The 56570-nt window shown below is 65.5% G+C and carries 50 protein-coding genes and 3 pseudogenes; 27 read left to right on the top strand and 26 right to left on the bottom strand.

All coding sequences use genetic code 11. The features are described from left to right. Positions 1-399: 399 nt before the first annotated feature. Positions 400-1371 (top strand): polysaccharide deacetylase family protein, encoded by a 972-nt coding sequence (locus AC4OR5_RS29135; RefSeq protein WP_058160331.1) that lies wholly within the window; start codon positions 400-402, stop codon positions 1369-1371. Further along, positions 1368-2243 carry a hypothetical protein gene (locus AC4OR5_RS29130; protein WP_003139207.1) on the top strand — a complete coding sequence of 292 codons (876 nt, stop codon included), beginning with the start codon at positions 1368-1370 and terminating at the stop codon, positions 2241-2243. The genes AC4OR5_RS29135 and AC4OR5_RS29130 overlap by 4 nt, the downstream gene beginning before the upstream one ends. Positions 2244-2289: 46 nt before the next feature. Here the strand turns inward: AC4OR5_RS29130 and gcvT are convergent, their stop codons facing one another. The 6 genes and pseudogenes from gcvT to AC4OR5_RS29100 all read right to left on the bottom strand — a co-directional run bounded on the left by gcvT (position 2290) and on the right by AC4OR5_RS29100 (position 10783). Beyond that, a complete protein-coding gene (gcvT, locus tag AC4OR5_RS29125; RefSeq protein WP_003136335.1) occupies positions 2290-3411 on the bottom strand; it encodes a glycine cleavage system aminomethyltransferase GcvT in 1122 nt (373 codons plus the stop codon). Between the two features lie 93 nt (positions 3412-3504). Beyond that, positions 3505-4881: an L-serine ammonia-lyase gene (locus AC4OR5_RS29120; RefSeq protein WP_003112071.1), complete on the bottom strand. Its 1377-nt coding sequence runs from the start codon at positions 4879-4881 to the stop codon at positions 3505-3507. 47 nt (positions 4882-4928) lie between these two features. Continuing rightward, a complete protein-coding gene (glyA, locus tag AC4OR5_RS29115; RefSeq protein ID WP_058160332.1) occupies positions 4929-6185 on the bottom strand; it encodes a serine hydroxymethyltransferase in 1257 nt (418 codons plus the stop codon). A gap of 142 nt (positions 6186-6327) precedes the next feature. Further along, on the bottom strand, positions 6328-9207 hold the full coding sequence (gene gcvP, locus AC4OR5_RS29110; RefSeq protein ID WP_058160333.1) for an aminomethyl-transferring glycine dehydrogenase: 2880 nt from the start codon (positions 9205-9207) through the stop codon (positions 6328-6330). A gap of 10 nt (positions 9208-9217) precedes the next feature. Then, positions 9218-9601 (bottom strand): glycine cleavage system protein GcvH, encoded by a 384-nt coding sequence (gene gcvH / locus AC4OR5_RS29105; protein WP_003089718.1) that lies wholly within the window; start codon positions 9599-9601, stop codon positions 9218-9220. Positions 9602-9859: 258 nt separating this feature from the next. Next, positions 9860-10783, bottom strand: a pseudogene (locus tag AC4OR5_RS29100) (LysR family transcriptional regulator). A 122-nt stretch (positions 10784-10905) separates the two neighbouring features. Between AC4OR5_RS29100 and AC4OR5_RS29095 the strand changes: the two are divergent. Next, entirely contained in the window at positions 10906-12648 is a 1743-nt protein-coding gene (locus tag AC4OR5_RS29095; protein WP_003089724.1) for an amidohydrolase, read from the top strand. 7 nt (positions 12649-12655) lie between these two features. On the opposite strand, the gene gcsR is transcribed toward AC4OR5_RS29095, so the two are convergent. The 3 genes from gcsR to AC4OR5_RS29080 form a co-directional block, all read right to left on the bottom strand. Then, positions 12656-14191, bottom strand: coding sequence for a transcriptional regulator GcsR (gene gcsR, locus AC4OR5_RS29090; RefSeq protein WP_009876510.1), 1536 nt, complete (start codon positions 14189-14191; stop codon positions 12656-12658). Between the two features lie 81 nt (positions 14192-14272). Next, positions 14273-15190, bottom strand: a complete 918-nt coding sequence (locus AC4OR5_RS29085; protein WP_058160334.1) for a hypothetical protein — start codon at positions 15188-15190, stop codon at positions 14273-14275. A 202-nt stretch (positions 15191-15392) separates the two neighbouring features. Next, positions 15393-16973 carry an alpha/beta hydrolase gene (locus tag AC4OR5_RS29080; protein WP_023103125.1) on the bottom strand — a complete coding sequence of 527 codons (1581 nt, stop codon included), beginning with the start codon at positions 16971-16973 and terminating at the stop codon, positions 15393-15395. A 156-nt stretch (positions 16974-17129) separates the two neighbouring features. Here AC4OR5_RS29080 and AC4OR5_RS29075 point away from each other — a divergent pair, with 156 nt between their 5' ends. From AC4OR5_RS29075 to AC4OR5_RS29035, 9 genes and pseudogenes are all read left to right on the top strand, one after another. Next, complete coding sequence (locus tag AC4OR5_RS29075) at positions 17130-17351, top strand: YgdI/YgdR family lipoprotein (RefSeq protein ID WP_003089729.1); 222 nt, start codon at positions 17130-17132, stop codon at positions 17349-17351. Positions 17352-17404: 53 nt separating this feature from the next. Beyond that, positions 17405-18256, top strand: a complete 852-nt coding sequence (locus AC4OR5_RS29070; RefSeq protein ID WP_003146786.1) for a class I SAM-dependent methyltransferase — start codon at positions 17405-17407, stop codon at positions 18254-18256. Next, complete coding sequence (locus AC4OR5_RS29065; RefSeq protein ID WP_003089734.1) at positions 18253-18780, top strand: GNAT family N-acetyltransferase; 528 nt, start codon at positions 18253-18255, stop codon at positions 18778-18780. Before AC4OR5_RS29070 ends, AC4OR5_RS29065 begins: the two co-directional genes overlap by 4 nt. Before the next feature lie 515 nt (positions 18781-19295). Then, complete coding sequence (locus AC4OR5_RS29060) at positions 19296-20429, top strand: DUF6531 domain-containing protein (RefSeq protein ID WP_371320343.1); 1134 nt, start codon at positions 19296-19298, stop codon at positions 20427-20429. 75 nt (positions 20430-20504) lie between these two features. Further along, positions 20505-22160 (top strand): DUF6531 domain-containing protein, encoded by a 1656-nt coding sequence (locus AC4OR5_RS29055; RefSeq protein ID WP_235550322.1) that lies wholly within the window; start codon positions 20505-20507, stop codon positions 22158-22160. Between the two features lie 14 nt (positions 22161-22174). Continuing rightward, positions 22175-24949 (top strand): RHS repeat domain-containing protein, encoded by a 2775-nt coding sequence (locus AC4OR5_RS29050; protein WP_058160335.1) that lies wholly within the window; start codon positions 22175-22177, stop codon positions 24947-24949. Then, complete coding sequence (locus tag AC4OR5_RS29045; protein ID WP_071533930.1) at positions 24933-25319, top strand: ankyrin repeat domain-containing protein; 387 nt, start codon at positions 24933-24935, stop codon at positions 25317-25319. Before AC4OR5_RS29050 ends, AC4OR5_RS29045 begins: the two co-directional genes overlap by 17 nt. A gap of 183 nt (positions 25320-25502) precedes the next feature. After that, a pseudogene (locus AC4OR5_RS29040) lies at positions 25503-26042 on the top strand (RHS repeat domain-containing protein); the annotation flags it as partial. Further along, positions 26035-26367 carry a hypothetical protein gene (locus AC4OR5_RS29035; protein ID WP_024947504.1) on the top strand — a complete coding sequence of 111 codons (333 nt, stop codon included), beginning with the start codon at positions 26035-26037 and terminating at the stop codon, positions 26365-26367. The pseudogene AC4OR5_RS29040 and the gene AC4OR5_RS29035, both read left to right, overlap by 8 nt. Before the next feature lie 241 nt (positions 26368-26608). Here AC4OR5_RS29035 and AC4OR5_RS29030 read toward each other — a convergent pair whose 3' ends face one another. From AC4OR5_RS29030 to AC4OR5_RS28995, 8 genes are all read right to left on the bottom strand, one after another. Beyond that, the gene (locus tag AC4OR5_RS29030; RefSeq protein WP_071536183.1) at positions 26609-27160 is read right to left on the bottom strand and encodes a DUF6990 domain-containing protein; all 552 of its coding nucleotides are present in this window, start codon (positions 27158-27160) and stop codon (positions 26609-26611) included. A gap of 310 nt (positions 27161-27470) precedes the next feature. After that, a complete protein-coding gene (locus AC4OR5_RS29025; RefSeq protein WP_127891049.1) occupies positions 27471-27944 on the bottom strand; it encodes a hypothetical protein in 474 nt (157 codons plus the stop codon). Positions 27945-28464: 520 nt separating this feature from the next. Further along, positions 28465-28989 carry a hypothetical protein gene (locus AC4OR5_RS29020; protein WP_003120098.1) on the bottom strand — a complete coding sequence of 175 codons (525 nt, stop codon included), beginning with the start codon at positions 28987-28989 and terminating at the stop codon, positions 28465-28467. A 46-nt stretch (positions 28990-29035) separates the two neighbouring features. Next, positions 29036-30184, bottom strand: a complete 1149-nt coding sequence (locus tag AC4OR5_RS29015; protein WP_019486300.1) for a PepSY-associated TM helix domain-containing protein — start codon at positions 30182-30184, stop codon at positions 29036-29038. A 117-nt stretch (positions 30185-30301) separates the two neighbouring features. Beyond that, positions 30302-32764: a ferrioxamine receptor FoxA gene (gene foxA, locus AC4OR5_RS29010; protein WP_023125887.1), complete on the bottom strand. Its 2463-nt coding sequence runs from the start codon at positions 32762-32764 to the stop codon at positions 30302-30304. A gap of 143 nt (positions 32765-32907) precedes the next feature. After that, on the bottom strand, positions 32908-33882 hold the full coding sequence (gene foxR / locus AC4OR5_RS29005) for an anti-sigma factor FoxR (RefSeq protein ID WP_079992428.1): 975 nt from the start codon (positions 33880-33882) through the stop codon (positions 32908-32910). A gap of 8 nt (positions 33883-33890) precedes the next feature. After that, on the bottom strand, positions 33891-34409 hold the full coding sequence (locus AC4OR5_RS29000) for a sigma-70 family RNA polymerase sigma factor (protein ID WP_003089775.1): 519 nt from the start codon (positions 34407-34409) through the stop codon (positions 33891-33893). A gap of 88 nt (positions 34410-34497) precedes the next feature. After that, on the bottom strand, positions 34498-35412 hold the full coding sequence (locus AC4OR5_RS28995) for a LysR family transcriptional regulator (RefSeq protein ID WP_003089777.1): 915 nt from the start codon (positions 35410-35412) through the stop codon (positions 34498-34500). A gap of 124 nt (positions 35413-35536) precedes the next feature. Here AC4OR5_RS28995 and gtdA point away from each other — a divergent pair, with 124 nt between their 5' ends. The 5 genes from gtdA to AC4OR5_RS28970 all read left to right on the top strand — a co-directional run bounded on the left by gtdA (position 35537) and on the right by AC4OR5_RS28970 (position 40343). Beyond that, positions 35537-36598 (top strand): gentisate 1,2-dioxygenase, encoded by a 1062-nt coding sequence (gene gtdA, locus AC4OR5_RS28990; RefSeq protein ID WP_058160337.1) that lies wholly within the window; start codon positions 35537-35539, stop codon positions 36596-36598. Positions 36599-36610: 12 nt separating this feature from the next. Beyond that, a complete protein-coding gene (locus AC4OR5_RS28985) occupies positions 36611-37309 on the top strand; it encodes a fumarylacetoacetate hydrolase family protein (RefSeq protein ID WP_003116882.1) in 699 nt (232 codons plus the stop codon). Between the two features lie 77 nt (positions 37310-37386). Continuing rightward, positions 37387-38733 (top strand): MFS transporter, encoded by a 1347-nt coding sequence (locus AC4OR5_RS28980; RefSeq protein ID WP_031685859.1) that lies wholly within the window; start codon positions 37387-37389, stop codon positions 38731-38733. Between the two features lie 12 nt (positions 38734-38745). Next, positions 38746-39390, top strand: coding sequence for a maleylacetoacetate isomerase (gene maiA / locus AC4OR5_RS28975; RefSeq protein WP_003113293.1), 645 nt, complete (start codon positions 38746-38748; stop codon positions 39388-39390). A gap of 41 nt (positions 39391-39431) precedes the next feature. Beyond that, positions 39432-40343, top strand: a complete 912-nt coding sequence (locus AC4OR5_RS28970) for a SphA family protein (protein ID WP_009314174.1) — start codon at positions 39432-39434, stop codon at positions 40341-40343. Here AC4OR5_RS28970 and AC4OR5_RS28965 read toward each other — a convergent pair. The 4 genes from AC4OR5_RS28965 to dsbD all read right to left on the bottom strand — a co-directional run bounded on the left by AC4OR5_RS28965 (position 40325) and on the right by dsbD (position 45104). Further along, positions 40325-41659, bottom strand: coding sequence for a cytochrome P450 (locus AC4OR5_RS28965; protein WP_003089787.1), 1335 nt, complete (start codon positions 41657-41659; stop codon positions 40325-40327). The two genes, AC4OR5_RS28970 and AC4OR5_RS28965, sit on opposite strands and share 19 nt — an antisense overlap. Positions 41660-41731: 72 nt before the next feature. After that, the gene (gene dsbG / locus AC4OR5_RS28960) at positions 41732-42502 is read right to left on the bottom strand and encodes a thiol:disulfide interchange protein DsbG (protein WP_003089790.1); all 771 of its coding nucleotides are present in this window, start codon (positions 42500-42502) and stop codon (positions 41732-41734) included. Next, on the bottom strand, positions 42499-43335 hold the full coding sequence (locus tag AC4OR5_RS28955) for a TlpA family protein disulfide reductase (RefSeq protein WP_003089792.1): 837 nt from the start codon (positions 43333-43335) through the stop codon (positions 42499-42501). Before AC4OR5_RS28955 ends, dsbG begins: the two co-directional genes overlap by 4 nt. Further along, positions 43335-45104 carry a protein-disulfide reductase DsbD gene (dsbD, locus tag AC4OR5_RS28950; RefSeq protein ID WP_058160338.1) on the bottom strand — a complete coding sequence of 590 codons (1770 nt, stop codon included), beginning with the start codon at positions 45102-45104 and terminating at the stop codon, positions 43335-43337. The genes AC4OR5_RS28955 and dsbD overlap by 1 nt, the downstream gene beginning before the upstream one ends. Positions 45105-45266: 162 nt before the next feature. Between dsbD and AC4OR5_RS28945 the strand changes: the two genes are divergently transcribed. Then, the gene (locus tag AC4OR5_RS28945) at positions 45267-45947 is read left to right on the top strand and encodes a response regulator (protein WP_003103570.1); all 681 of its coding nucleotides are present in this window, start codon (positions 45267-45269) and stop codon (positions 45945-45947) included. Beyond that, positions 45944-47266, top strand: a complete 1323-nt coding sequence (locus AC4OR5_RS28940) for an ATP-binding protein (RefSeq protein WP_023106594.1) — start codon at positions 45944-45946, stop codon at positions 47264-47266. Before AC4OR5_RS28945 ends, AC4OR5_RS28940 begins: the two co-directional genes overlap by 4 nt. Before the next feature lie 175 nt (positions 47267-47441). On the opposite strand, the gene AC4OR5_RS28935 is transcribed toward AC4OR5_RS28940, so the two are convergent. The 4 genes from AC4OR5_RS28935 to AC4OR5_RS28920 form a co-directional block, all read right to left on the bottom strand. Next, a complete protein-coding gene (locus AC4OR5_RS28935) occupies positions 47442-48317 on the bottom strand; it encodes a c-type cytochrome (protein WP_003109556.1) in 876 nt (291 codons plus the stop codon). After that, the gene (locus AC4OR5_RS28930; RefSeq protein ID WP_058160339.1) at positions 48314-48967 is read right to left on the bottom strand and encodes a c-type cytochrome; all 654 of its coding nucleotides are present in this window, start codon (positions 48965-48967) and stop codon (positions 48314-48316) included. The genes AC4OR5_RS28935 and AC4OR5_RS28930 overlap by 4 nt, the downstream gene beginning before the upstream one ends. A 114-nt stretch (positions 48968-49081) precedes the next feature. Then, a complete protein-coding gene (locus tag AC4OR5_RS28925) occupies positions 49082-50083 on the bottom strand; it encodes an LLM class flavin-dependent oxidoreductase (protein ID WP_003089806.1) in 1002 nt (333 codons plus the stop codon). A gap of 150 nt (positions 50084-50233) precedes the next feature. Continuing rightward, positions 50234-50848 carry a TetR/AcrR family transcriptional regulator gene (locus tag AC4OR5_RS28920; protein WP_003089808.1) on the bottom strand — a complete coding sequence of 205 codons (615 nt, stop codon included), beginning with the start codon at positions 50846-50848 and terminating at the stop codon, positions 50234-50236. A 187-nt stretch (positions 50849-51035) separates the two neighbouring features. Here AC4OR5_RS28920 and AC4OR5_RS28915 point away from each other — a divergent pair, with 187 nt between their 5' ends. Continuing rightward, entirely contained in the window at positions 51036-51155 is a 120-nt protein-coding gene (locus tag AC4OR5_RS28915; protein WP_003116878.1) for a PA2485 family small membrane protein, read from the top strand. Between the two features lie 16 nt (positions 51156-51171). Next, positions 51172-51366, top strand: coding sequence for a type III secretion system co-regulatory protein PtrC (ptrC, locus tag AC4OR5_RS28910; protein ID WP_003089814.1), 195 nt, complete (start codon positions 51172-51174; stop codon positions 51364-51366). Between the two features lie 25 nt (positions 51367-51391). Here ptrC and AC4OR5_RS28905 read toward each other — a convergent pair whose 3' ends face one another. After that, positions 51392-51664 (bottom strand): hypothetical protein, encoded by a 273-nt coding sequence (locus tag AC4OR5_RS28905; protein ID WP_003089816.1) that lies wholly within the window; start codon positions 51662-51664, stop codon positions 51392-51394. Between the two features lie 97 nt (positions 51665-51761). On the opposite strand from AC4OR5_RS28905, the gene AC4OR5_RS28900 reads away from it, so the two are divergent. The 6 genes and pseudogenes from AC4OR5_RS28900 to AC4OR5_RS28875 form a co-directional block, all read left to right on the top strand. Beyond that, entirely contained in the window at positions 51762-52526 is a 765-nt protein-coding gene (locus AC4OR5_RS28900; protein ID WP_003089818.1) for an AraC family transcriptional regulator, read from the top strand. Positions 52527-52552: 26 nt separating this feature from the next. Further along, positions 52553-53368, top strand: coding sequence for an AraC family transcriptional regulator (locus AC4OR5_RS28895; RefSeq protein ID WP_003089822.1), 816 nt, complete (start codon positions 52553-52555; stop codon positions 53366-53368). Between the two features lie 80 nt (positions 53369-53448). After that, entirely contained in the window at positions 53449-53823 is a 375-nt protein-coding gene (locus AC4OR5_RS28890) for a cupin domain-containing protein (protein WP_003089825.1), read from the top strand. Positions 53824-54200: 377 nt separating this feature from the next. After that, complete coding sequence (locus tag AC4OR5_RS28885; protein WP_124075009.1) at positions 54201-54680, top strand: hypothetical protein; 480 nt, start codon at positions 54201-54203, stop codon at positions 54678-54680. A gap of 425 nt (positions 54681-55105) precedes the next feature. Beyond that, complete coding sequence (locus AC4OR5_RS28880) at positions 55106-55789, top strand: JmjC domain-containing protein (RefSeq protein ID WP_196741071.1); 684 nt, start codon at positions 55106-55108, stop codon at positions 55787-55789. A gap of 581 nt (positions 55790-56370) precedes the next feature. After that, positions 56371-56570, top strand: a pseudogene (locus AC4OR5_RS28875) (HlyD family secretion protein); the annotation flags it as partial.

Here is a 56570-nt window from a genome sequence, read left to right as displayed (position 1 = left end):
CCCGCTTCCCCCTCAAAGGCACGCCGCTCCGGGCCTCCACGCGTAGCCAGCAGGACTTTTCGCATAGCCTGACGGTTTTATAACAGCGGCAAAGCGTCAATAATTCGACTATCGACTGTGGTAGCGTCAAAAAAGAATCACATCGATCCTTTGCAGCGTTATCCGGTGCCATGCAGTCCTTATCGAACACCCGCCGGGTCCCCGCCAAGCCCCGGTTCGAGCCACGCGTTGGCGTGGCCGCAGCAAACGTTTGTGCGGATTACCCAGGAGGCTCGCCCATGACCGAATCGACCGCCGGGGCCGGAGTTCACGGCGCAGCGTCCGGACAGGCTGGCGAAAGCCCTGCCGCGCACGCGGAACCATCGCCGGTGACGGATCGTCGATGAGCCGGGGGATGCCATGCGAAGCCTGATCGGGATGACGTTCCTGAACTCCTCCGTGGGCCAGCGCCGGCTGCGCCAGAACGGCATCGTGCTGCGCCTGGGACGGGTAGTCGCGGATCGGCGGCGCGCGGCCCTGCCGCACCGGCAAGGGCGCTGCCTCGACCGCCAGGGCCTGGAAACCCTGCTGCTGTGGCTACAGCGGCACTTCCTCTGCGTGCCCCTGGAACATCTGCTCGAGAGCCCCGCTCCAGCCTGCTTGCGGATCGCCCTGAGCGTCGACGGCAACCCTGCGGAACTGGCCGAGCTGGTCTACCCGCTGCTGGAGCGCTACGAAATGCCAGCGAGCGCCTTCATCGGCGGCGACCCGCGCAGTTGGCGCGAAGCGGTCGCCGACACCCTCTGGCAGGCCGATGCGGCTGCCGCCGAGCCATTGCTGGAACTGCTGGAGCGTTACGGCGGCGCTGCGCTCATGCGGGTGCTCGAACGCACCGGCGACGACCAGCGTCGCAGCCGTAGCCTCGACCTCCTCCTGCGCAAGCTGGAACGCCTCGACCCGGCTTCGCAGCAGGCCTTGCGCGCGGCCTGCACGGCCCCCGCGGCGTACGGCGCGGGCGATTGGGAACGGGTCCGCCGCCTGGAAAACAGCGGCCTGGTTCGCTTCGGCCTGCACGGCCACGACCCGCACCCAGCGACAGGCCTTTGCGCCGAGGACTGTCTCGGCCGCGCCCACCGCCAGCTCCAGCAGCATTGCGCCGCCCCTCTGCCGGTGTTCTGCCAAGCTCGCGCCACGCCCGCCGCGACGCCTGCGCAACCCGGCCTGCGCGCCGCCCTCGGCCGGCTTGGCTACCGCTTCGCCTTCGGCGCGCGCAATGGCCTGGTGGATACCCGTTGCGACCCGCTGGACCTGCCGCGCATCGAGGTGGACGCGGCGATCGCCGCCCGTCCCGGCCGGCTGGCCTGGCGCATCTATCGTGGAGCCCGTCCATGAGCACGGCCTCCAGCCCATTCCCAAGGAGGCGCGACAGGCAGTCGCCCTCCGCCGGAAGACCGCCCGAACCACGGGAAGCGAACGCGCCGTCGCCCGCCACGCCGCAGCGACGCCGCTCTCAGGGATATGGCCAGCCCAGCTGGCCCGGTATCAGCAAGGATCGTCCCATGACTGCAGACACCCCTACCTCTGTCGCTACCATCAACCACCTGCTGCTCGGCGCGCCCTACACCAGCCCGCTGGTGATCCCCGGCGACTGGCTGGTCGACGAACTGGAAGGCGCCGTGGAAGTCGGCGGCTTCACCGACGGCCTGTTCCGCTGGCCGACGCGCAAGCGCAGCGGCCGCCCTTCGCCGATTCTCTGCGGCGACCTGCTGCGCGCGGTACGTACCGAATGCGCCGAGTCGGTGCAGTTCTGGTGGGGTTTCAGTCCGAGCCTGGTGGGGCGCTGGCGCCGCGCCCTCGGCGTGACCCGCCGCAACAATCCCGGCGACCAGGCGGTGGCGCGCGCGCGCGCCGCCCTCGCCCGCTCGCTGGACCGCAAGGCGCCGCCGAAGGCACCGGCCGCCTGGTCCAGCGAAGAGGTCGAGTTCATCCGCCGCCACGGCAGCAAGCGCAGCCTGGCCTGGTGCGCCTACATGCTCGGCCGCAGCTACCAGAGTGTCGCCAGCAAGGCCGAGGAGCTTTCCCCGCACAGCCAGCGCGACCGCAACAATGCGATCTGGAGCAAGTCCGAGGAAGACCTGCTGCGCCAGCACTACCAGCAGCGCGGTTCGCTATGGTGCGCGCAGCAGACCGGCAAGACCCGCGCGGCGGTATTCCACCGGGCCAAGAAGCTCGGCCTGCAACGGCAGCGGCCGAAACACCCGTGAGGCCGGTCGCCGCCCTCTCCCGCCGAAGCGAGAGAGGGCCAGGGGCTCAACCGCGGTAGTAGCGCTGCGCCACGAAGGGCATCTTGCTGACCACCAGGGTCACCGGCTTGCCGCGCACCATCGCCGTCACCTCGCTGCCCAGGCCGGCCAGTTCGTTCGGCACGTAGCCCATGGCCAACGGCGCGTTGAGGCTCGGACCGAAACCGCCGCTGCTGACCTTGCCGATCGCCCGGCCCTGGGCATCGACGATCTCGGCGCCCTCGCGCACCGGCATCCGCCCCTGCGGCAGGAAACCGACGCGCTTGCTGGCAACGCCCTGCGCCTGCTGGGCGAAGATCCGCTCGGCGCCGGGGAACCCGCCAGCGCGCACGCCGTCGGCGCGACGCGCCTTGGAAATGGCCCAGCCGAGGCTGGCTTCGACCGGCGTGGTGGCGCTGTCCATGTCGTGGCCGTAGAGGCACAGGCCGGCTTCCAGGCGCAGCGAGTCGCGCGCGCCGAGGCCGATCGGCGCCACTTCCGGCTCGGCCAGCAGGCGCCGTGCCAGGGCCTCGGCATGGGCGGCGGGCACGGAGATCTCGTAGCCGTCTTCGCCGGTATAGCCGGAGCGGCTGACGTAGCAGTCCTGGCCGAGCAGCTCGACGCGGGCGAACTGCATGAAGGTCATCTGCGCCACCTGCGGCGCCAGGCGCTCCAGCACCCGCACCGCCGCCGGTCCCTGGAGGGCGAGCAAGGCACGCTCCTCGAACAGCGGCTCGACGCTGCAACGGCCCTCCAGGTGACGACGCAGGTGCGCCAGGTCCTGGTGCTTGCAGGCGGCGTTGACCACCAGCAGCAGGCAATCGCCGAGGTTGGCCACCATCAGGTCGTCGAGGATCCCGCCCTGCTCGTCGGTGAACAACGCGTAGCGCTGCTGGCCCACCGGCAGGTCGAGGATGTCCACCGGCACCAGGCTTTCCAACGCCAGCGCCGCATCGGCGCCCACCAGGCGGATCTGGCCCATGTGCGAGACATCGAACAGACCGGCCTGCTCGCGGGTGTGCAGGTGCTCCTTGAGCACCCCGGCCGGGTACTGCACCGGCATGTCGTAGCCGGCGAAGGGCACCATCTTCGCCCCCAGTTCCAGGTGCAGGGCGTGCAGGGGCGTCTTGGCGAGGGTTTCTGCGGTCATGTTTCACTCCATGGCATCCCGGCCTCCTGTCTGCCGGAGAGCCGCGATCGATTGTCGGGAAAGAAAAAAGAAGCGCCGGCGCAGCGGCGCGGTTCAGCATTCGATGATGTTCACGGCGAGGCCGCCGCGCGCGGTTTCCTTGTATTTGCTTTTCATGTCGGCGCCGGTCTGGCGCATGGTGCGGATGACCTTGTCGAGAGAGATGAAGTGCTGGCCGTCGCCGCGCAGGGCCATGCGCGCCGCGTTGATGGCCTTCACCGAAGCCATCGCGTTGCGTTCGATGCAGGGCACCTGGACCAGCCCGCCGACCGGGTCGCAGGTCAGCCCGAGGTTGTGCTCCATGCCGATCTCGGCGGCGTTCTCGACCTGCTGCACGCTACCGCCGAGCACTTCGCAGAGCGCCCCGGCGGCCATCGAGCAGGCCACCCCGACCTCGCCCTGGCAACCGACCTCGGCGCCGGAGATCGAGGCGTTTTCCTTGTAGAGGATGCCGATCGCCGCGGCGGTGAGCAGGAAGCGCACCACGCCGTCGTCGTCGGCCCCGGGGATGAAGCGCGCGTAGTAATGCAGCACCGCCGGAATGATCCCCGCCGCGCCGTTGGTCGGCGCGGTCACCACGCGGCCGCCGCTGGCGTTCTCCTCGTTCACCGCCAGGGCGTAGAGGTTGACCCAGTCGAGCACACTGAGGGCGTCGCGCAGACCGGCCTCCGGCCGCTGGCACAACTGGCGGTGGAGCGCCGCCGCACGGCGCCTGACCTTCAGCCCGCCGGGCATGATGCCCTCGTTGCGGCAGCCGGCCTCGACGCAGTCCTGCATCACCTGCCAGATACGCAGCAGGCCGGCGCGGGTTTCCTCGGCGGGGCGCCAGGCCTTCTCGTTCTCGGCCATCAACTGGCTGATCGACAGGCCTTCGCGGACGCAATGGTCGAGCAGTTGCCGCGCGGTCTTGAAGGGGAACGCCAGCGGCGTGCGGTCCTCGACGATGCGGTCGAGGCCGGCGGCCTCGTCGTCGACCACGAAACCGCCGCCCACCGAGTAGTACTCGCGGCTGCGGACCTGCAGGCCGGCGGCGTCGAAGGCACGGAAGATCATGCCGTTGGGATGGTAGGCCAGCGGCTTGCGGATCAGCGCCAGGTGTTCCTTCTCGACGAAGCGGATCGGCCGCTCGCCGAGCAGGCGCAGCTCGCCGCTGGAACGGATGGCATCGAGCCGGGCGGGAATCGCGGCGGTATCCACCGTGTCCGGCTGCTCGCCCTCCAGGCCGAGCAGTACCGCCTTGTCGCTGCCGTGGCCCTTGCCGGTGGCGCCGAGCGAGCCGTACAGCTCGACCTTGACGCTGGCAGTGGCCTCCAGCAACCCCTCGCGCCTCAGCCCCTCGGCGAAGCGCGCGGCGGCACGCATCGGCCCCACGGTGTGGGAGCTGGACGGCCCGATGCCGATCTTGAACAGATCGAAGACACTCAGGGACATGCTCGTCTCCGCTTGCGGATTGGCCGCCACCACGGCGGCGTTCCTGTTCAATCAGCGTAGACCGGGAAGTGCCGGCAGAATTCGCCGACCTGGTTCCTGACCCGTTCGCCGACCTCGGGATTGTCGATATCGTCGAGGATGTCGCAGATCCAGCCGGCCAGTTCGCGGCACTCGCCCTCGCGGAAACCGCGGGTGGTCACCGCCGGGGTGCCGATGCGGATGCCGGAGGTGACGAACGGGCTCTGCGGATCGTTCGGCACGGCGTTCTTGTTCACCGTGATGTGCGCCGCTCCGAGCGCCGCGTCGGCGGCCTTGCCGGTCAGCCCCTGCTTCACCAGGCTGATCAGCATCAGGTGGTTGTCGGTGCCGCCGGATACCACGTCGTAGCCGCGCCCGACGAACACCTCGGCCATCGCCCGGGCGTTGCGGATCACCTGCGCCTGGTAGTCCTTGAAGCCCGGCTCCAGCGCTTCCTTGAAGCACACCGCCTTGGCCGCGATCACGTGCATCAGCGGGCCGCCCTGGGCGCCGGGGAATACCGCGGAGTTGAGCTTCTTCTCGATCTCCTCGTTGGCGCGCGCCAGGATCAGGCCGCCGCGCGGGCCGCGCAGGGTCTTGTGGGTGGTGGTGGTGACCACGTCGGCGAAGGGGATCGGGTTCGGGTAGAGGCCGGCGGCGACCAGCCCGGCAACGTGGGCCATGTCGACGAACAGCAGCGCGCCGACCTTGTCGGCGATGGCGCGGAAGCGCGGGAAGTCGAGGGTCTTGGAGTAGGCGGAGAAGCCGGCGACGATCATCTTCGGCTTATGCTCCACGGCCAGGCGCTCGACTTCGTCGTAGTCGATCAGCCCGGTAGCGGTGTCCAGGCCGTACTGCACGGCGTTGTACAGCTTGCCGGAGGAGGACACCTTGGCGCCATGGGTGAGATGGCCGCCGTGGGCCAGGCTCATGCCGAGGATGGTGTCGCCGGCGTTGAGCAGCGCCAGGTACACCGCGGCGTTGGCCGAGGAACCGGAATGCGGCTGGACGTTGGCATAGTCGGCGCCGAACAGCTGCCTGGCGCGGTCGATGGCCAGCCGCTCGACCTTGTCGACGTGTTCGCAGCCGCCGTAGTAGCGCTTGCCCGGATAGCCCTCGGCATACTTGTTGGTCAGGCCGCTGCCCTGTGCCTGCATGACTCGCTTGCTGGCGTAGTTCTCCGAGGCGATCAGTTCGATGTGGTCTTCCTGCCGCCGGTCTTCGGCGTCCATCGCGGCGAGCAGTTCGTCGTCGTAGCCCTGGAGCTGGTCGTGCTTGCTGAACATGGCGCTGGCCTCTTGTCGTGTCGGTGTCAGGACGCCCGCTGGCGCGAGCGTGGCCGCGGCGCCGCTACGCAAGCGCGGCGCCGGGAAAGGGGTATCGCCGGAAACGCGAGGACGCCGCCGCTGGCGGCGCCCTCCTCGTCCGTCACTCCTCGCTGTACGCCTCGATGGGCGGGCAGGAGCAGGTCAGGTTGCGGTCGCCGTAGACGTTGTCGACGCGGCCCACCGGCGGCCAGTACTTGGCCTCCACCAGGCTGGCCAGCGGATAGGCGGCCTGCTCGCGGCTGTAGGCATGGTTCCATTCGCCGAGCAGTTCGGCGGCGGTGTGCGGCGCGTTCTTCAGCGGGTTGTCTTCCTTGTCCAGCTCGCCGCGTTCCACCGCGCGGATTTCCTCGCGGATGCGGATCATCGCGTCGCAGAAGCGGTCCAGCTCGGCCTTCGACTCGCTCTCGGTGGGCTCGATCATCAGCGTGCCGGCCACCGGGAAGGACATGGTCGGCGCATGGAAGCCGAAGTCCATCAGGCGCTTGGCCACGTCGTCGACGCTGATCCCGCTGCTGTCCTTGAGTGGACGCAGGTCGAGGATGCATTCGTGGGCGACCAGGCCGTTGCCGCCGGCGTAGAGCACCGGGTAGTGCTCCTCCAGGCGGTGGGCGATGTAGTTGGCATTGAGGATGGCCATTTCCGAGGCGCGCTTGAGGCCTTCGCCGCCCATCATGCGGATGTACATCCAGGTGATCGGCAGGATGCTCGCGCTGCCGTACGGCGCCGCGCTCACCGCGCCTTCCTTGCGCTCGCCGCGAGCGTGGCCGGGGAGGAACGGCGCCAGGTGTGCGCGCACGCCGATCGGGCCGACGCCCGGGCCGCCGCCGCCGTGGGGGATGCAGAAGGTCTTGTGCAGGTTCAGGTGGGAAACGTCGCCACCGAACTTGCCCGGGGCGCACAGGCCGACCATGGCGTTCATGTTGGCGCCGTCGATGTACACCTGGCCGCCGCAGTCGTGGACGATGGCGCAGATCTCGCGGATCGCTTCCTCGAACACGCCATGGGTGGACGGATAGGTGATCATCAGCGCGGCCAGGCGTTCCTTGTGCTCGCTGGCCTTGTTGCGCAGGTCCTCGACGTCGACGTTGCCGCGCGCGTCGCAGGCCACCACCACCACGCGCATGCCGACCATGCTGGCGGTAGCCGGGTTGGTACCGTGGGCGGAGGACGGGATCAGACAGATGTCGCGCTGGCTGTCGCCGCGGCTCTGGTGGTAGGCACGGATCGCCAGCAGGCCGGCGTACTCGCCCTGGGAGCCGGCGTTGGGCTGCAACGACACGGCGTCGTAGCCGGTGGCGGAACAGAGCATCGCCTCCAGTTCGTCGGTGAGCTGGCGGTAGCCTTCGCTCTGCTCGGCCGGGGCGAACGGGTGCAGGTTGCCGAATTCGGCCCAGGTCACCGGGATCATCTCGCTGGCGGCGTTCAGCTTCATGGTGCAGGAGCCCAGCGGGATCATCGTGCGGTCCAGCGCCAGGTCCTTGTCCGCCAGCTTGCGCAGGTAGCGCATCAGCTCGGTTTCCGAATGATGGCGGTTGAAGATCGGGTGGCTGAGGATCGCCGACTGGCGCAGCAGCGCAGCCGGCAGGCGGTCCCCGCTGCTGGCGGCAAGGGCGGCGAAGTCCGGGAGCGCCTGGCCCTCTTCGGCCAGCAGGCCCCAGAGGGTCTCCACATCGGCCTGGCGGACGGTCTCGTCGAGCGACAGGCCGAGACGGCCGGCATCGATCTCGCGCAGGTTGATCCCGGCGGCGCGGGCCTTGGCATGGATCGCCGCGGTACGCGCGCCGGTGGCCAGGCTCAGGGTGTCGAAGAAATGCTTCTGCTCGACGGCCACGCCCAGGCGCTCCAGGCCGGCGGCGAGGATCGCGGTCAGCCGGTGGGTGCGCCGGGCGATGCGCAGCAGGCCCTGCGGGCCGTGGTAGACGGCGAACATGCTGGCGATGTTGGCCAGCAGCACCTGGGCGGTGCAGATATTGCTGGTGGCTTTCTCGCGGCGGATGTGCTGCTCGCGGGTCTGCATGGCCAGGCGGTAGGCCGGCTTGCCGTGGCGGTCGATGGAGACGCCGACCAGGCGTCCCGGCATGTCCCGCTTGAAGGCGTCGCGGGTGGCGAAATAGGCCGCGTGCGGGCCGCCGAAGCCGAGCGGCACGCCGAAGCGCTGGGCGCTGCCGATGGCTACGTCGGCGCCGAACTCGCCCGGCGGGGTCAGCAGGGTCAGCGCCAGCAGGTCGGCGGCCACCGCGACCAGCGCATCGACCGCATGGAAGCGGCTGACCAGTTCGCGATAGTCGACGATCTCGCCGTCGCAGGTGGGGTATTGCAGCAACGCGCCGAAGTAGGCGGAGAAGTCTTCGATGGCGCTCTCGTCGCCGACCACCACCTCGATGCCCAGCGGCTCGGCACGGGTGCGCAGCACGTCGAGGGTCTGCGGGTGGCAATGGCGGGAGGCGAAGAATGCCTGGCTGGTGCGGTTCTTCGACAGGCGCTTGCAGAAGGTCATGGCCTCGGCGGCGGCGGTCGCCTCGTCGAGCATCGAGGCGTTGGCGATCGGCAGGCCGGAGAGGTCGCTGACCAGGGTCTGGAAGTTCAGCAGCGCCTCCAGGCGGCCCTGGGAGATTTCCGGCTGGTACGGCGTGTAGGCGGTGTACCAGGCCGGGTTCTCCAGGAGGTTGCGCAGGATCGGTGCCGGGGTGTGGCAGTTGTAGTAGCCCTGGCCGATGAAGGAACGCAACGCGCGATTGCGCGCGGCGATGGCCTTCAGGCTGGCCAGCGCCTCGGCCTCGCCCATGCCGGCCGGCAGGTCGAGCACGCTGCTGCCCTTGATGCTGTCCGGGATCACGTTGCCGATCAGCGCGTCCAGCGAGTCGTAGCCCAGGCGCTGGAGCATGGCCTGGGTGTCGGCGGCGCGCGGGCCGATATGGCGGGCGATGAATTCGTCGTCGGTGCCCAGGTCGATGGCGCCGAGGTTCAGGTTATCGGTCATGACGGGATCCTCAGGCGTCGGCGTTGGCATTCAGCAGGCGGTCGTAGGCGGCCTGGTCGAGCAGCTTTTCCCAGGCGCCGGCGTCGGCCGGACGGAAGCGGAAGAACCAGGCCTCGCCGAGTGGGTCCTGGTTGACCAGCTCTGGGGCGTCCGGCAGCGCGTCGTTGATCGCTACCACCTCGCCGTCCAGCGGCATCAGGATGTTGCTGGCGGCCTTGACCGACTCCAGCACCGCCACTTCACTGCCGGCGGCGTGTTCGCCGAGTTCCGGCAACTGCACGAATACCACGTCACCGAGGGCGTCCTGGGCGTAGGCGGTGATGCCGACGGTCAGCAGCCCGTCGTCGTCCTGGCGCAGCCATTCGTGGTCGGTGGTAAAGCGCAACTTGCTCATGCTGGATCCTCATTGTCAGCGGGTCGCCCGGTCGGGACGGGACTTTGTTCTGCGGCAGCCCGTAGCAAGCAGGGTGCCAAGCGGCCCCGGCCCTGTCGCCACGGGGCGTGGCCGGGCGCGGGGGAAACCCGGACAGGGCCGCCATGGAACGCTTTCGTTACAGACCCGCCGGACATTTCCCGAACCAGAGCGCAAACGCCTGATAGCAAAGGTTTTTCCGGCAATCGGAACGAATTCGTTCCACTCGTAACCGAAGCGTTACAGCCGATGGCACAGCCCCTGTCGCTGCAAGCTGGCGCGCAGGTGCTCGAGGAACGCGCGGACCTTCCGCGTGTTGCGCCGGTGCCCCGGATAGAGGACATGGATGGAGGGCCCGAACGGCCCCGGGTCGAAGTGGTAGTCGCCGAGCAGGCGCACCAGCCGCCCTTCGCCGAGCAGCGGCGCGATACTCCACTGCGGGCAGAACTGCAGGCCCAGCCCGGCCAGCAGGTGGGCGAGCAGGAAGTCGTAGTTGTCGCTGGCCAGTCGCGGGCGCGGCTGGTCGATACGCTGGCGGGCGCCGTCGCGTTCCATCCACCAGAAGTTCTGGTTCAGCTAAGGGTGCTGGAAGACCAGCCAGGCGTGCCGCTCGAAGTCCTCCGGGCCTTGCGGCGCGGGTTGCCGCGCCAGGTAGGCCGGGCTGGCGCAAAGCACGATCTGGTTCGGCGCCAGCGGCCTCGCCACCAGCCCCGGCAGGTCGATGGGGCCGTCGCGCAGGCCGAGGTCGTAGCCGCCTTCGCTGAGATCGAGGAAGGTTTCGTCGAGGTCCACCCGCAGGCTGATCCTCGGATGCGCCTCGAGGAAGCTGGCGCAGGCCTGCTGGAGGAACGCCGCGGCGAACGACGGCGGCGCGGCGAGGCGCAGTTCGCCGCGCAACTCCGACTCCAGCAGTTCGATCTCCTGCCCCGCCGTGCGCAGTGTTTCCAGGGACTGACGAGCCGCCTCCAGGTAGATCTGCCCGGCCTCGGTCAGCGCCAGGCTGCGGGTGGTGCGCTCGAACAGGCGGGCGCCGAGTTCCGCTTCCAGGTGGGCGACGGCCTTGGTCAGCGCCGAGGGCGTCTTGCCCAGGCGCTCGGCGCCACGGCTGAAGCTACCGGTTTCGGCAGTGGCGACGAACATCGCCAGGGCATTCAATTTGTCCATCGACTCCTTCCGTTCCGGCACAAGTGTTGTGCGCCGCGCCCGGTTCTGCCGGGCCGGCGCTTTGGCTAGTCTCGCCTTGCCCGGGCCACGCTACACAAGACCAAGAAGCAAAGGAAACCACCATGAAGCAACGGATTCCCACCCTCCTCGCCGGCGCCTGCCTGGCCATCCCCCTGCACGCCCTCGGCGCCGCCGACCTGCTGGTGGTCAACGCCAGGATCTTCACCGCCAATCCGCAGCAACCCTTCGCCGAGGCCCTGGCGGTGGAGGACGGGCGGATCCTCGCGGTCGGCGACGAGGCCGGGCTGCGCGCCCTGGCCGATGGCGACAGCCAGGTCGTCGATCTCGGCGGCAAGCGCCTGATGCCCGGCCTGATCGACACCCATTCGCACGCGGTGTTCGGCGGCCTGGAGCTGGCCGGCGCGGACATGGGCAACGAACAGGTCGGCCTCGACGAACTGGAACGGCGCCTGCGCGCCTGGCGCGACAACGGCAAGGCGCGACATGGCGACATGCTCAATGTCAGCGGCATGCATACCGCCTACTGGAGCCAGGTCAAGGACTTCCGCGCGCGCTTCGACCACGGCGAATGGGCCGACCAGCCGCTGGCCTTCATCGGCAGCGACCACCACACCGGCTGGGCCAACGCCGCCATGCTGAAACGCGCCGGCATCGACGCCGCGCGGGTCCGCGCCCTGCCCGAGGAACAGCGCAACACCATCGGCCACGACGCCGACGCCACCCCCAACGGCTTCCTCGCCGATGCCGGTCTCGACGCGGTGCTCGCGGTACTGCCGGCGCCGAGCGCGGAACAGATGCTAGAAGCCGGACGCAGCGCGGTGCGCTACAGCAACTCGCTGGGCCTGACCGCATGGATGGACCCGGCCGCCAATGGCTCGCCGGGCGACGCCCTGTTCAGCCTCAGGCCCGACGAGAACACCGTCGGCGTGCTACCGGTCTACCAGCGGCTGGCCAAGGGCGGCGAACTCAGCGCCCACGTCGCCGCCCTCCTGGTCGCCAACCCACGCAGCCGGCCGGCCGACCTCGAGGTGCTGGACAAGGTGCGCCAGCGCTTCCTCGGCAGCCCCAACCTGACCCTGCCGGGAATCAAGGTGTTCGCCGACGGCGTACCGGAATACCCGGCGCAGACCGCCGCGCTCCTCGAGCCCTACCGCAACAGCAGGAAGACGGGCGAACTGCTGATCGACCCGGCGCACTTCGGCGAACTGGTCAGCGCCGCCGACGCCCGCGGCTGGCTGGTCCACGTCCACGCCATCGGCGACCGCGCGGTGCGCGAGGCGCTGAACGGCATGCAGCAGGCGCGGCGCGACCGCGACAGCGGCATCGCCCATTCGATCACCCACCTGCAACTGGTCAATCCCAAGGAATTCGAGCGCTTCAGGCCGCTCGGCGTGATCGCCTCGATGCAGCTGTACTGGGCCGCCGCCGACGAAACCACGGTGGACCTGATGAAGCCCTACATCAGCGCCTTCGCCTACCGCTACCAGTACCCGGCGCACTCCCTGCTGAGCAAGGGCGCGACCATCGCCGGGGCCAGCGACTGGCCGGTGTCCAGCCTGTCGCCGTGGAAGGCCATCCAGCAGGCGGTGACCCGCAAGGGCCCGCAGGGCGTGCTCAACGCCGGCGAACGCCTGGACCGCCAGACCATGTTCTACGCCTACACCCGCAACGCTGCGCGGACCATCGGCCTGGAGCGCCGGATCGGCAGCCTGGAGCCGGGCAAGCAGGCGGACTTCATCGTCCTCGACCGCGACGTGTTCGAGGTGCCGGAGACGCAACTGGGCGAAACCAAGGTGCTGAAGACCTGGTTCGCCGGCAAGCCGGTGTATTCCAGCGAGGGCTGAGCCCGCTTCAGGCGCGCGGGCCGATGCCGTACTTGCGCAGGCGGTGGGCGATGGCGGTGTGCGAGGTCTGCAGGCGCGCCGCCAACTGGCGGGTCGATGGATAGCTGACGTAGAGCTTCTCCAGCAGGGCTTTCTCGAAGCCCTCCACCGCCTCCTCCAGGCTGCCCACCTCGCCGTCGTTCTGCCGCGCCACGGCGGTGCCGGCGATCTCCAGGTCGCCGATATCCACCAGGCTGCTCTCGCAGATCGCAGCGGCGCGGAAGATCACGTTCTGCAACTGGCGCACGTTGCCCGGCCAGCGGTTGTTCAGCAGCGCCGGGTAGGTGCCCGGCGCCAGCCGGCACACCGGGCGCTGGATCTGCGCACAGGCCTGCTGCATGAAGTGCCGCGCCAGCAGCAGGATGTCGTGGCCGCGCTCGCGCAACGGCGGGACTTCCAGGCTGAGCACGTTGAGGCGGTAGAACAGGTCCTCGCGGAAGCTGCCCTCGGCGACCATCTTCTCCAGGTTGCGGTGGGTGGCGCTGAGGATCCGCACGTCGACCCTCACCTCGCGGTCGCCGCCGACCCGGCGGAAGCTGCCGTCGCTGAGGAAGCGCAGCAGCTTGGCTTGCAGATAGGGGGACATCTCGCCGATCTCGTCGAGGAACACCGTGCCCTGGTGGGCCAGCTCCAGCAGGCCCGGCTTGCCGCCGCGCTGGGCGCCGGTGAAGGCGCCGGGGGCGTAGCCAAACAGCTCGCTTTCGGCCAGGTTCTCCGGCAACGCCGCGCAGTTCAGCGCCAGGAACGGCGAGTTGTGCCGCGCACTCAGGGCGTGACAGCCGCGCGCCACCAGTTCCTTGCCGGTACCGGTCTCGCCGTGGATCAGCAGCGGCGCGTCGAGCGCCGCCACGCGCTGCGCACGGGTCTTCAGGGTGCGGATCGGCTGGGAATCGCCGAGGAGCATCTCGAACCCCTCGGCATGGTCATGGTGCAAGGCCGCCAGGCGCTCGCCGATGCGGTTCGGTTCGTAGAGGGTCAACAGGCCGCCGGCCAGGTGCCGCTCGCCCTCGCCCGGCCCTTCGGTGATCGGCGTGGCATCGAGCAGCAGGGCCTGGCCCATGAAGGTCACTTCGCGCAGCGGCAGGCGGAAGCCCTGCTCGACCAGCGCATCCTCCAGGGTTTCATCGTCGAACAGGCTGGCCAGCCTCTCGCCGGCCGGGTCGCGTCCGCAGCGCTCGCTGAAGGCCGGGTTGGCCAGCAGCACCAGGCCCTTGCCGTCCACCGCCAGCACCGGATCGGCCATCGCCGCCAGCAACGCATCGAGCTGCAAGCGGCGGCGCTGGCCGGGAAGGATGTCGACCACGGTCATCGCCTGCACGCCACGGATGCCCAGCAGCGCTGCGCGCAGTTCCTCCAGCACTTCGGGACTGAGGGTCGGCGCGTCGATGTAGACGTTCGGCGGCACCATTTCCACCGCATCCAGGTTCAGGTTGCGCCCGCCCAGCAGCGCCAGCACCTCCTGGGTGATGCCGACACGGTCGATGAAGGAGACGTGGATGCGCATGCGGGAACCTGGACTGCGGCGACGCTCGCCATAAAGCCGTCGATTGTACGGCCTGGCGCCGCCCAGCCCAAGGGGCCGGCGTCAGGGTACGGGGCGCAGCGTCTCGCTGCGGGTGTGGTGGCTCCAGTCGCCCTCGTCGTCCATCACGGTTTCGGTCACCAGCACTCGGCCCGGCTGCTGCGGGTCGGCCTTGTACAGCACCAGTTCGGCCTCGGCATCGTCCCAGGTGGTGGAGATGTCCGGCAGCACCCGCACCCACTGGCCATCGCGGATTTCCAGCAGCGACGACTTGGTCCAGGTGCTGGTCCACCAGGTACGCAGCAGTTGCAGGCGCTCGCGGCCGCTGTCGTCGAGGTCGCCGAGGACGCTGAGCACCGCGCCGGTGCAACTGCCCAGCGGCTTGGGCGGGACGCGCGCGTCGGCGCTCCAGAGGTCGCAGCGGCAATCCTCGTATTCGTCGCACAAGGCGGCGCTATTCGGCGCGTGGGCCACTACCCAGGCGAAGTCCGCCTCGGTACCGGCGAAGCGGCCGCGAGCCAGCGGGGTGTACCGCGGGTCGACGGCGTAGCGGGTGATCTCGTCGCTCTCGCCGACGAAGCGCCAGGTATCGCCCGGCCCGGCGCGCTCGGCCAGGAGCAGCCCCGGATAGTTGCGCAGGCGTCCGTCGAGGCGTACCTGCTTGACGAAGCGCACCTCGTAGCGGCCTTCCTGGTCGCCCGGCACGATCTGCGGCGCAGCGACGATGCGCTGCTCGAAGTCGGGATGGCGGGCGAAGAAGGCCTGCTTGGCGGAGAGGGTGCGCTCGCGCGTCTGCGCGCGGCCATAGTAGTCCAGGCGCGGCGCATAGACCCCTTCCAGGGCCTTGCCGCTGCGCTGCCCGTGGGCGGCCTGCCAGCGCTGGAACAGGCCGAGGATTTCGCTTTCTGCGGCAGCCTGGACCAGCGCTGGGTACAGGCAGAAGAGCGCGGCGCAGAATACCGGGCGCAAGAGTCGGCGCATCGAGAACATCCTTGTCGTTCGATTGAGGCGAACGCCGATTGTCCCCTATCCGCCGACGCTGGCAAATGGCCCTGGACGATTTTTTCCGATTCCGCAACGCGGTGGGCATTGCGAACACGCTCCGGACAGCCTTCCCCCACCTCCAGGCCGCGGCCCGGCGGATAACCGCAAGCGGCTATCCGCCCCACGCCAGCCAGCCGGCTCAATGCGCCGGCAACAAGGCCTGCAACCCTTCGGCAAGCTCCAGGCTCCACGCCGCGTAGTCGTGACCGCCGGGGAACTCGCGGTAGTGCAGCGGGTAGCCCTTGCCTTGCAGCGCCGCGCGCAGGCTGCGGTTGCTGCCGAGAATGCCGTCCGCCTCGGGCTCCTCGAGCAGGCCGGAACTGAGGAAGAACGCCAGCGGCAAACGCTCGCCAGCGGCGAACTGCCGTACCAGCCACTGCGGCTGCTGCTCGTCCGGCCCCCACCAGAACGAGCCGGACAGGCTCAGCACCTTGCCGAAGCGTTCCGGGTAACGGTAGGCGATGCAGCCCGAGGCCAGCCCGCCGTAGCTGGAACCGGAAAGCACGCGATCGGCAGGCTCCTCGCTCAATGCATAGCGCTGCTGCAACCAGGGCAACAGCTCATGGGCGAGCATGTCGGCGAAGGCCTCGTTGCAGGGCAGCTCGCGGCCCCGACTGCTGGCGTCGACATTGCCGACAATCACCGCCAGGGTCGGGCGGATGCGCCCGGCGGCGATCAGGTTGTCGAGGATGGTCGGGGTCGGTACGTCGCGCGCGTAGTGGTCCTCGTCGAACAGCACCAGCAGCGGATAGCGCTGGCCCTCGGGATCGTAGCCCGGCGGCGTGTAGAGCGTCAGCTGGCGCTGGTTGGCCAGGGCCTGGCTGGTATAGCCGAGGCGCTCCACCTTGCCGCGCGGCACGTCCTTGCGCGGCTGGTCCCAGGTCTCGGCAGGGGCGCCGCCGAGCTGCACCAGCGAGGCCTGCTCGGCCCGCGGCAGCGCGCGGCTGTTGAGCCACGGCGTACGGCTCAGCGGGTCCGGCCGCGCCGCCGCCTGCAACGCCAGGCGCAAGGTGCCGCGATCGGCCTGTTGCAGGTCCGGCAGGTCGGCGCTGAGCTGGTAGGAAACCCGCGCGTCGCGGCGCAGCGGCAGGCTCAGGTAGCGCACGTCGCTGCCGGCCAGGGCCTCGAAGCGGCGGGTGTTGACCTCCGGGGTCGGCCACAGCAGGCGCACGTCGCCGGGACGCTGCTGGCGCCAGAGGAAGGTGACCAGCACACGTTCGGCATCCAGCGGCTCCACCAGCGGCGTGCCCTGCTTCGCCACCTGCTTCCAGAACGCCTTCAGCGCGCCGGGGCGCTTTTCCGCAAGCTCCGCCTGCAGGCGTTGCAGGGTCGGGCTCTGCGGCGCCGGCGAATCAAGCGCCGGGGTCTGCGGGGTGAGGCGCTGGGTGGGGATCAGGGTCAGTGCGGTGTCTTCGTCGGCGCTGAAGGTCAGGCGCAGGCCCTGGCGCTCGCCGGCCTGCAGGCCGAGCGACTGGCGTCCGGCCAGCTCCGTCGCGCGCAACGCCTTGCCGTCGGGCGTGGTGGCGCGCAGGCGGACGCGGCCGCGGTCGACCTCCAGGTCGAGCAACTGCAACTCGCCGGGGGCAAGGTCGAGGTAGCGCTGGCGGCTCTCGCCGGCAGCGATCTCGATGCGGCCATCGGCCAGCGGCACGGGCTGGGCGGCCTGGGCCGGGGTCAGCAGGTTGAGGAAAAGCAACAACGAGGTGGAAACGGCAGACATGGAATCTCCCTTCGAATAGGCGCCGCCATCCGGGCGGCTCACCGGAAGAGACGTACGATCACAGCGGAAATTTGCCGCTGTGATCCAGGCTAGAGCGGTTGCGCCGCGACTGGAGTAGAATCCGCCGCCTCGAAAACCGTCCGAAGGAAAATTCCGATGACCTCCCGTCTGCTGCCCGCCCTGTTGCTCTCGTCCGCATTCGCCGTCCTGGCCGGCTGCTCCACCCCGACCATCGTCACCCTCAACGATGGCCGCGAGATCCAGGCGGTGGATACCCCGCGCTATGATCGTAGTTCCGGCTTCTACGAACTGGAGCAACTGGACGGCAAGCGCACCCGCGTCAACAAGGACCAGGTGCGCAGCATCAAGGACATGTAACCCCCCGGACCCGCCATCCGCGCGGTGGCACACTCCAGGGAAGGAGTCGAACCATGCGATCCGACCTGCACGAGGCCAACCGGCTGTCGTGGAACGCCGCCACCCGGGCGCACAACAGCCACAAGGCCGACCAGGCCGCCTTCTTCCGCAACGGCGGTTCCACGCTCTATCCCGAGGAACTGCAACTGCTCGGCCATCTCGACGGCCTGCGCCTGCTGCATCTGCAATGCAACGCCGGACAGGACAGCCTGAGCCTGGCGCGCCTTGGCGCCCACGTCACCGGGGTCGACATCGCCGACAGCGCCATCGACTTCGCCCGCCAGCTGTCCCGCGACAGCGGCATCGCCGCCGACTTCCAGCGCGACGACATCCTCCGCTGGCTGCCCGTCGCCGCCACCCGTGGCGAACGCTTCGAGCGGGTCTTCGCCTCCTACGGCACGCTGGTCTGGCTCTCCGACCTCAAGCGCTGGGCCGACGGCATCGCCCAGGTACTGGTTCCCGGCGGGCGCTTCGTCCTGGTGGAGTTCCACCCTTTCGCCCTGTACTTCGACCCACACTGGCAACCGGCCTACGACTACTTCAGCCGCGAGCCGATCGCCGAGAGCGGCGTCAGCGACTACGTCGCCGAGTCCGGCGCCAGCCTGGCGCCCTCCGGCTACCGCGCCGGCGTCGAGAACTTCAGCAACCCTCATCCCAGCTACGAGTTCCAGTGGGGCCTGGCCGATGTGATCGGCGCCCTGCTCGGCGCCGGCCTGCAACTCGAACGGCTGGAGGAATATCCCTACGCCAACGGCTGGGCCGGCTTCGACGGCATGCGCGACGGCGGCGGCGGACGCATGCTGCCGCCCGCCGATCGTCCGCGCCTGCCGCTGATGTACGGCCTCAGCGCAAGGAAACCACGATGACCGAAGAACGCCTGCTGCGCCGCGACGAAATCCCCCTGGTCTGGGAGATCGACCGCAGCGAAGTGATCGAACACCTGTATTCCGTCGAGGCCGGCCAACTGGTGCTGCGCCCCGAGTTCTACGACATGCGCGGCTGGCCGGAGGGCGAGGCCGAGCACTACACGCCGATCCTGCTCGACTGCTTCGACCGCGGCGGCTGGTTCCTCGGCCTGTTCGACCAGGGCCGCCTGATCGGCGCGGTAGTCCTCGACCCACGCCGCCTCGGCCCCGAGCGCGACTGGCTGCAACTGAAGTTCCTCCACCTCAGCCACGCCTACCGCCGCCGCGGCCTCGGCGCCCACCTCTTCCACCTCGCCGCCACCCAGGCCCGCCACCTCGGCGCCAGCGCGCTCTACGTTTCGGCTACGCCGTCGCAGAACACGGTGGATTTTTATACGAGACTCGGATGCCGGCTGTGCATGGAACCGGATGAGGAGTTGTATCGGTTGGAGCCGGAGGATGTTCATCTGGTGTTCAATCTATAGTCTGATGCTGAGTCTCGTTGATAATCAGCAGTGCAAATAGACTTCAAGGAATGGAAATGTACAAAGCTCTCGCTTTTCTCCTGTTAAATACATTCATCGCCGTAGTGCATGCGGAGGAAGGCTGGGAGCTTTCAGTTTCGGGACCAGCCCCTGGACAACCTGGACACGTGCCATATCCAGATAGGCGACAACCCTCGCTCGAAGCCGCTTGCGCGGCCAGCGACAGGTACTATATAGATAGCAATCTGAAGGGTGGTCACGTAGTTCTAGGGTACATCAGCAGAAAAACACTTATAGATGCCCGATACAATTCATTTTTTTGCAGCATCAGCATATTCAGAAAGTCTCCGCTAGCAGCTACATCCGGCACTGCTACCTACGGAAATCCTAACTGGTGGGGGGCCTCCGGCACGGCTGTAAACGTTACTCAGGCTCCTCCAACTGGCTGCCCATACAACCTTTTCAATGGCCGGTACGAGTGCCCCACTGACGTCTCCGATCGAAAGAACGCGGGAATCCCCAACGAGAACGGATGCCAAGGCCCCTCATCTTTCCAGGGAAACCCTATAAATGCCAGTATCGGCAATAAACTTCAACGTGAAACCGATATAGATCCGTCGCACTCCCCTCTCCAGTTCGAGAGATACTACAACAGCATTACCGGAATGTGGACGAACACCTTCCAGGAAGGCTTAAAAATAGTAGGCGAAAATATATCCCTATCTCTACCCGATGGTCGCCAGGAACTATTCAGGCTGACTGACGGCGCAATATCGTCCGACGCAACGACGGGTACACTTTCAAAAGACCAAGCAGGCTGGAGGTATGACTATAGGGACGGAACCAGTTCACTTTTCGATGTCCAGGGCCGGCTTATCCAGAGGAAAGTCAGGGGGCAGGTCATCACGATAACCTATCCGAACCTCTCCACCACCAAGGCTAAAGATGGGTTCGGAAACACCCTAACCGTTTCCTGGAACGCAACGAAACAACCCTATCTCGTCGATTACAACGGTTCCCTCAAAGTGGAATATCTATATGACGGGGGCGCCAGGCTGGTTTCGAAGAAAACCACGTCCCAAGGACTCAACCGCACCCGGAAGTATCTCTATGCTGACAGTGGCAACGCCGGGTTAATGGTTGGAATCATCGACGAACAAGGCACGCGTTACGCAACATGGACCTACGACGACCAAGGCCGCGCCATCTCCAGCGAACACGCCAACGGCGCCGAAAAGGTCTCCCTCGCCTACAACGATGACGGCTCCACCACCGTCACCAACGAATACGGCAAGCAGGCCACCTACCGCTTCCAGGTGATCCAGGGCATCAAGCGCATCGTCGCCATCGAAGGCGAGCCCTCGCCCAACTGCCCCAGCAGCAATTCCACCTTCACCTACGATGACCAGGGTCTGCTCACCAGCAAACGCGACAACAACGGCAACCTGACCACCTACCAGTACAACGCCCGTGGCCTGGAGACCTCGCGCACCGAGGCCGCCGGCACTGCGCAGGCGCGCACCATCACAACCGACTGGCACCCGACCCTGTTCCTCCCGGTGCAGGTCAGCGAGCCCGGCCGGATCACCCGCTATCAGTACGACGCCGAGGGACGCAGAACCAGTGAAGGAATCATGGCGAACCAATGAAGACTTCTTTTCGGTATGCGAGACGAACCAGCAGTGACCTTAAACTAAAACAAGCTTACTCCAAAAGAAATTGACATGACGAAACCTCCTCTAGACTCAGAGCCACCTCGCACCTACTCAAGCCTTGTCTTGTGCATAGCTGCCGCTTTTTCGACAATGACATACGCATCTCCCGGCGCAATTCTTGAACCAAAAAAGAAATATAAATTCGCCAACGACACCTTCCTTACCATCATCGAAGAAACATTAACAGAAGTAATACTAAAGATAAACGAAAAACAAGAAAAAATATTCAAGCAATGCACAAGCAAAGCAGTATATAGCTGTACCAAGTTCATCATCACCCATGCAGAAGGCAGTGAGATATTCGGAAAAACCAATGGAGAATACAATAGCCACTCACTAATAAGACACTCCATTAGTCAAAGCTTAAATGCTGCCGGCATCGTAACTATTAACCCACCAGCCCCAGCAGGCTCCCTGGGCACTCAAACAGTATGGACATGCCCCGAAGATTATTGGCCTAGATCTGAGACTATCGCTCCCAAGCAGATCAGGAAAACTTGCGTTATCAAAACACAGCCCGCCAAGAACAAAGGTCCTTCTGATATATCTTGCCCATCGCCGTACGGAGGAAACCCTATAAATTTCGCTATTGGCAATAAATATCAGGAAGAAATAGATCTGCGGGGCGGTAGAGGGAACGCCCTGATCCTCAGCCGAAATTACAACAGTCTTGATGGCTACTGGCGGCACAACTTCTCCATGCGTTTGGACATTGACCTACCGAGGAGTACCATCTATCTCACCAGAGAGACCGGCAGGCTAAATACTTTCAGCCTGAACAACGGAACTATTACGGCAGAAGCAACCGAACTGGGCAGCCTGATCAAGCTAGACAATCGCTGGATATATTCCGCGAAAAACAACGACCAGTTCATTTTCAACGACAGGGGTGCTCTGATACGACAGAACCTACAGTCGGGAGTACAGCGCAGCATCTCCTATAGTCAGAACAAGGTCTTCGTGACAGACAACTTCGGAAATTCTCTTGAACTCACTCAAGACGAGAACAACCAGCCACTTGGTTTCCGATCAAGCTCTGTTGAAGGGCGTTACGACTACAGTACGAGTGGGCAGTTGATCAAGTCCCAAGTCACCTTGAATGGCATGAGCAAAACACGTCTCTATCATTACGAGGACGAGCACAATCCTCGACTACTAACCGGCCTCACCGATGAACGCGGCATACGATTCGCGACTTGGTCCTACGACGATCAAGGCAGAGCTATTTCGAGCGAACATGCCGGCGGCATGGAGAAGATTCAAATCGTCTACAACAATGATGGTTCGACTACCGTTACCAACGAACTGGGCAAAGTGACCCGTTATCGATTCCAAAACCTACAGGGTCTCCAACGTATCATCGCGATAATTGGCGAGCCTTCGGTCGACTGCCCCAGTAGCAACTCATCCTTCACCTATACCAGCCGCGGTCAACTGGCCAGCAAACGCGACAACAACGGCAACCTGACCACCTACCAGTACAACGCCCGTGGCCTGGAGACCTCGCGCACCGAGGCCGCCGGCACTGCGCAGGCGCGCACCATCACAACCGACTGGCACCCGACCCTGTTCCTCCCGGTGCAGGTCAGCGAGCCCGGCCGGATCACCCGCTACCAGTACGACGCCGAGGGACGCAAGACCGGCGAGACCGTCACCACCCGCTGACAAGGACGACACCCATGCGCATCCCCCCATACTTTCCCCGCCTCGGCGCCCTCGCCCTGGCCTGCGCCCTGGTCCTGCCCGCGCAGGCGGCCGAGCGCGCCTGGAGCTACAGCTACAACGCCCTTGGCCTGATCGAGCGCGCCGACGGTCCGCGCACCGATGTGCAGGACGTCACCCTCTATGCCTACGACAGTCGCGGCAACCTGACCCAGGTGACCAACGCCCTCGGCCAGGTCACCCGCCTCGGCGACTATGACGAGCGCGGCAAGCCCGGCAGCATCACCGATGCCAACGGCGTCACCAGCAGCCTCGCCTACACCGGCGTCGACGGCTGGCTGGCCTCCGTCAGCACCGCCGGCAGCACCACCCGCTTCGACTACGACGCGGTCGGCCAGATCACCCGCGTCACCCGTGGCGACGGCAGTTGGCTGAGCTACGAATACGACGACGCACGGCGCCTGGTGGCGATCGGCAACAACCTCGGCGAACGCCTCGAATACGACGTCGACACCAAGGGCAATCGCACCGCCCAGCGCATCAAGGACGCCAGCGGCAGCCTGGTGCGCCAGCAGCAATGGGCCTACGACGAGCTTGGCCGGCTGCTCCGTGCGGTCGGCGCCGGCGGCCAGACACGCAGCTTCGCCTACGACCTCAACGACAATCCGGTCGGCGAAACCAACCCGCGCCAGTTCGCCCACAGCCAGGCCTTCGACGCCCTCGACCGGCTGGTCGGCCAGAGCGATCCTCTCGGCGGCAAGACCCAACTCGCCTACGACGCCCAGGACAACCTCACCGAGGTCAAGGACCCGCGCGGCGTCACCACCCGCTACGAATACGACGGCCTCGGCAACCTGACCCGACTGGTCAGCCCGGACAGCGGCACCACCACCTTCGAGCACGACGCCGCCGGCAACGTCATCCGCCGCACCGACGCTCGCGGTGCGGTCACCGAGTATCGCTACGACGCCCTCAATCGCCTGATCGAGCGCCGCTCGCCGAGCGACCCGAGCCTCGACGTACAGTACCGCTACGACCTCACCGCCGACGGCAACCAGGGCATCGGCCGCCTGGGCGCCATCGAAGGCGCCCGCGACAGCCTGGTGTACCGCTACGACGAGCGCGGCAACCTGGTCGAGCAGGTACGCAGCATCCGCCTCGACCAGCAGACCCTGCTCGACCGCGTGACCTACCGCTACGACGCGGCCAACCAACTGCTGGAGATCGGCTACCCCTCCGGCCTCGCCATCGGCTACCCGCGCAACGCCGGCGGCCAGGTCGCCAGCGTGACCCTGGCAGTAGGCGACAAGGCGCCGAGCACCCTGGTCGGGCAGATCGCCTACCTGCCCTTCGGCCCGCTGCTGCGCCTGACCTGGGGCAACGGCATCACTCTCAGCCGCGAGTACGACCAGGACTACCAACTGCTGCGGCAGAAGGTCGGCCCCTGGCAGAGCGACTACCAGCACGATGCCAATGGCAATATCCAGCAGCACCGCCACAGCCTCTGGGGCACCCTGGACTACCAGTACGACCCGCTGGACCGCCTGACCGAGGAACGCGGCGGCCAGGGCGGGCGCAGCTATGCCTACGACGCGGTCGGCAACCGCACCCAACGCAGCGACAACCCCGCCTCAGGCGGCACCGCCAGCAGCCAGGACTACCAGTACGCGCCCGACAGCAACCGATTGACCGCCATCGGCGCGCAAGCGGTGACCAGCGACGCCGCCGGCAACCTCACCCAGGACCGCGCCGCACGCAAACTGGCCTACGACGCCCAGGGCCGCCTGCAAAGCGTCAGCCTCGACGGCCAGCAGGTCGCCGAATACCGCTACAACGCCCTCGGCCAACGCATCGTCAAGCTCACCCCCGAGAGCATCACCACCTACCTCTACGGCCCCAACGGCCAGTTGCTCGGCGAAGCCGAACACGACGGCAGCGGCCGGAAACTGCGAGCCCAGTACTACCTGTGGCTGGACAGCCTGCCGCTGGCCACCATCGACGCCGACTACGACGCCCAGGGCAAGGTCGGCAACCCAACCCTGCTCTACCTCCATGGCGACCACCTCGACACCCCGCGCCTGGCCACCGACGCCAGCGGCCAGATCGCCTGGCAGTGGCAGTCCGACGCCTTCGGCCGCGGCGAAGCGCTGAGCCAGGGCAGCACCCAGGTCAACCTGCGCTTCCCCGGGCAGTACTACGATGCGGAGAGCGGGCTGCACTACAACTACTTCCGCGACTATGATCCGGAGACTGGGCGGTATGTGGAGAGTGATCCGATTGGTCTAGATGGCGGGCTGAATACTTACGCCTATGTTGGGTCCAATCCGGTAGGGCTGGTTGACCCTAACGGACTGAGTCCTACAGCTACTGCAGGCGCAGGAGCTGGTTTTGTTGTCGGTGGGCCTCCTGGTGCAGTGGTTGGGGGGCTTATTGGTCTTGGGTTGGGCGTCTGGGGAGCAAATGCTGCTTGGGATGCCTATCACGACGAGGCTAGTGAGGGTGGCAGTGCATCAGCTGGCACTAGCCCAGGAACTGCGGCAGAAAAGGCTAGGGAGCGGAAGGAATACAGCCGGATTTGCAAGACTCCCATACCGCCGACAGGGGACCAATGCAAAGACGCTAAGGCTAACTTAGAGAGGCTTCAGCAGTGTTTGGCCTTGCGTGAGAACTTCAGCAAGAAATGGTTTAACGATAATGATGCAGGCCACGTTACAGAGATTAATAACACTAGGCAGGCCATTGAAAATCTGAAGGACTTCCTGCGGAGGGTTTGCGGTGAGCAATGCAACTAATCAAGAGAAAGTTTCTCTACTGCTCGCAGAGTATTCGACTCTTCCCGAGTTCAGCGGGCTGGAGTGCGCAGATGTTAACAGCCTTAGTTTATTCGGGGATAGACCAATCCACATTGCCGCAACGCGCGGTGACATTGATGAAATTCAGCTGATATTGGGTCATGGAGCTGACATCAACTGCAAAGGAGAACATGGATATACAGCCCTGCACGATGCAGTCGAGCAGGGGCATAGCGCAGCTGTCGAATACCTTCTAAATCAGGGTGCAGACCCCGAATCACTAAATGATGATGGAGTCTCGCCTGCCGAACTTGCCAAGCTGCTCGATGAGGGTGAAATCCTTCACTTATTTGAGCGAGGAGCCAGTTAACGTGGGAAAAGGGGACAGATTTATTTTTACTACCATAATCTCAGCAACCGCTCACGCTAAACCATTCAAAGCGAATAACTCGCTAAACCAATCGCCCTTACCGAGGCATCGCGGAGTCCCCCTACGGCGTCTAGAACCTCCTTTTCAGAGCATTAGAGCAGGGAAAATAAATCTGTCCCCTTTATTCCTAAGGGCAGCACCCAGGTCAACCTGCGCTTCCCCGGGCAGTACTACGATGCGGAGAGCGGGCTGCACTACAACTACTTCCGCGACTATGATCCGGAGACTGGGCGGTATGTGGAGAGTGATCCTGTAGAAACTCTAAGAAAGCTAAACAACCCTGAAATGACATTTTTAAATTCTGGCGAGAGCATGCTGCAAGCCACTCCGTATTGGGAACATGGATTCACGCCGAATCATAACTACACATACTCCGATAACAATCCAACTGCAAAAAGCGACAAGCATGGTCTTTCACCAAACCCTACGGACAACTTGATCTACACACCTGACACCAACTGCACATGTACATTAGAGTGCAAGAAAAAATTTACTGGAAATGGAAAGTCTTTCCTTGTGGGAGCTCTATGTAGCAAAGCCACCACCCCGTTCTTTGGGGGAGTAGTATGCAATAGCACAATAGTAATGATCTGCGGAGCATCTTGCAGCCAAGAGTGCAATAGAGCATCAAGCTGCGAAAAAGAAGGAAGCGGCAATGAGTAGCCTCTACAACATAATAGCAGTTCTGTGCGCCATCACACTGGCAGTATTAGAGCTAAAAAGAACAACATTCATAAGAACTTTAAAGAAAGAAGAGCCAAACGCCTGGGAGAAGCTTGGCAGGCCATCAGGGTATTTCTTATCCTATCTAGTAAAAATAGACGGATTCAAGCTTGAGAAATTTATATTCCGAAAGCAATACAATGCCTTGAAAAATAACGAAATCAGAAAAATAGGGAGGCAACTCCTCTACCTGCAATCAACTTTCCTCACCTTAATTATTGCACTCATCGCCTTGATGATTTTACAGTTTACAATAAAAAACTGAGAAAGCTCTAAAGATAATCTTCTGGGAAAGGGCGGAAAAAGGGGACAGATTTATTTTTACTACTATAATTTCAGCAACCGCCCACGCCAAACCACTCAAAGCGAATAACTCGCTAAACCAATCGCCCTTACCTAGGGCATCGCGGAGCCTCCTCACGGTGTCTGCACTGGAGCCTCTCTGCTCAGAGAATTAGAGTAGGGAAAATAAATCTGCCCCCTTTATTCGCTTTGGGTAATTAGCGTTAACGCACATTTCGCGCAATCAAGAGAGCGCGCTCTATCATGTCTTGGGTGATATACGGAACAAACCCTAATCTGTCACCCTGCTCGAAGCTGAATTGATAATTTGCAAGACAGCTAACGTCTCCAGCTATCGCCAAAGCTGCCAAGTGCCGCAACGGCATAGCACCCTTCGAATTTGTTGGCAAAGCTCTATAAGCTGCCAAGCCTTTTTCTATATCTTGAGCAGAAGCCCAAGATATAGCACTTTGAGAAAGTCTAACGATATCATCCAGTGAGAAATCGACTATTTTCTCCGGCACGTCACTACTCACAATAATCGGCACATAATTACTGGCCTCACCCAAAACGAATGCAACTACCGCCGTAAAATTCTTCGTAGAAACAGATGGCATTAATGAAACCCTAAAATGATCAGAGCGCTTCCCTATAGTCGGAATAATCTGAATCTGGACTTCACCAATGTCCATTAGGCAAAAATAATCCCCAGCCTCATCTTTGTCGCATCTCCAGCCAAGCCCTTCTAGAGCTGACAATATCTCTATTTCTTTCACTACTTAGCACCTGGAAAATTCATGACCTCAACCGGAATTCCATTGGGATAGCCTTGCTCTGAGAAAAGGGGACAGATTTATTTTTCCTACTCTAATTTTGACTAGTGTTTATATTTCTCATTCCCACTGCATACCACTGCCGATCTTACCACACTGAACCACGTGAAGCGGATAGCTCAGTAAAACCACTCGCCTCTGCCTAGGCCTCGCGGAGCCTCCTTACGGCGTCTGCACTGGAGCCTCCCTGCTCAGAGAATTAGAGTAGGGAAAATAAATCTGTCCTCTTTATGCTCGCAAAGGAAACCCCAACTCATAAGCTGGGGTTTTTGCTTGTAACTTCAGGAAAGGCTCGGCGGATGTGCTCTGTCAGATCAATGATATCTTCATAGGCAATCGGCCCGAATTCCGGCTCGTATTTAGCCATATATTGATTAGGGGCTAAATCTAACGCACGAGCAAGATCCCAGACTTCTAATAAGCGGCTCGGCACTATGCCCCAATTTTTTCCAGGAAGATCAACCCTCTTATGCTCATCAAGAACCCACTTAACTCTCCCCTGATAGCTTTCTATAGCCACTCGCAGGCGCGAAATTATGGCGGGATCTTCCTGTATGAATCTAAACCAAACCCTAGGAGAATGTGAGGACTGATCTTTAATCACCCACTCCCCACGCTCTTTATTGACAAATTGGCTATTTACACATTTTCGCCATTCAGTTTCACCGAGAGCCTCGATTAACTCAAGCAAGGAGCTACTTTCTCTTTTGATTTCAGGAGTATTCATCGCAACCCCTGCAACTTATCAGAAATAGTGACCCCATCAGGATTCATGCCTTTTATATGCTGTTCCCAGTCGCCTTTAGGTATTGGCTGAGATGACAGCCGAGGGTCATACACGTACCGCCCATCTGTATAGACTTGGTGATAAGCTTGCCCTGGGACTTCATTAAAACCAAGCCAGCGACAACCGCTCGATAGCTAGAACGCAACATCCGATGTCCTGCGAGTTCCCTTCAATACCCACCGCATAGCTAAACGACATGGGCGTGTTGAGGGGGGATTAGTCCAAAAGTAGGAATGCTAATCCAAACAGGGACAGGAGGGAATGGCACTTTGCCTTCATTGCGTCGTCCTGGCTGTGCGGACGTTTCAGGATCGATGCGATGTCGTCATTTTCGTAATGGGAAGGACCTATCGGTCTCCAGGCAGCGCTCGGCCGGGTTCTGGTGAGCTGATTATTTGCGCTCGTGGCCCGGCAGAAAGAAGCCCCGCCAAGGCGGGGCTGCTTTGACGCAGACTCGAATTCACTTCACCGGCAGGTCCTTGCCCCACAGGCGCACCGCCTTGATCCCTTCCGCGCCGCCTTCGAAGACGAAGGTCTGGCGGATGCCGGCCTTGGCCGGGACGGTGACGTCGTCGGGGTTGGCGAGAGCGACCAGGGCGTTGGAGTAGCCATCGTTGTCGATCACCAGCAGCGCGCCGGTCTGGGTCAGGTTGATCAGGCGCACGGTGGCGTCGCTGTCGTTCTTGAAGCCGAGGGTGACGGCCAGTTGCTGGTCGCGCGGCTCGGTCTTGAGCACTTCGACCTGGCCGATCTCGGCGAAGCCGGCGTTGTCGGAGACCACCTTGGCGCCATCGGCGCCCTGGGCCGACTGGCGGCCGCTGGTGATGCCCTCGCTGACCCCGCCGAGGAGGTTCTTGCCGGTCTCGATGGCCGAGGACACCGCGGCCTTGGCCGCATCCTTGACCGAGCTGCCCTCCTCCGCGGCCACGGCGCTGCCGGCGGCCAGGGGCAGGAGCAGTCCCAATGCGGCGATCCTTGCGTTCATTCGTCCATCCTCTGGTGGTGTGGGAGGCAGCCAGACTAACAGCCGTCTAGCGGCCGTTCCAGTGGCGCGCCCGGCGCTTGCGCCACCAGATGTAGACACCGGTCAGCGACAGCCCGGCGATGGCCAGGCCGAGGGCGGCGATGGCGATGCGTCCCGGCAGGCCGGCGATGCGCCCGCCGTGGATCGGGTACTGCAAGCGGTAGAAACGCTCTCCCCAACTGCCCTGCCCGGCGACTTCCTGGCCGAGCAGGCGGCCGTCGCTGCCGTGGAAGAACAGCCAGGACTTGCCCATGGGGTCGTCGTGGTCGCCGAAGCCGGCGCCGAAGAAGTTGTATTCGAAGCTGTAGTACAGCTCGCCGATCGGCTCGGCGATGCCCAGCCGCGCCGCTTCGGCGCTGGCCAACTGGAAGGTGCGGTCGTAGTCCAGGCGGGTTTCCCCCAGTTGCTCCCTGGGCAGCCGCCCGCGCGCCTCGTAGACGCTCGGTTCGATCGGCGAGAACAGCGATACCAGCGGCTTGAACACCTGGCTCGGCAGGTTCAGGGCGACGCTGCTCAGCGCCACCGGCGCCAGCAGCAGCCAGAGCCAGAGGCCGCCGGCGCGATGCAGGTCGAAGTTGAAGCGGTAGGCGTTGCCGCGCTTGATCTTCCAGGCGGTCGCCCACTTGCTCCAGAACGGCCGGCCGCGCGGCAGGGTCAGCCAGGCGCCGACGAAGCAGTCGAGGAACCAGAACATCGCCACCCCGCCCATCAGGTACAGGCCCCAGTTCCCCGGCAGGGTCAGGTTGTGGTGGAACTCCAGGACCCAGGGAACCAGGTTCGCCGGCTGGAAGCAGCAGGCCGCCCAGAGGCGCTTGCCGACTTCCTCGCCGCTGACCGGGTCGAGGTAGAACACGTCGTGCTCGACCTTGGCGCCGGCCTCGCGCGGCACGGTGGCGAGCAACGCCGGATGCCCGCCCGCCTCGGGGTACTCCATGTACCACACCAGTTGTCGCGGATAGCGTGACTCGACGCGTTGCACCAGGCTGCCCGGGGAAAGGCGCTCGCCGCCCTCGCCCACGGCGTAGAAGCCGGGGTTCAGCCATTCGTCGATTTCATGATGGAAGGCCAGCAGGCTGCCGGTGAGACCGGCGAGGAAAAGGAACAGCGCGGTAGCCAGACCGACATAGCGGTGCAGCAGGACCAGGACGGGGCGCATGGGGGCTCCAGGTAACCAGGGTACGGCCGGCGACGCCGGCGAATGCCCGGCGCGTACGTTGCGCGCCGGGCTGCTTGGCCGGTACCGCGGCGCTGGCGCCGGGGCCCGGGTGGACGGTCAGAACTGGTAGTTCACCGTCGCGGTGACGTTGCGCTTCTCGCCGAAGTAGCAGAAGTCCAGGCTGTAGCAGGACGCCACGTAGTCCTTGTCCAGCAGGTTGTTGGCATTGAGGCTGACGTCCAGGCCTTTCAGGCCGAGCTTGCCGAGGTCGTAGCCGATCCGCGCGTCGACCAGGGTGTAGTCCGGCACCCGCAAGGTGTTTTCCTTGTCCGCCCAGGTCTCGCCGACGTAGCGCGCGCCGCCGCCGATGCTCAGACCGCTGAGCGGGCCGGCGTCGAAGGCATAGTCGGCCCACAGCGAAGCCATGTGCTTGGGCGCCTGGTTCGGCGTATGGCCCTGGTTGCCGTCCAGCGACTTGGTGTAGGTGATGTCGGTGTAGGTGTAGCTGCCGAGCAGCTTCAGGTTGTCGCTGAGCTGGGTATGGGCCTCCAGTTCGAGCCCCTGGGAGCGCACTTCGCCGACCGAGGTGTAGAAGTTGTCCTGGGGCTCCTTGGAGGCGACGTTTTCCTGGGTGATATGGAACAGCGAGGCGGTGTAGAAGCTGTTGCTGCCCGGCGCCTGGAACTTCAGGCCGAGTTCCCACTGCTTGCCCTCGGTGGGCGCCAGGGGCGTGCCGGAGGCGTCGGAATAGGCGTTCGGGTTGAACGACTCGGAGTAGCTGACGTAGGGCGCCAGGCCGTTGTCGAACAGGTACAGCGCGCCGATCCGCCCGGTGAATTTCTCCCAGTCGTCGTCGGCCTTGCTGCCGGTGCTGCGGTTCTTGTCGGTGACGCTGACCCAGTCCTGGCGCAGGCCGAGCGAGAAGCGCCACTGGTCGACGTCGATCAGGTCCTGGAGGTAGACGCCGGTCTGCTCCAGGCGGCGGGTGTGGTTGTCGTCCGGGAAATAGCTGATGGCGTCGTCGCCGTAGACCGGGTTGAACGCGTCCAGCGCCGAGGCCGAGCCGGAACGCCAGTCGACCACGGTTCGCCGGCGCTGATAGTCGAGGCCGGTGAGCAGGGTGTGGCGCGCCGCGCCGGTGGCGAATTCGGCCTGCAGCATGTTGTCGACGATATACGCCTGCAGGTGCTCGCGGGCGCCGCTGAAGTAGCGGTTCAGCTTGTTCGGCTCGCTGGCGCTCCAGCCGTAGGCGTAGACCTGCGACAGGTCGACGTCGGAGTCCAGGTAGCGGAAGTTCTGCCGCGCCGACCAGACGTCGTCGATGCGGTGCTCCAGCTGGTAGCCGAACATCCGCTGGGTGCGGTCGAAGTCGTCCTTGCTCGGCTCGCCATCGAAGAACTCGCGGGAGATGTGCCGGCCGTTGTGGTGCGACAGGGTGCCGTCGGCCGGTACGCCGCCGTGGTAGCCCCCGTTGGGATCGTGTTGCAGGTAGCCTTGCAGGGTCAGGGTGGTGTCGTCGCTGAAGTCGATGGCCAGGGTCGGGGCGATGGCGTAGCGCTCCTCCTTGACGTGATCGAACTGGGTGTCCGAGCCCTTGCCGAGACCGACCAGGCGGTAGGCGATGCGCTTCTCCTCGTCGAGCGGCCCGCTGAAATCGAAGCCCATCTCCTTCTGGCCCATGTTGCCGATGCTGCCGGTGATCTGGCGGTAGTCCTCGTACAACGGCTTCTTGCTGGTCAGCGCCACCAGGCCGCCCGGCAGGCTACGGCCGTAGAGCACCGAGGACGGGCCCTTGAGCACATCGATGCGTTCGAGGAAGTACGGGTCGACCTGCATCGAGCTGAAGGTACCGCTGTCGCCCATGGCCTTGAGACCGTCGAGGTAGATGTTGTCCACGCTGTTGTCGGCGAAGCCGCGCATCACCACGTAGTCGTAGCGGTTGGAGGCGCCGACCTGGCCGGTGAAGATGCCGGGGGTATAGCGCATCGCCTGCTGCACGGTCTTGGAGGCGGTGTCGTCGATCTGCTCGCGGGTGATCACCGAGACGGTCTGGCTGGTTTCCAGCAGCGGCTTGCTGGTCTTGGTGGCGATCTGGCTATGGGTGGCCAGGTAGCCATCGGTGCTGCCCAGGTTGTTGCCGAGGGCGAAGACCTCCACCGCCTGCATGTTCAGCACATCGCCGTCCTTTGCCGGCGCCTCGCGCAAGACGAAGCTGCCGTCGCCCTGGTCTTCCGCTTCCAGCGGGGTGTCGGCGAGCAGCCGGGCCAGGCCCTGCTGCACGGTGAAACTGCCGCGCAACCCCTGGGAGCTGTAGCCACCGGTCTGCGCCGGAGTGGCCGAGAGGGTGATGCCGGCTTCGCGGGCGAAGCGGTTGAGCACGTCGCCCAACTGTCCGGCGGGGATCGCATAGGGCCGCGCCTGTTCCGCCGCCGCTTCGGCGGCCGAGGCGCAGAGCGGCGCCGCGCCGGCCGCCATGGCCAACGACAGCAGGGCCGCGCGCACCGAACGGCTCAGGCGCGAGGCGCGGGGGAAATCGAGGGACGACGGGGCATTGCGGAGGACGACGGCGGTGGCGGTCATGAACGGGATCCGTTGGAGTCGTTGAAGGGTGTTCAATCGGTAAAGCCGGACCAGTCGCGGAAAGCCGACAAAAATAATGAAAATAATTTTCAGTGCGTTTCGCTCCGGACGAAAGCAAGCGTCCACGCGGCCGCCGGCGCGACTCAGGCGGCGACCACCCTCACCCACCAGCGGGTATGTCGCTGCAGGCGCACCGGCAGGGTCCGCGCGAGCACCTGCAGCAGCTTGTCGGTGTCGTCCAGGCGGTAGACCCCGGACAGACGCAGGTCGGCGACCTCCGCGGCGCAGCCGAGGTAGCCGTTGCGGTAGCGGCCGACCTCGGCGAGGAAGTCGGCCAGGCGCATGTCGCGGGTGACGATCAGGCCATCGGCCCAGGCCACGGCGTCCATCTGCGGCCGTTCGAGGCGCCGCACGCCGTCGGCGGCGATCCGATAGCTCTGCCCCGCCTCGGCCACCGGACGCGCGCCGAAGGCATCGATGCGCACCGAACCCTCGCTGACGCTGAGACAGGTGGCGGCATCTTGCAGGCGTACGTTGAAACGGGTGCCGAGGGCCTCGAACAGCCCTTGCGCGGTACGTACCCGCAGCGGCCTGTGCGTGGGCGATTGCGTATCGGCGCCGCTGGCGAGGAAGATCTCGCCGCGGGCGAGGAGGATCAGGCGCTGGCCGGCGTCGTAGCGCACGTCGACCGCGCTGTCGGTGTTCAGTTGCAGGCGGGTGCCGTCGACCAGCTCGATACTGCGCCGCTCGCCGGTGGCGGTGCTGTAGTCGGCGCTCAGGCGCTGCCAGGGCAGGCTATCGCGACCGACCCAGGCCACGGCGCCGCCGGCCACCAGCAGCGACAGCAGTTTCAGCGCCTGGCGCCGCTGCAGGCGCTGTGCGCTGCTGTCCAGGGTGCCGTAGGCGACCCCGCCGGGCAGCGCCTTGAAGCGTCCGTGCAGTTCTTCGTTGAGCGCGCTGACCTGCTGCCAGGCCCGCTCGTGCTCGCCGTGCTCCGCGCGCCAGGCCGCGCAGGCGCGCTGCAGGTGATCGTCGCCCGGCTGCGAGCGCAGGCGGACCAGCCAGTGGATGGCCTGCCTGACCACCGCTTCGTCGACCCTACCGCGCGTCCCGTCCACGGCTCCGCTCATTCGCCGTAGCGCAGCAGGTAGCAGTGGTACAGCGCCTCGGCCACGTAGCGCTCGACGCTACGCTGGGAAACCCCCATGCGTTCGGCGATCTGCCGGTGGCTGAGGTCTTCGCACTGGGCCAGGAGGAAGGCGGTGCGGACCTTCGGCTTGAGCCCGTCGAGCATCCGCGAGATTTCCTCCAGCAGTTCCAGCACCAGTTCCCGCGCCTCGGGCGACGGCGCCTGTGCCTCGGGCAGGTGGGCGATGCTTTCGAGGTAGGCGCGCTGCAGTTCCTCGCGACGCCAGTGGTCGATCACCAGGCCGCGGGCGATGGTCCGCAGGAACGCGCGCGGCATGCCGATCTCGCGCAGTTCGCGCTTGAGCAGGATGCGCAGGAAGGTGTCCTGGGCCAGGTCCGCCGCGTCCGCCGCGCAGCCCAGCTTGCCGCGCAACCAGTTCTGCAACCAGCCATGGTGCTCGCTGTACAGCGCATGCATGGCGCGATGGTGGGCGCTGAGAAGGATCGGGGCGGACATGGGAAAGTTGGGGCGACACATGAATGATAATGAATCGCATTGTCGAGAAGCCGCGGCCTTTTTGCAATAGCACCCGCCGGCCGGCGCCCTACTCGGCCGCCGCGCCTTCGCGCAGGCAGGCCAGCAGGTCTTCGCTGGCGCGGTCGCGATGCGGTTCGTCGCGCCAGCACATGCCCACCGCGCCCTCGCCGGGAATCTCCAGCGCCAGCCTGGCCACCAGGCCGAGCCCGGCGAGGTGCTCGACCACCCGCGCCGAGCCGATGGATAGCATGTCGCTGCCACGCAACAATTCGATGTTGGCCAGCATCGACGATGACTCCAGGCGGTAGGCCGGCGGCTGCCGGCCGCCCTGGGTCAGGGCCATGTCGAGCTTGCTGCGGATCGGCGAGCCGGGCGGCCAGACGATCCAGTCGTAGCGCCGCACGTCTTCCCAGTCCAGCGCGGCGGCCTGGGCCAGCGGGTGACCGGGCCGCGCCATCACCACGATCGCCTCGCTGTAGAGCACCTCGCAGCGCAGGCTGGCGCGCGGCGCATAGTTGTCCAGGCGCCCCACCACCACATCGAGCTGGCGTTTCTCCAGCCGTTCGAGAAGGCCGTTCATGGTGCCTTCGAGCAGTTCCACCTGGGCCCCGGGGTAGCGTCCGAGGAACGCCCGCAATGCGCGCGGCACCAGGCTCGGCGCGGAGGCCGGCGACGTGCCGAGGAGCACCCGGCTGCCGCTGCCGCTGCGCATCGCCTCGAGGTTCTGCCGCGCCCGCTCCATCTCGGTGAGCACGCGCTGGGCGTGGTTGAACAGGGTCATGCCGTAGGGCGTCGGGCGCAGGCCGCGGGCGTGGCGCTCGAACAGCGGCGCGCCGACGTCCTCCTCCAGTTCCTTGAGCCACTTCGACAGGCCCGGTTGGGTGGTGTGTGCGGCCCGGGCGGTGCCGCTGAGGTTGCCGGTCTCCATCAGGCTGACCAGCAGTTGCAGGTGTTGCAGGCGCAGGCGGCGGGTCCAGTCCATCGCAAGCCATCCTCGAATACGTATAGGTCGATGTCTAAATATCATTATTCGGTTATGCCTTCACCTCGAATAATGACTACCAGACCGAGGCGGCCCCGCCTCCTCCCGCCGGAGATTCATCGGTATGCATAACGACAATTCCACCGAGAAGCGCGCCGACTTCTATCGACGCATCCGCCAGCAGCACCTCACCCCGCTCTGGGAAGCCCTGCACAGCCTGGTCCCGGCGCAACCCGCCGGCGGCTGCCAGGCGGCGCTGTGGCGCTATCGCGAACTGCGCCCGTTCCTGCTCGAGGCAGGCGACCTGATCAGCGCCGAGGAAGCGGTGCGCCGCGTGCTGGTGCTGGAGAACCCGGACCTTCCCGGCCAGTCGGCGATCACCCCGAGCCTCTACGCCGGCCTGCAACTGATCCTGCCGGGCGAGATCGCCCCCAGCCACCGGCACACCCAGTCGGCCCTGCGCTTCGTCGTCGAGGGCTACGGCGCCTACACCTCGGTGGACGGCGAACGCACCCGCATGGAGCCGGGCGACTTCATCATCACTCCGTCCTGGACCTGGCACGACCACGGCAACCGCCCCGCCGCGGAAGGCGGCGAGCCGGTGGTCTGGCTGGACGGCCTGGACATCCCGATGCTGCGTTTCTTCGGCGCCACCTTCGCCGAAAACCATGATGAACCGGTACAGCCGTTGCGACGTGGCGAAGGCGACAGCCTCGCCCGCTACGGCAGCAACATGCTGCCGCTGCGCCATCAGCCGACGACGCCGACCTCGCCGCTGTTCAGCTACCCCTACGCGCGCAGCCGCGAGGCCCTCGAGCGCCTGGCGCGCCTCGAACGGCCCGATCCCTGGGAAGGCCACAAGCTGCGCTACGTCAACCCGGCCACCGGCGGCTGGGCCATGCCGACCATCGCCACCTGCCTGCAACTGCTGCCGGCCGGCTTCCTCGGCCAACCCGCGCGCAGCACCGACGCCAGCGTCTATTCGGTGGTGGAAGGCAGCGGCGTGGCGCAGATCGGCGGCCGGCGCTTCGCCTTCGAGGCCAAGGATCTGTTCGTCGTGCCCTCCTGGGCCGAGCTGCGCCTGGAAGCCGGCGCCACCGACTGCGTGCTGTTCAGTTTCTCCGACCGTCCTGTGCAGCAGGCGCTCGGCATCCTCCGCGAATCCCGCGAACCCCTCGCCCACTGAAGGACCCGTCCCATGAGCCATCTCTTCGCGCCCGAAGCGCCCGTCAGCCTCACCATCCATGGCAGCGACCAGACCTTCCCGGTGCGGCGGGTCTACTGCGTCGGCCGCAACTACGCCGCCCACGCCCGGGAAATGGGCTTCGATCCCGAGCGCGAGCCGCCGTTCTTCTTCTGCAAGCCGGCCGACGCGGTGGTCCCGGTCGCCGCCGGCAGCACCCTGGAGCTGGCCTACCCGAGCCAGACCGGCAACTACCACTACGAGATCGAACTGGTGGCGGCGATCGGCAAGGGCGGCTGCGACATCCCCCTGGAGCAGGCCGAGGAACACGTCTGGGGCTACGCGGTGGGCCTGGACATGACCCGCCGCGACCTGCAGATGCGCATGCGCGAGATGGGCCGGCCCTGGGAGATCGGCAAGGCCTTCGACCGCTCGGCGCCGATCGGCCCGCTCTACCCTGCCAGCCAGGTCGGCCATCCGCGCCACGCCGCCATCAGCCTCCAGGTCGACGGCGAGGATCGCCAGCGCAGCGACATCGACCAGTTGATCTGGTCGGTGGCGGAAACCGTCAGCTACCTGTCGCGCTTCTTCGAGCTGCGCCCCGGCGACCTGGTCTTCACCGGCACCCCGGAAGGCGTCGGCGCGGTCGAGCGCGGCGAGCGGATGCTCGGCGCCATCGACGGCCTCGGCGAACTCAGCGTCCGCGTGGTCTGACCCACCGCCCGCGCACGGCGCGGGCCCACCCTGCCCTTCATCCGGGCTGTCGCCACGGCGACGGCCGAGGAACGCTCATGCCTACGCCCGACAAGACCAACAAGATCGACGTCCAGGCCTTCATCGATGCGCAGGCGGTTTCCGCCTTCCAGTTGCGAGTCCTGTCGCTGTGCTTCCTGATCGTCGCCATGGACGGATTCGACACCGCCGCCATCGGCTTCATCGCCCCGGCCCTGGCCCACGACTGGCAACTGAGCCCGGCGCAACTCAGCCCGATCCTCGGCGCCGCGCTGGCCGGCCTGGCCCTCGGCGCCTTCGCCGCCGGCCCGCTGGCCGACCGTTTCGGACGCAAGAGCGTGCTCCTGCTCTCGGTGCTGTTCTTCGGCGGCTGGAGTCTCGCCTCGGCCTACGCCGGTTCGGTGGAAACCCTGGCCCTGCTGCGCTTTCTCACCGGCCTCGGCCTGGGCGGGGCGATGCCCAACGCGATCACCCTGACCTCCGAATACTGCCCGCGCCGGCACCGCGCGCTGATGGTCACCGCGATGTTCTGCGGCTTCACCCTCGGCTCGGCGCTGGGCGGCCTGCTCGCCGCGCGGATGGTCCCGGCGCTGGGCTGGGAAAGCGTGCTGCTGCTCGGCGGCGGCCTGCCCCTGGCGAGCCTGCCGCTGCTCTGGGCATGCCTGCCGGAGTCGGTGCGCTTCCTCGCCCGCCGCGCACCGGACGCGGCGCGCCTGCGGCGCATCCTCGAACGCCTGGGGCGCCTGCCCGACGGCTGGGCCGGGCGCCTCGAACTGCCCGCCGACGAGTCCGACGGCACCTCGCCCCTGCGGCAGATCCTCGGCGCCGAGCTGCGCGGCGGCACCCTGCTGCTCTGGGCCACCTTTTTCATGGGCCTGCTGATCATCTACCTGCTGACCAACTGGCTGCCGACGCTGATCGGCGGCACCGGCTTCAGTCTCGGCGAGGCGGCGACGATCAGCGCCATGTTCCAGCTCGGCGGCACCCTCGGCGCACTCCTCCTGGGCAGCGCCATGGATCGCTTCGACGCGCACCGGGTGCTGAGCCTGGCCTACGTCGGCGGCGCCCTGTTCATCCTCGGCATCGCCAGCCTCTACCACAGCTTCGCCCTGCTGGCGCTGTGCGTCGCCGGCGTCGGTTTCTGCATCAGCGGCTCGCAGGTCGGCGCCAACGCCCTGGCCGCCGATTTCTATCCGACCCGCAGCCGCGCCACCGGGGTCAGCTGGGCCCTCGGCCTGGGCCGCATCGGCTCGATCGTCGGCTCCCTCAGCGGCGGCGCCCTGCTCGGCCTGGGCCTGGGCTTCAGCGGCATCCTCGCCCTGCTGGTGATCCCGGCGCTGCTCGCCGCCGTGGCCGTGCATCGCCTGGGCCGGCGCCGGGCCAGGCCTTCTTCCGTCACTCTCTGAACAGGACTTCCCATGCAGCTCTACAGCTTCTTCAACAGCTCCACGTCCTATCGGGTGCGTATCGCATTGGCCCTGAAAGGTCTGGATTACCAGGTAGTGCCGGTCAACCTGCGGCAGGGCGAGCAACTGCGCCCGGCCGACCGCCAGCGCAACCCGATGGGCGCGCTGCCGACCCTGGTCGACGCCGACGGCCGCCGGTTCAGCCAGTCGCTGGCGATCATCGACTACCTCGACGCCGTGCAGCCCGAACCGCGCCTGATCCCTCTCGACCCACTGCATCGCGCCCAGGCGCTGGAACTGGCCCTGCTGGTGGCCTGCGACATCCATCCGCTGAACAACGTGCGGGTGCTCAAGTACCTGACCCAGGTCCTCGGCATAGACGCCGAGGACCGCCAGCGCTGGTACGCGCACTGGGTCGCCGAGGGCCTGGCGGCGGCGGAGACCCTGCTGAACCGACACCGTCGCGGCGCCTTCTTCGCCGGCGCCGCAGCGGGCATCGTCGAGTGCTGCCTGGTGCCGCAACTGGCCAACGCCCGGCGCATGGGCTGTGACCTGGCGCCCTACCCGGCGTTGCTGGAACTGGAGGGGCGCTGCCTGGCGCTCGAAGCCTTCCAGCGCGCCAGCCCCGAGCGCCAGCCCGACTACCTGCCGGACTGACGCGCTGCCCCGTGGAAAACAACAACAAGAAGGACACGCCCATGACCACCCGCACCCGGGCCAGCCTGCTGGCCCTGCCCCTGCTGCTGCCCTCGTTCCAGGCTATCGCCGCGCTGCCGGGGATGAACCTCGGCCAGACCTCCTTCCTCGACGGCAAGGCCCTGCCCGGCACGCTGTTCCAGCAGTTCGTGAATATCTACGAGGCCGACGACTTCATGGACGCCAACGGTCACCGGCGCCCGCTCGACAATCGCCTGCGCACCCTGCTCGCCACCAGCCACTTCGCCCACATCAGCCAGCACCAGCTGTTCGGCGCCTACTACGGCGCGGAAATCCTCGTCCCGGTGCTGCTCGCCGATCCCGACTTCGAACCCCACGCTGGCAGCGCCAACGGCCTCGGCAACCTGATCGTCAGTCCGTTCATCCTGCAATGGCCGCAGACCGAGCTGTTCGGCCGGCCCTACTGGCAGCGCCTGAACCTCGCCTTCCAGTTACCCACCGGGCGCTATGACAGGCATCGGGCGATCAATCCCGGCAGCAACCACTGGAGTTTCAACCCGCACTACGCGCTGACCTGGGAATTCGCCGAAGGCTGGGAAGCCAGCGCTCGCCTGCAGTACCTGTTGCCGGGCAAGAATCGCGACCCGGCGCCGCCGTTGGCCGACGACTACCTGCAACCGGGCCAGGCGTTCCACGCCAACTACTCGGTATCGCTGGCGCTGGATGCGCATTGGCGGCTCGGGTTGTCCGGCTACAGCCTGCGACAGATCACCGACGAGCGGGTCGACGGGCACGACCGCCCGGACTCCCGCGAGCGGGTCGATGCCATCGGCCCGGCGCTGATGTTCGGCTGGGGCAAGTCACGGCTGTTCCTCAACGCCTATCACGAATACGGCGCACGCAACCGCAGCGAGGGCAGCCGGCTGATCCTGCGCTACTCGCAGGTCTTCTGAGCGTCGCCTTCCGGGACGATCGGCAAGCGCTCCAGGGTGCGGAACACCGAGCTGCGCCGCCAGCGCAGGTCCGTCGGTTCCGAGGCCAGGGCGAAACGGCGACGCACCAGGCCGCGCAATGCGCATTGCAATTCGAGCCGGGCCAGGTACGCGCCCAGGCAGTAGTGCGGACCATGGGCGAACGCCACGTGCTGCTTGGCGTTCGCTCGCTGCAATTGCAGACGGTCGGGGGCGGCGAACATCTCCGGGTCGCGGTTCGCCGCGAGGAAGCTCAGCCAGACCTTCTCTCCAGGCGGAATCCGCTGGCCGCCGATCTCCACCTCCTCCAGGGTGCAACGCACGCCGCCGCGCACCGCGCCGTCGAAGCGCAGCAGTTCCTCCACCGCGTTCGCCGCCAGCTCCGGGCACCGCCGCAGCAGGTCGAGCTGGTCGGGATGGGTGAGCAGCGCCAGCGTAGCGTTGCCGACCATGCTGATGGTGGTTTCGAACGCGGCCATGAACACCATGGCATAGGCCGCTACCAGGTCCTCGAGGCCCAGTCCGGCCTCCAGCATCGCGGCGCCGTCGAGGATGCTCGGCGCCGCGCCGGGCGGCGGGCGCGAAGAGCCATCGCTCCAGCCGCGCGCCTGGCGTTGCAGGTAGTCGCTGAAGGCCGCCGCGCTGCGGTTGATCTGCCCGGCATCGCCGTGGCTGGCGGCGAGATCGAGCCCGGCGGCCAGGTCGCGGCCCCAGGGCAGCAGTTGCCCGGTATCTTCGCGGGGAAAGCCGAACAGCTCGGCGGCCACCCGGATCGTCAGCGGTTCGGCGAAGTCCCTGAGCAGATCGGGCTCGCGGCGCTCCAGCAAGCTGTCGAGGAGCTCTTCCACCAGCGCCTCGATGCACGCCTCCCAGCGGCGCACGGCGTCGGGGCCGAAGGCCGGAGCGAACAGCCTGCGCAGGCGGGTGTGCCGCGGCGCGTCATTGAACAGCATGAAGTTGTCGTAGAAGCGCGCCAGCGGTTGCAATTGCTGGTGGCCGAACCAGCTGGCGCCGCCCTGGCGGACGCCGGCGGCGCCAAGGCGAGCGGGGTCGGCGGAGAAACGGCGGTCGCGCAGGCACGCCGAGACATCGGCATAGCGACTGATCCACCAGATCGAGGCCTGGTCGCGGCAGACCGGCGCACGGGAGCGGATCAGCCGCAACAGCGGATAGGGATCGGCGACGAAGTCGGGATGGTAGGTGTGGATGTCGAAACCGTCGCTCCGCGGGGCCAGCGCCGGACGCTGAGCGTCATGGCGCGGCTGCGCGCTGCCTTCCTCGCTGAATGCGTCGTCCATGGCCCTCGCTCCGCTGGGTTGGCGTAACGCAGGGAGTATAGATGGCCGGCGGCTCGGCGCCGGCCCGGAGGATCAACGCGGACCGAGGATCTCCGCCAACTGGTCCGGCTGCGGCGCGCCCTGTTGCTGCTGCATGCGCCCCTCGGCATTGAGATAGAAGATCGCCGGGGTCGCCGCGGCGCCCATCGACTCCATCAGTTCCATGTTGCCGGCGAGCTGCTTGCGCACCGCCGCCGGGATCTTCGCCAGCGGCTTCAGGGTGCTGGCCTTGCCCGCCTGCTCATGGTCGTGCAGGGCCTTCTGCGGGTCCTTGCTGGCCAGCAGCGCAGCGGACTTGGCTTCGCTGTCCTCGCGGATGATGCCGACCATGATATGCCGCAACTGCACCTTGCCGGCGTCCACCCAGGGCCGCGCCTGCTCCCAGAACATGGTGCAGTACGGGCAGTTCGGGTCGCTGAACAGGTAGACCACGCGCGGCGCGTCGGCACGGCCATCGGCGATCCAGGCGCTCTGCTCCATCTTCTGCCACATTTCCTTGGCCAGCGGCGCATACACCAGGCGCTCCAGCGGTTCGCGGCTGAGGTCCTTGCCCTGGGCGTCGAACAGGTGGCCGGTGAGTACGTGCTTGCCGTCGGGCGTCAGGTACAGTGCCATGCCCTGGTTCTGGTATTCGGCGGCGTAGCCGCGCAGGCCATCCGGGGCGTCGAAGCTGCCGAGGATGCGGGCGCCCTTCTCCTGGACCATGCGGATCGGCGCCGGCAGCTCCTCCGCCGCCGTGGCCAGGCCGGCGTTGAGGAGGGTCAGGCCCAGGCCAAGGGTGATCAGGTTGCGCGGCAGTCTCATTCGGAACTCCTGGTTGCGGGGGCGGCAGCGGCCGGCTCGAAGGCTTCGAGGTAGCGCGCCAGGCTGCCGCGGGACAATTCGCCGAGATGGCTGCCCAGCAGGCGGCCCTCGGCGGTGTAGAAAACGGTGGTGGGCAAGGCGACCGAGCCGACCTGCTGGCCAAGCTGCCCGCCGTTGTCGAACAGCAGGTTGTCCAGGCGCAGGTTCTCGCCCTGGAGAAAATGGCGCACGGTCTCGGCGCTCTCGCCCTGGTTGGCGAAGAGGAACACCACGTCGGGATTCTCCGCCTGCGCCTGTTGCAGCACCGGCATCTCACGCCGACACGGCGGGCACCAACTGGCCCAGAGGTTGATCACCAGCGGGCGGCCCCGGAAATCGGCCAGTTGCACCGACTCGCCGGCGGCGTTGCGCAGGCTCAGTTCGGGCAGACGCGTACCGCGCTCGTAGATGCCCAGGCCCAGGCTGCCAAGCAGCCAGAACGCCAGTCCGAGGCTGGCGCCGACACCCAGCGAGCGACGTAGCGCCGGTCGCCGCCAGGCCCAGAACAGCGCGCCGAGCACGGCGGCGAGCAGGCCTGGCCAGGCGAGGAAACCGCCATCGCGGATATCCAGCATCTGTGCGAAGTCGCCACGGTACTGCGGCCAGTAGCGCACCACGAAGGCCAGGCGCGCCACCAGCAGGCCGAGCAACAACAGGTTGAACAGCACCGGCTCGGCGTTGCGCCCGCCGCCGCGCGCCGCCAGCCAACCACCGAGCAGCGCGGCGCCGAGGGCGAGGAACAGCAGCAGGTGTTGCAGCGAGACCACCAGCGGCCCCAGGGAAAAACTCAGCATCAGCCGCGCTCCCGGGTCGCCTGCCAATGGGCGAGGAAGCCGCCGGCGTCGACTTCGCCGGTCAACCGGCGCGCGCGGCGCTCCTCGCCTTCCGGGCCGATCCAGATCAGGCTCGGCGGGCCGGGTACCTGGTAGCGGCGCAGCAGCTCGCGACTGGCGGCGTTGTCCGCGGTCACGTCGAGCCGCAGCAGGCGCACGCCCTGCAGGGCGGCGAGCACATCGGGTTTGGCGAACACCTGTTTCTCCATGATCCGGCAGGACACGCACCAGTCAGCGTAGTAGTCGAGCAGCACCCATTGTCCCTCGGCCTTGGCCGCAGCCAACTGACGGTCCAGCTCGGCCGGCTGGCTCACCGTGAGGAACGCCTCGTGCGCGCTGGCCGTCGGCGTAGCGCCCCGGTTCGCCGCCGCATACACCTGTAGCGGACGCCAGGGGTCGTCGGCCCCGGCCGCGGCGCCCAGCAGCATCGCCGCGCCCCAGAGACCGAAGATGCAGCCCGCCGCGCCGAACAGCACCGCGTACCGTGCCAGGCCTCGCGCCGTGTGCAGCGCGGCGTAGGCCAGGACCAGCAGCAACGCGCCGCCAAGGCCGATCCACAGCGCCTCGCCGAGCAGCGGACGCAGGAGTATCCAGGCGGTGCCGAGGAAAAGGAAGCCGAACACGCCCTTGACCAGGTTCATCCAGGGACCGGGCTTGGGCAGGAAGCGGCTGCCGACCGTCACCAGCAGCAACAGCGGCATGCCGATGCCGAGGCCCAGGCTGAACAGCACCAGGCCACCATGCAGGGCATTGCCGGTCTGCGCGATATAGAGCAAGGTGCCGGCCAGCGGCGCGGTCATGCACGGCCCCACCAGCAGCCCGGACAACGCGCCGAGCGCGGCCGCGCCGGCCAGGCTGCCGCCCTTGCGGCCGCGACTGAGACCGTCGAGGCGGTCGCGCAGGGCCGCCGGCAGTTGCAGTTCGAAGAAGCCGAACATCGGCAGCGCGAGGAACACGAACAGCGCGGCGAAGCTGCCCAGCAGCCACGGCTGTTGCAGCCAGGCCTGCAGGTTGCCGCCAAGCAGCGCCGCGACCACCCCGAGTCCGGCGTAGACCAGCGCCATGCTCAGCACGTAGCTACCGGCCAGCAGTAGGCCGCGACGAGGGCCGGCGCCGCTGCCGACCACCAGCCCGGCGAGGATCGGCAGCATCGGCAGCGAACAGGGAGCGAACGCCAGCAGCAGGCCGAGGCCGAAGAACAGCAACAGGCTCCAGGCCAGGTTGCCGGCCTGCAGGCTGCCGGCCAGGCCCTGGTCCTCGGCGACTTCGCCGCTCGTCCCGGCGACGGCGGCGGCAGGGCCGGTACCGCCCAGGTCGAGCGCCTGGCTCTGCGGCGGATAGCACAGGCCGGCGTCGGCGCAGCCCTGCCAGCCCAGGCGCAGTTGTCCGGCGGCGGCCGCCGGCAGGGTCAGTTCCAGGCTCTGGCGATAGACCTGCGACTCGCCGAAGAACTCGTCGCTGTGGCTTTCGCCCGGCGGCAGCTGCGGCTGCAAGGCCGGGTCGAGTCCGTCGAAGCGCAGGCGCTTCTGGTACAGGTAGTAGCCCGGCGCGATCTGCCAGCGCAGTTGCACCTGGCCGTCGTCGAGGCGCTCCCAGGTGAAGCGGAAGGCTTTCTCCACCGGCAGGAAATCCGTCTGCGTCGCGCCGCGCGGCGCGAACAGGTCGTCGCCCGGTTGCGCCTGGGACAGGCCCGGCAGCAGGAACATCAGGAGCAGGATCAACACACGCATGGATAACGCCTTCTACGATGAACTCGGCGGCAGCATGGCCAGCGACGATTAACAGGCCGTTAACGCGGCCACGGGAAAACCCCGGCGACGCGCCGGGCGGGGCATAATCCTGGCTTAATTCGCCCGCTTCAGACTCCTATCCCTTTAACCAGCGATACCGCCATGCATGTACTGCTCACCGAAGACGACGACCTGATCGCCAGCGGCATCGTCGCCGGCCTCAACGCCCAGGGCCTGACCGTGGACCGGGTGGCCAGCGCCGCCGATACCCAGGCGCTGCTCCAGGTGGCGCGCTTCGACGTGCTGGTCCTCGATCTCGGCCTGCCCGACGAGGACGGCCTGCGCCTGCTGCAACGCCTGCGCCAGCAGGGCGTCGACCTGCCGGTGCTGGTGCTGACCGCGCGCGACGCGGTGACCGACCGGGTCGCCGGGTTGCAAGCCGGCGCCGACGACTACCTGCTCAAGCCCTTCGACCTGCGCGAACTCGGCGCCCGCCTGCATACCTTGCAACGGCGCTCCGCCGGGCGCTGCGTCAACGTCATCGAACACGGTCGCCTCAGCTACGATCCGAGCACCCGCGAAACCTGGCTCGACGGTCGCCCCGTGGAGCTGTCGCGACGCGAACAGGCGCTGTTGCAGGCATTGCTCAACAACCGCGGGCGGATCCTCAGCGGCGAGCAGCTCAAGGACAGCGTCTATGGCTTCGGCGACGAGGTCGAGAGCAACGCCCTCAACGTCCACATCCATCACCTGCGGCGCAAGCTCGGCAACGCCATCGTGCAGACCGTGCGCGGCCTCGGCTACCGCCTCGGGCCGGCGCGCGGCGACGGAGACGACGCATGAGCCTGCGCCTGCGCCTGACCCTGATCCTCGGCTCGGCCTTCATCCTGCTCTGGTCGCTGGCCGCGGCCTGGATGCTCTGCGACCTGCGCGGGCAGATGATGCGCTCCTTCGACCAACGCCTGGCGGCCTCGGCGCGGATGGTTGCCGGCCTGCTCCAGCAGTTGCCGCAGCCGCAGCCGGCGGACGGCCAGACCACGCGCCTGAGCGCGGAGCAACTGGGGATTCCCAACGGCATGGCCTGCCAGGTCAGCTCACTGCGCGGCGAAGTCCTGGCGCAGAGCCATGCCACTCCGGAGCGGGCGCTGGACAGCACCGCCAGCGGCTTCCGCGACCAGGAAATCAACGGTGTGCTGTGGCGCAGCTTCACCGTGCAGGCCGGCGACCTGCGGGTCAGCACCGCCGACCGCCTGGAAGAGCGCGACGTGCTGCAACGCTCGGTGGTGGTGGCCGCCGCGGTGCCGGTGACGGTCGCCCTGCTCGGCAGCCTGGCCCTGCTCTGGCTCGGCGCCGGCCAGGGCCTGGCGCCGCTCAAGCGGATTCGCGACGCCCTCACCCGGCGCGGCGCCGACTCGCTGGAGCCACTGGAGCTGGCGGCCCTGCCGAGCGAACTGAAGCCGCTGGTGGAAACCCAGAACCAGTTGTTCCAGCGCATCGCCCAGGCCATCGAACGCGAGCGACGCCTGACCGGCGATGCCGCCCACGAGCTGCGCAGCCCGCTGACCGCGATCAAGACCCACCTGCAGGTCGCGCGCATGACCGAGGGCGCCGCCGCCGAGCAGGCCCTGGCCCACGCCGAGGAAGGCGCCGACCGTCTACACCGGACGCTGGACCAGTTGTTGCTGCTGGCGCGGGTGGAAGGCAGCCTGTCGTTCGACGACGGCGTGCAGTGCAGCGCCGAGGACGCCGCCCGGGTGGCCATGCACGACGCCGGTCACGGCGATGAGCGGATGTTCGAACTGAAGCTGGCCGACGGCTTGTCCGAGGCGCCGCTGGAAGTCCCCTCGGTGCTGGCCATCGCCGCGCTGCGCAACCTGCTGGACAACGCCCTGCGCCACACCGCCGCCGGCACCCGGGTGGAGCTGGCGGTGGAAACCGCGCAAGGCTGCGCGCGCTTCCACGTCCGCGACCACGGCCCGGGCATCGCCGAAGCCGACCTGCCGCACCTCACCCGGCGCTTCTGGCGCCACGGCAAGAGCGGCGGCAGCGGACTCGGCCTGGCCATCGTCCAGGCCATCGTGCAACGCTGCCAATGCCGGCTGGACTTCGACAGCCGCGCGGACGGCCTGCGGGTGACGCTGGAAATGCCGCTGCGCGAGTGATGCGCGGGCCCACCCGCCAACCGGCCCCCGTAGGGCGAATAGCCGCCCGCGGCTATCCGCCGGACCGAGGCCCAGGCATCGGCGGATAACGCCGTTGGCGTTATCCGCCCTCCCCCCGCGCCGACCTGCTTCCGCCGGACCGCGTCTCCGTCCTGCGGACGCCAGGCCACGAGGGTCAGATTCCCTGTCCCAGCAGCACGCCGTTGACCTTCTGTCCGTACAGGTTGACGCCGTCGTTGGCATGGAACTTCTGCCGCGTCTTCTCCACCGAACCCTCCACCAGGCGCGGGTCCTGCGGGCGCTCGTGGCTGTTCATGAAGGCGGCGACGTCCCAGGCGTCGCGGTCGCTGAGGGTACCGGGCTTGCCCAACGGCATGTTGTACTTGATGAAGGAAGCCGCGGTGTTGATGCGGTGCATGCCCGCGCCCCAGTTGAACGACTGCGCGCCCCACAGCGGTGGGAACACCGTCTGCCCCAGAGCCATCTGGCCCTGGCCGTCGGCGCCGTGGCAGATCGCGCACTGCGCGGCATAGACCTTGGCGCCGCGCTCGATGCTGTAGCCGCCTTCCGGCGGGGCCACATCCGGATAGCCGCGTCCGGGCAGGCTGCCCCCGGTCGGCGCCTGGCTCGCCAGCCAATAGGCGTAGACGGTCAGGGCCTTGATCTCCGGGCTGTCGGCCGCCGGCACCTTGCCGTTCATGCTGAACTGGAAACAGCCCTGCAGGCGCTCGGCGAACGTATTGACCTTGTTGTTCTTGGCGCGGAACGCCGGATAGACCGGGTAGGCCGCCCACTGCGGCGCGGAGTTGGCCCGGCGGCCCTGGTCGAGATGGCAGTTGACGCAGTTGAGCTGGTTGCCGACCAGATGCGGCGCGTTCTTCCGGGTTTCCACGAACAACGCCTGGCCCTGGCGGACCATTTCGCCGAAGGCGTTGTCCGGGAGGCTGCTTTCCGCCGGCGGCTGGAACGGCTCCGAGGGCGCCGTTGCCGCGTGGACGGGAGCGACCAGCAGGCCGGCGACGACCAGGGAAAGGATCGACGGCATGTTCATGGCTGGCCTCCTGCCTGACCGAGGGTGGCGAAGAACTGGCTGACGCTGCGGATCTCCTCTTCGCTGAGGGATTTGGCGATATGTCCCATCAGATCGTTCGGGTCGTTGCGGCGAGTGCCAAGCTGCCAGGCGCGCAACTGGTTGCTCAGGTACATCTCGCCCTGCCCCTGCAACGGCGGGAAGGCCTCCCCCACGCCGCTGCCGGCCGGACCGTGACAGGTCACGCACTCGGGAATGTTGCGCTCCCAGGCGCCACGCACCGCCAGGGTCTCGCCGGGGCTGCGCGGGGTGGCCACGCGCGACAGCTCCACCGGCTTGGGCGCCGGCATTGCCGCGAGGGTATTGGCGAGCGCCTGGATCTCGTCGTCGCCGAGAGCATCGGCTATGCCCTTCATCACCGGGTGCTCGCGACTGCCGCCCTGCTTGAGGTCGTGCAGCTGCTTGCTCAGGTAGGCGGCGGGAAGGCCCGCCAGGCGCGGAAAGCCGGCGGCGGCCAGGCCCATGCCATCGGCGCCGTGGCAGGTGACGCAGGCCGCGGCGGCCGGGTTGGCGCCGCCCTGGGTATAGAGTTTCTGGCCGTCGACGGCGGCCTGGGCCGTCGCCGCCAGCAAGGTGGTCAATGAAAACAGCAGTCGGTGTGCAACCGGCATGGCAGGGTTCCTCTCTGGCTTATTGTTTTTAGTTCTAAGTTTAGAACCAAAAAACCTATCGCCGAAAGACCCTACCGCACGCAGGTCTACATCATTTTCCCTACAGGCCCCGGATCACGCCCCTTTCAGCCCCGCGACGATTTCGCAAGAGCGCAGCCGATGGGCGTGCTCGTAGAAGTCGCTGGTGAAGATAAGCTCGTCGGCGCCGGTCTGCTCCAGGAGGATCTCCAGGCGCGCGCGAACCTTCTCCGGACCGCCGATCACCGCCAGGCCGAAGAAGCTGCCGACCGCATCCTGCTCGTGGGGCAGCCACAACGGCGCCATGCTTTCCACCGGCGGCTTCTGTTTCAGGCTCTCGCCGCGGATCAGCGCCAGCACGCGCTGGAAGGCGGTAGTGGCGAGGAACTCGGCCTCTTCGTCGGTAGGTGCGGCGATCAGCGGCACGCCGATCATCGCGTAGGGTTTGTCGAGTACCGCCGAGGGCTGGAAGTTGCTGCGGTAGATGCGCAGCGCCTCGTGCAGGTAACGCGGTGCAAAATGCGAAGCGAAGGCATAGGGCAAGCCTTTCTGCGCCGCCAGGTGGGCGCTGAACAGGCTCGAACCGAGTAGCCAGATCGGCACCTGGGTACCCTCGCCCGGCACCGCCAGCAGGCTCTGCTGGGAACGGCGCGGGCCGAGCAGCATTTCCAGCTCGGCGACCTGCTCGGGGAAGTCGTCGCCGTTGCCCAGGCGATCGCGACGCAAGGCGCGCATGGTCGCCTGGTCGGCGCCCGGGGCGCGGCCAAGGCCGAGGTCGATGCGGCCCGGGTAGAGCGTCTCCAGGGTGCCGAAGTTTTCCGCCACCACCAACGGTGCATGGTTCGGCAGCATCACCCCACCCGAGCCGACGCGGATCCGCGAGGTGCCACCAGCGATATGGCCGATCAGCAACGCGGTGGCGGAGCTGGCGATGCCATCCATGTTGTGGTGCTCGGCCAGCCAGAAACGGTTGAAGCCCAGGCGCTCCACATGGCGCGCCAGGTCCAGGGAGTTGTGCAGGGCTTCGGCCACGCTGCCGCCGGTGCGCACCGGCACCAGGTCGAGCATGGACAGGGGAATATCAGCAAGCGTTGTCATGAAAGCTCCAATCGGCAGCGGGCGATGGCCAGGGCGCGAGACACGCGCGGAAGGACCTCGCCCGGGGTTTGGATCAATTCTATATCACGCGTTATAGTTTTTGCCCACGGAGAATCCATGGGCTTTTTCCAGTCAAGGCGCGCTGTGGCGTCAGGCGGCCTCGACCGCCAGCAGGGAATCCCAGGCCGCCATCGCGCAGCGGCCGATGGCCAGCAACTGCTGGCGGCTGGCGCCGTCGCGGGCCTGGATCGACAGGCCCTGGAGCACGCTGCTGTAGAAACTGGTGAGCGCGTCGAGATCGGCTCCGGCCGGCACGTCGCCGTCAGCCACGCCTCGTGCGAAACGCTCGCGCAGCAGGCGCGCGGCGCGCCGCCGGTGATCGCGCAGGTAGTCTTCGACGCCTTTGTTGGCCGGCGAGAAATTGGTCGTGCTGAGGTCGACCAGGCAACCGCGCGGCTTGCCTTCCGTGGTGTAGCTGACGGCGGCGCTTTCCAGCAGCGCGGCGATCGACTCGCGCGCCGTCGGCAGGGCGAAGGCGCCCTTGGAAAGCTGGCACTCCTGGCTCAGGTAGAGTTCCACCGCCGAACGGAACAGCGCCTCCTTGGAACCATAGGCGGCATACATGCTCGGCGCGCAGATGCCACCCATGGCCTCCTTCAGCGCGGCCATGGTCGCGCCTTCGTAACCGGCCTCCCAGAACACGTCGAGCGCCCGGCGCAATGCCTGTTCACGATCGAAGCCGCAGGGGCGTCCACGCTTGGCCATGGGAATTCCTGAGAAAAAAACACGTCATATGGTAACACCGGCGAACAGTCGCAAGGCTGGAGGGGGTCGCTTGATCCATCACCGCGCTCGATATACACCATGCAGGCTTTTTACTTCTGCCGGTTCTCCCGCTGGGCAAACATGCTCTCCAAGGGCAGACGCCCACCCTTCCTCAGGAGAACCGATCATGTCCAGCTTCAGCGCCCTCGCCAGCTACTTCGCCGCTTCCGCGTTCTACAGCAATGCAGTGACCCCTACTCGCCCGGTTCAGGCCAGCGCGCCCGCATCGACCAGCGAGAAGAAATGAGCCCAAGGAGGCATCCATGCTCTCAGCCCGCTCCCGCAAGGCCCCGACCTATGGCGTCACCTATGTGAGCCTCGAGGATTGCACCCTGCACTTCGAGACCGAGTACATCATCGAGCGCCGCGACGGCAGCCTCGCGCACATGCCGATGCGCACGCCGGTCAGTGAGCGCGAAGCCCTGCAACGCCTGATCGAAAGCTGCATCGACGACTGATACCTCCAGTGCCCGTGTGCCGCTCTCAGGAGCGGCCAGCGGCGTTTTCCCAATCCGCCACCAGCGTCCGCAGTCGCGCGTCGCGCAGTTCGAAGAGTTCCAGCAGCCCCAGTGCCCGGATCGCCGGCAGCAGGGCGCGCAGGTCTTCTTCAGCCTGCCGCCGTTGCGCCGCGGGCAGTTCCTCCTCAAGCAGCAGCCGGGCGTTGGCGATGAACGCACCGACGCTGCCCTTGCGTATCTCCACGCCGCCCAGGCGGATGCGGTCCTGTCGGTCGGGAAGGATATCTTCGGCTTTCATGGCGTGCTCCAGGCAAGAATGATGAGCCGCCAGGCTACATCCGCAGTCGAATGGCCTATTATCCATCCCAAGCCAATCATCGTCGCTTTTCCGCCAAATGCTTCCGGAACCCCTGCCCGTCCCGCTCTTCGCCCTGCGCATCGACCGCGCAGCCAGCCGCACGGCCTCCCACCGCCATGCCTGCGGCCAGCTCTACTGCCTGGAGCGCGGCCTTCTGGTGGTCGAGGACGAGCATGGCCGCCAGGCCCTGCCTCCGCGCCAGATCGCCTGGATCCCACCGGGTCACCCACACTCGGCGCACTCCCACGGCAGCCTGGCGGGCTGGAGCGCCTACCTCGCCGCCGAACACTGCCGCGACCTGCCCCGGCACCCCGGCGTGCTCGCCTGCTCGGCTTTCGTGGCGCTGATCGTCGAACGCGCCACCCGCTGGCCGACCGGCTCCGCCTGGAACACCGAACGCGAGAACCTGCTGCGCGTGCTGCTGGACGAACTGCGCCACGCCGTGCCCCAGCGGACCCGCCTGCCCTATCCGGGGGATTCGCGCCTGCGCAGGATCGCCGAGGCATTGCTGGCCAACCCCGGCGATCCGCGGCCGGCGGCCGAATGGGCACGCTGGGCGGGCCTCAGCAGCCGTAGCCTGAGCCGGCTGTTCGGCGCCGAGACCGGCATGAGCTTCGCGCAATGGCGGCAACTGGCGCGACTGCACGCGGCCGTCGAACGGCTGGCAGCGGGCCAGGCGGTCGGCGAGATCGCCTGGTCGCTCGGCTACGAAAGCCCGAGCAGCTTCGCCAGTGCCTTCCGCGCAGTATTCGGCGAGACGCCGTCCGGCTATTCCAGTCGCGCCAACGAAGCGCTAGCCTGAACCTTCCGCGCCACGAGCCTTTCCCCATGAGCCACGCCAATACGCCCCGCGACTGGGTTCGACGCGCCCCGCAACACGGTGCGGTGGAACGCATCGAGGCTTACTTCGCCGGCCACGGCTACGATCCGCATCGCCACGACACCTATGCCATCGGCCAGACCCTGGCCGGGGTGCAGAGCTTCCGCTATCGCCGCAGCCAGCGCCACAGCCTGCCGGGCGGCTGCCTGGTGCTGCATCCCGACGAGCTGCACGACGGCGAGGCCGGCAGCCAGGAAGGGTTCCGCTACCGGATGCTCTACGTCGAGCCGGCGCTGATCCAGCAGGCCCTCGGCGGCCGGCCGCTGCCGTTCGTGCGCGGGGGCTTGTCCGACGACCCGCGCCTGATCGCCGCCAGCCGGGCCCTGCTACAGGCCATGGATACCCCGCTGGAGCCGCTGGAAGAACAGGACGCCCTGTTCGAACTGGCCCACGCCCTCGACGCCGTGGCCGGCAACCGGGCGCGCGGCAGGCGCCACTTCGACTTCGTCGCCGCCGAGCGCGCCCGGCAGTACATCCACGCGCACCTGGAGCGCCCGCTGAGCCTCGACGAACTGGCGCAGGTCGCCCAGCGCGAACGCTGGAGCCTGTCGCGCGATTTCCGCGCGCTGTTCGGCACCAGCCCCTACCGCTACCTGATCCAGCGCCGGCTGGACATCGCCCGCCGGCTGATGCTCGGCGGCCAGACGCTGGCCGAAGCCGCGCTTGCCGCCGGTTTCACAGACCAGAGCCATATGACCCGCCATTTCGGCCAGAGCTACGGCCTGCCGCCGGCACGCTGGCTGCGTATGCTCGGCCGCGCCTAGCCAGGTTGCACGATCATCCAAGACCGCCCGCTCCGTGGCCGTCTACCCTGGCGCCAGAGACCAACCACCGGAGCGCACCGATGTCCACCAGCACAACCCAAGCGATCAACTTCGCCGCCAAGCTCGCCCTGTTCGACGACCGCTGGCAACCCAGGGTGATCGCCCAGATGAACGACTACCAGTTCAAGCTGGTGAAGATCGAAGGCGACTTCGTCTGGCACAGCCACGCCGACACCGACGAGACCTTCATCGTCCTCGCCGGTCGCCTGCGCATCGATTTCCGCGACGGCGCGGTGCACCTGGGCCCCGGCGAGATGTATGTGGTGCCGCGCGGCGTGGAGCACAAGCCGTTCGCCGAGGGCGAGGTGCGCATGCTCCTGGTGGAGCCCTGCGGCGTGCGCAACACCGGCGACCAGGGCGGCGAGCGGACGGCCGTCAACGATCTGTGGATCTGAACGAATAAGCAGTGTGCTTTGGCGGCAATGTATATTCGCGCCGCCATAGCGCCTACATATACATGCAAACCTGCCATTGGAGACATCCTCTAAAACACAGCACGCTCAAGAATAAAAACTGCCAAGGCACATAATAAATTTCCAAAACCGCCAGAAACGACACATCTCCACATCCTTCAAAAACCCCTCCCAAGGGCATTTCAAAAGCGCCACCCCCATCTAGACCGTCAAACATGCTTCTGTCTACTCCATGACACCCAAAGCCTCTCACGCAAGAAAAATCCATTAGTTTTCACAGAATTCTCTTACACACATCAAGAACGATATCGTGCTAAAAAACTAACGCCACACCACCCCAACCAGCAGGGAATATAAAATTGTCAGAACACAATTTTAGCAAACTCAAGATAGATAAAATCAGGAGAAGCCCTACACTCATAATTTCCGGCTACGGAGCGGGAATCGCCATACTCTTCTCAATCTTCAATGACCAACTAGGAATGGAGAAAAAATGGCTAGCAACCATTGACGCAACATTATCAATCTGCGCCATAATATTTTACACAGGAATCATTCATCTTATTTCAACAACAAAAGCGCTTAAAGAGCTAAACAAAGAAAAATCTAACCAACCAGAGCCACGAAAACGCATTCAAACACTTAGCGGGCTTCTAATCATGATCTCCACAGGCTTATTCGGCCTCTATCTGATTGGCAATAGCGATATATCACCAGGAGCAAAACTGTCATCATCCACAACCGGCCTAATACTACTTAGCTCTTGCATTATCGCTTTACTAATAACTTTTGAAAAAATCTCAAAGGAGTTATCAGGTGCGCGAACTAAGCATCATTGAGATGGATATTGTGTCAGGAGGAAACAGTCTTGATGCCGCAGCAACAGGAGCGGGTGGAGCTATAGGTGCAGGACTCGGAAAATTTGGCGGAAGTGCGGCCGGAGCTTGGGCAGGTGCAACTGTCGGCGGTGTTCTAGGAGGACCCGTTGGAGCAGTTGTCGGCCTTATCAGTGGCAGAGTTGCCGGCGGTGCTTTTGGTACCGTTGCAGGAGCAGCTGCTGGTTCGTATGCAGGTTCGGCGGCAGCTAACGCATGGAGCAGAGGCGACAAGGCAGGTACCAACTATGATGGAGAGGGGTGTGACTATCACTAAGAAAATATTTCAAACCCAATAGAACCAACCTCCTCCAATGGTGCTTCCGGAAAAAGCACCATTATTTTGAGATTAAAATATAGCCTACTCAGAAACACATATGACAGCCTCCATGAACTTCAAAGCAAGCATATCTCAGAGCGAATTTCTTAGCCAGTACCAAGAAAATCAACCATTACATATGAAAGGTGCTGTCCTGCCAATAAATTTTTCATGGAACGATGTAAATCGACTAATTGAACGAAGCGATCCCTCATCACCCGAATTCAAGTTATCCCTAGACAGAATCCTCCCCAAAGAAAAGTATGTCGAAAAATATTTAGACATTGGAACCATTCGCCAACGAATCATAAAGCCAGCTTTATATGATTACCTAACTCGTGGCGCCACGCTAATCATCAACAAGATAAAGAGCGATCCAAAAATAACGGAAATCACACAACAAATAGGATTATTCACTGAAAGACAGATTGTCAGCAGTGCCTATTTAGCATTTGGCAAGAAAAGCTCCTTTCGTTGCCATTGGGACACAAGAGACGTTTTTGCAATCCAACTAATAGGGAGCAAACGCTGGGTAGTATACGAACCATCCTTTGAGCTCCCTCTTTACACTCAGCAAAGCAAAGATCTTGAGCATATTTACCCGTGCCCTACCAATCCTTACATGGATATCATCTTGGAGCCAGGGGATGTATTCTATCTACCAAAGGGCTGGTGGCATAACCCACTACCAATTGGACAACCGAGTTTCCATTTGGCACTTGGCACTTGGCACTTTTCCGGCATTAGGAATTGACTATCTGCAATGGACTTTATCCCACATGGAAAACTTCCTTGGAGCCAGAAAATCTTTGAGCAAATGGGCCTCAGACCAGGAAAACCTAGCAAATATTGCAAACCACATACATAGACTAATCAACAATCATGAACACTATTTGAACTTCATGAAAAATCACTTGATAGGAACCAGAATAGACTCTCCACTGGCCGTAGAGGCATTTTGCCGAGCAGACACTGAAACCATTCCCCTTCATTCACAACTATGCCTATGCACAAACAACAAATTCGGCATAGAGCAAAACTATTTAATATGCAATGGAACAAAGCTAAACATAGACCCTCACAGCATGCCAATAATTAACCACATCGCAGCAACCCCCGGCACAAGCCTTGAAGATCTCATTCATAATTTTCCCCAGCATGAATCAACTGACATTAAGAATCTCATCACCGCCCTCTGCAAAGAGGACATACTTAGCATCACCTTATAAAGATCGCTCCATCAAGAAAGAACCTGGCACACTTATCAAAAACAACAAAGCTACGCAGAGCAGTCAAACTCAAGTTAGTTACAGGAATCCACCTAAAAATTAATCAATGACACCTCAAAATGATTTTTTCTGCGCGGAAGCCCTTAATAGAAAGATGTACCAAGCTTTAGGAAAAGTAACGCTAACGCGCCCGGTCTCCTTCACTTTTCTCACCCTGCTGGCCGCGGCGATGGCGCTGCTGGTGGTGGGCTTCTTCCTGTTCGGCAGCTACACCAAGCGCAGCACCGTCAGCGGCCAATTGGTGCC

This window comes from Pseudomonas sp. YA1 (genome assembly GCF_058680555.1).
Note: the sequence above shows the minus strand (reverse complement) of the source record. Positions and strands in the feature narration are given on the sequence as shown.

Coding starts and splice junctions, on each gene's coding strand:
- AC4OR5_RS29135 (WP_058160331.1), top strand. CDS start 400: ATGCGAAGCCTGATCGGGATGACGTTCCTGAACTCCTCCGTGGGCCAG.
- AC4OR5_RS29130 (WP_003139207.1), top strand. CDS start 1,368: ATGAGCACGGCCTCCAGCCCATTCCCAAGGAGGCGCGACAGGCAGTCG.
- gcvT (WP_003136335.1), bottom strand. CDS start 3,411: ATGACCGCAGAAACCCTCGCCAAGACGCCCCTGCACGCCCTGCACCTG.
- AC4OR5_RS29120 (WP_003112071.1), bottom strand. CDS start 4,881: ATGTCCCTGAGTGTCTTCGATCTGTTCAAGATCGGCATCGGGCCGTCC.
- glyA (WP_058160332.1), bottom strand. CDS start 6,185: ATGTTCAGCAAGCACGACCAGCTCCAGGGCTACGACGACGAACTGCTC.
- gcvP (WP_058160333.1), bottom strand. CDS start 9,207: ATGACCGATAACCTGAACCTCGGCGCCATCGACCTGGGCACCGACGAC.
- gcvH (WP_003089718.1), bottom strand. CDS start 9,601: ATGAGCAAGTTGCGCTTTACCACCGACCACGAATGGCTGCGCCAGGAC.
- AC4OR5_RS29095 (WP_003089724.1), top strand. CDS start 10,906: ATGAAGCAACGGATTCCCACCCTCCTCGCCGGCGCCTGCCTGGCCATC.
- gcsR (WP_009876510.1), bottom strand. CDS start 14,191: ATGCGCATCCACGTCTCCTTCATCGACCGTGTCGGCATCACCCAGGAG.
- AC4OR5_RS29085 (WP_058160334.1), bottom strand. CDS start 15,190: ATGCGCCGACTCTTGCGCCCGGTATTCTGCGCCGCGCTCTTCTGCCTG.
- AC4OR5_RS29080 (WP_023103125.1), bottom strand. CDS start 16,973: ATGTCTGCCGTTTCCACCTCGTTGTTGCTTTTCCTCAACCTGCTGACC.
- AC4OR5_RS29075 (WP_003089729.1), top strand. CDS start 17,130: ATGACCTCCCGTCTGCTGCCCGCCCTGTTGCTCTCGTCCGCATTCGCC.
- AC4OR5_RS29070 (WP_003146786.1), top strand. CDS start 17,405: ATGCGATCCGACCTGCACGAGGCCAACCGGCTGTCGTGGAACGCCGCC.
- AC4OR5_RS29065 (WP_003089734.1), top strand. CDS start 18,253: ATGACCGAAGAACGCCTGCTGCGCCGCGACGAAATCCCCCTGGTCTGG.
- AC4OR5_RS29055 (WP_235550322.1), top strand. CDS start 20,505: ATGACGAAACCTCCTCTAGACTCAGAGCCACCTCGCACCTACTCAAGC.
- AC4OR5_RS29050 (WP_058160335.1), top strand. CDS start 22,175: ATGCGCATCCCCCCATACTTTCCCCGCCTCGGCGCCCTCGCCCTGGCC.
- AC4OR5_RS29035 (WP_024947504.1), top strand. CDS start 26,035: ATGAGTAGCCTCTACAACATAATAGCAGTTCTGTGCGCCATCACACTG.
- AC4OR5_RS29025 (WP_127891049.1), bottom strand. CDS start 27,944: ATGAATACTCCTGAAATCAAAAGAGAAAGTAGCTCCTTGCTTGAGTTA.
- AC4OR5_RS29020 (WP_003120098.1), bottom strand. CDS start 28,989: ATGAACGCAAGGATCGCCGCATTGGGACTGCTCCTGCCCCTGGCCGCC.
- AC4OR5_RS29015 (WP_019486300.1), bottom strand. CDS start 30,184: ATGCGCCCCGTCCTGGTCCTGCTGCACCGCTATGTCGGTCTGGCTACC.
- foxA (WP_023125887.1), bottom strand. CDS start 32,764: ATGACCGCCACCGCCGTCGTCCTCCGCAATGCCCCGTCGTCCCTCGAT.
- AC4OR5_RS29000 (WP_003089775.1), bottom strand. CDS start 34,409: ATGTCCGCCCCGATCCTTCTCAGCGCCCACCATCGCGCCATGCATGCG.
- AC4OR5_RS28995 (WP_003089777.1), bottom strand. CDS start 35,412: ATGGACTGGACCCGCCGCCTGCGCCTGCAACACCTGCAACTGCTGGTC.
- gtdA (WP_058160337.1), top strand. CDS start 35,537: ATGCATAACGACAATTCCACCGAGAAGCGCGCCGACTTCTATCGACGC.
- AC4OR5_RS28985 (WP_003116882.1), top strand. CDS start 36,611: ATGAGCCATCTCTTCGCGCCCGAAGCGCCCGTCAGCCTCACCATCCAT.
- AC4OR5_RS28980 (WP_031685859.1), top strand. CDS start 37,387: ATGCCTACGCCCGACAAGACCAACAAGATCGACGTCCAGGCCTTCATC.
- maiA (WP_003113293.1), top strand. CDS start 38,746: ATGCAGCTCTACAGCTTCTTCAACAGCTCCACGTCCTATCGGGTGCGT.
- AC4OR5_RS28970 (WP_009314174.1), top strand. CDS start 39,432: ATGACCACCCGCACCCGGGCCAGCCTGCTGGCCCTGCCCCTGCTGCTG.
- AC4OR5_RS28965 (WP_003089787.1), bottom strand. CDS start 41,659: ATGGACGACGCATTCAGCGAGGAAGGCAGCGCGCAGCCGCGCCATGAC.
- dsbG (WP_003089790.1), bottom strand. CDS start 42,502: ATGAGACTGCCGCGCAACCTGATCACCCTTGGCCTGGGCCTGACCCTC.
- AC4OR5_RS28955 (WP_003089792.1), bottom strand. CDS start 43,335: ATGCTGAGTTTTTCCCTGGGGCCGCTGGTGGTCTCGCTGCAACACCTG.
- dsbD (WP_058160338.1), bottom strand. CDS start 45,104: ATGCGTGTGTTGATCCTGCTCCTGATGTTCCTGCTGCCGGGCCTGTCC.
- AC4OR5_RS28945 (WP_003103570.1), top strand. CDS start 45,267: ATGCATGTACTGCTCACCGAAGACGACGACCTGATCGCCAGCGGCATC.
- AC4OR5_RS28940 (WP_023106594.1), top strand. CDS start 45,944: ATGAGCCTGCGCCTGCGCCTGACCCTGATCCTCGGCTCGGCCTTCATC.
- AC4OR5_RS28935 (WP_003109556.1), bottom strand. CDS start 48,317: ATGAACATGCCGTCGATCCTTTCCCTGGTCGTCGCCGGCCTGCTGGTC.
- AC4OR5_RS28930 (WP_058160339.1), bottom strand. CDS start 48,967: ATGCCGGTTGCACACCGACTGCTGTTTTCATTGACCACCTTGCTGGCG.
- AC4OR5_RS28925 (WP_003089806.1), bottom strand. CDS start 50,083: ATGACAACGCTTGCTGATATTCCCCTGTCCATGCTCGACCTGGTGCCG.
- AC4OR5_RS28920 (WP_003089808.1), bottom strand. CDS start 50,848: ATGGCCAAGCGTGGACGCCCCTGCGGCTTCGATCGTGAACAGGCATTG.
- AC4OR5_RS28915 (WP_003116878.1), top strand. CDS start 51,036: ATGTCCAGCTTCAGCGCCCTCGCCAGCTACTTCGCCGCTTCCGCGTTC.
- ptrC (WP_003089814.1), top strand. CDS start 51,172: ATGCTCTCAGCCCGCTCCCGCAAGGCCCCGACCTATGGCGTCACCTAT.
- AC4OR5_RS28905 (WP_003089816.1), bottom strand. CDS start 51,664: ATGAAAGCCGAAGATATCCTTCCCGACCGACAGGACCGCATCCGCCTG.
- AC4OR5_RS28900 (WP_003089818.1), top strand. CDS start 51,762: ATGCTTCCGGAACCCCTGCCCGTCCCGCTCTTCGCCCTGCGCATCGAC.
- AC4OR5_RS28895 (WP_003089822.1), top strand. CDS start 52,553: ATGAGCCACGCCAATACGCCCCGCGACTGGGTTCGACGCGCCCCGCAA.
- AC4OR5_RS28890 (WP_003089825.1), top strand. CDS start 53,449: ATGTCCACCAGCACAACCCAAGCGATCAACTTCGCCGCCAAGCTCGCC.
- AC4OR5_RS28880 (WP_196741071.1), top strand. CDS start 55,106: ATGAACTTCAAAGCAAGCATATCTCAGAGCGAATTTCTTAGCCAGTAC.